This window comes from Nocardia sp. NPDC020380, from assembly GCF_044386975.1.
Lineage (GTDB): Bacteria > Actinomycetota > Actinomycetes > Mycobacteriales > Mycobacteriaceae > Nocardia.
In genome coordinates, this window is record NZ_JBIRVQ010000017.1 from 113,038 (window position 1) to 167,454 (window position 54,417).

At 67.3% G+C, this 54,417-nt stretch carries 62 protein-coding genes (2 of these 62 cut by a window edge); 37 read left to right on the forward strand and 25 right to left on the reverse strand.

Translation table 11 applies throughout. The annotated features are described in order from the left end of the window. From ACH438_RS37980 to ACH438_RS38005, 6 genes are all read left to right on the forward strand, one after another. Nucleotides 1-859 carry the 3' portion of a thioesterase family protein gene (locus ACH438_RS37980; RefSeq protein WP_397014493.1) on the forward strand. It extends 38 nt beyond the left edge of the window, so 859 of the gene's 897 nt are visible here — the last part of the coding sequence; the start codon falls outside the window, past its left edge; it ends in the stop codon at nt 857-859. A gap of 43 nt (nt 860-902) precedes the next feature. Beyond that, a complete protein-coding gene (proC, locus tag ACH438_RS37985) occupies nt 903-1,724 on the forward strand; it encodes a pyrroline-5-carboxylate reductase (RefSeq protein WP_397014495.1) in 822 nt (273 codons plus the stop codon). 212 nt (nt 1,725-1,936) lie between these two features. Beyond that, entirely contained in the window at nt 1,937-2,179 is a 243-nt protein-coding gene (locus ACH438_RS37990) for a helix-turn-helix domain-containing protein (protein ID WP_397014693.1), read from the forward strand. A gap of 235 nt (nt 2,180-2,414) precedes the next feature. Next, nucleotides 2,415-2,516, forward strand: coding sequence for a 30S ribosomal protein bS22 (locus tag ACH438_RS37995; RefSeq protein WP_003402602.1), 102 nt, complete (start codon nt 2,415-2,417; stop codon nt 2,514-2,516). 228 nt (nt 2,517-2,744) lie between these two features. Further along, nucleotides 2,745-3,776: an NAD-dependent epimerase/dehydratase family protein gene (locus ACH438_RS38000; protein WP_397014695.1), complete on the forward strand. Its 1,032-nt coding sequence runs from the start codon at nt 2,745-2,747 to the stop codon at nt 3,774-3,776. After that, nucleotides 3,773-4,786, forward strand: a complete 1,014-nt coding sequence (locus ACH438_RS38005; RefSeq protein WP_397014497.1) for a lysophospholipid acyltransferase family protein — start codon at nt 3,773-3,775, stop codon at nt 4,784-4,786. The genes ACH438_RS38000 and ACH438_RS38005 overlap by 4 nt, the downstream gene beginning before the upstream one ends. A 159-nt stretch (nt 4,787-4,945) precedes the next feature. Here the strand turns inward: ACH438_RS38005 and ACH438_RS38010 are convergent, their stop codons facing one another. Next, on the reverse strand, nt 4,946-5,986 hold the full coding sequence (locus tag ACH438_RS38010; protein ID WP_397014499.1) for an HAD family hydrolase: 1,041 nt from the start codon (nt 5,984-5,986) through the stop codon (nt 4,946-4,948). 103 nt (nt 5,987-6,089) lie between these two features. Here ACH438_RS38010 and ACH438_RS38015 point away from each other — a divergent pair, with 103 nt between their 5' ends. The 5 genes from ACH438_RS38015 to ACH438_RS38035 all read left to right on the forward strand — a co-directional run bounded on the left by ACH438_RS38015 (nt 6,090) and on the right by ACH438_RS38035 (nt 11,458). Further along, on the forward strand, nt 6,090-6,350 hold the full coding sequence (locus ACH438_RS38015; RefSeq protein WP_397014501.1) for a glutaredoxin family protein: 261 nt from the start codon (nt 6,090-6,092) through the stop codon (nt 6,348-6,350). Nucleotides 6,351-6,655: 305 nt separating this feature from the next. After that, nucleotides 6,656-7,459 carry a redox-sensing transcriptional repressor Rex gene (locus ACH438_RS38020; protein WP_397014503.1) on the forward strand — a complete coding sequence of 268 codons (804 nt, stop codon included), beginning with the start codon at nt 6,656-6,658 and terminating at the stop codon, nt 7,457-7,459. Next, entirely contained in the window at nt 7,456-8,844 is a 1,389-nt protein-coding gene (locus ACH438_RS38025) for a glutamyl-tRNA reductase (RefSeq protein WP_397014505.1), read from the forward strand. Before ACH438_RS38020 ends, ACH438_RS38025 begins: the two co-directional genes overlap by 4 nt. A gap of 8 nt (nt 8,845-8,852) precedes the next feature. Beyond that, nucleotides 8,853-9,899 (forward strand): hydroxymethylbilane synthase, encoded by a 1,047-nt coding sequence (gene hemC / locus ACH438_RS38030; RefSeq protein ID WP_397014697.1) that lies wholly within the window; start codon nt 8,853-8,855, stop codon nt 9,897-9,899. Further along, nucleotides 9,896-11,458 carry a uroporphyrinogen-III synthase gene (locus ACH438_RS38035; RefSeq protein WP_397014507.1) on the forward strand — a complete coding sequence of 521 codons (1,563 nt, stop codon included), beginning with the start codon at nt 9,896-9,898 and terminating at the stop codon, nt 11,456-11,458. Before hemC ends, ACH438_RS38035 begins: the two co-directional genes overlap by 4 nt. Nucleotides 11,459-11,988: 530 nt before the next feature. Here the strand turns inward: ACH438_RS38035 and ACH438_RS38040 are convergent. Then, a complete protein-coding gene (locus ACH438_RS38040; protein ID WP_397014509.1) occupies nt 11,989-12,300 on the reverse strand; it encodes a hypothetical protein in 312 nt (103 codons plus the stop codon). A gap of 252 nt (nt 12,301-12,552) precedes the next feature. Between ACH438_RS38040 and hemB the strand changes: the two genes are divergently transcribed. From hemB to ACH438_RS38060, 4 genes are all read left to right on the forward strand, one after another. Beyond that, nucleotides 12,553-13,530 carry a porphobilinogen synthase gene (gene hemB, locus ACH438_RS38045; protein ID WP_397014511.1) on the forward strand — a complete coding sequence of 326 codons (978 nt, stop codon included), beginning with the start codon at nt 12,553-12,555 and terminating at the stop codon, nt 13,528-13,530. 82 nt (nt 13,531-13,612) lie between these two features. Further along, nucleotides 13,613-14,116 carry a hypothetical protein gene (locus ACH438_RS38050; protein WP_397014513.1) on the forward strand — a complete coding sequence of 168 codons (504 nt, stop codon included), beginning with the start codon at nt 13,613-13,615 and terminating at the stop codon, nt 14,114-14,116. A gap of 273 nt (nt 14,117-14,389) precedes the next feature. Beyond that, a complete protein-coding gene (locus ACH438_RS38055) occupies nt 14,390-14,911 on the forward strand; it encodes a hypothetical protein (protein ID WP_397014515.1) in 522 nt (173 codons plus the stop codon). Continuing rightward, nucleotides 14,911-15,147, forward strand: coding sequence for a hypothetical protein (locus ACH438_RS38060; RefSeq protein WP_397014517.1), 237 nt, complete (start codon nt 14,911-14,913; stop codon nt 15,145-15,147). Before ACH438_RS38055 ends, ACH438_RS38060 begins: the two co-directional genes overlap by 1 nt. Before the next feature lie 627 nt (nt 15,148-15,774). Here the strand turns inward: ACH438_RS38060 and ACH438_RS38065 are convergent. Next, nucleotides 15,775-16,173, reverse strand: a complete 399-nt coding sequence (locus ACH438_RS38065) for a hypothetical protein (protein WP_397014519.1) — start codon at nt 16,171-16,173, stop codon at nt 15,775-15,777. A 223-nt stretch (nt 16,174-16,396) separates the two neighbouring features. Here ACH438_RS38065 and hemL point away from each other — a divergent pair, with 223 nt between their 5' ends. From hemL to ACH438_RS38100, 7 genes are all read left to right on the forward strand, one after another. Continuing rightward, the gene (gene hemL, locus ACH438_RS38070; RefSeq protein ID WP_397014521.1) at nt 16,397-17,734 is read left to right on the forward strand and encodes a glutamate-1-semialdehyde 2,1-aminomutase; all 1,338 of its coding nucleotides are present in this window, start codon (nt 16,397-16,399) and stop codon (nt 17,732-17,734) included. 1,145 nt (nt 17,735-18,879) lie between these two features. Next, on the forward strand, nt 18,880-19,485 hold the full coding sequence (locus ACH438_RS38075; RefSeq protein ID WP_397014699.1) for a histidine phosphatase family protein: 606 nt from the start codon (nt 18,880-18,882) through the stop codon (nt 19,483-19,485). Next, the gene (locus ACH438_RS38080) at nt 19,482-20,084 is read left to right on the forward strand and encodes a TlpA disulfide reductase family protein (RefSeq protein ID WP_397014523.1); all 603 of its coding nucleotides are present in this window, start codon (nt 19,482-19,484) and stop codon (nt 20,082-20,084) included. The genes ACH438_RS38075 and ACH438_RS38080 overlap by 4 nt, the downstream gene beginning before the upstream one ends. A 25-nt stretch (nt 20,085-20,109) precedes the next feature. Next, complete coding sequence (locus tag ACH438_RS38085) at nt 20,110-20,937, forward strand: cytochrome c biogenesis CcdA family protein (protein WP_397014525.1); 828 nt, start codon at nt 20,110-20,112, stop codon at nt 20,935-20,937. A 1-nt stretch (nt 20,938) separates the two neighbouring features. Then, nucleotides 20,939-22,567, forward strand: a complete 1,629-nt coding sequence (locus ACH438_RS38090; RefSeq protein WP_397014527.1) for a cytochrome c biogenesis protein ResB — start codon at nt 20,939-20,941, stop codon at nt 22,565-22,567. Next, the gene (gene ccsB / locus ACH438_RS38095; protein WP_397014529.1) at nt 22,567-23,556 is read left to right on the forward strand and encodes a c-type cytochrome biogenesis protein CcsB; all 990 of its coding nucleotides are present in this window, start codon (nt 22,567-22,569) and stop codon (nt 23,554-23,556) included. Before ACH438_RS38090 ends, ccsB begins: the two co-directional genes overlap by 1 nt. A gap of 213 nt (nt 23,557-23,769) precedes the next feature. Next, nucleotides 23,770-24,294 carry a hypothetical protein gene (locus tag ACH438_RS38100; protein ID WP_397014531.1) on the forward strand — a complete coding sequence of 175 codons (525 nt, stop codon included), beginning with the start codon at nt 23,770-23,772 and terminating at the stop codon, nt 24,292-24,294. A gap of 591 nt (nt 24,295-24,885) precedes the next feature. Here ACH438_RS38100 and ACH438_RS38105 read toward each other — a convergent pair. After that, the gene (locus ACH438_RS38105; RefSeq protein ID WP_397014533.1) at nt 24,886-25,245 is read right to left on the reverse strand and encodes a hypothetical protein; all 360 of its coding nucleotides are present in this window, start codon (nt 25,243-25,245) and stop codon (nt 24,886-24,888) included. 373 nt (nt 25,246-25,618) lie between these two features. Here ACH438_RS38105 and ACH438_RS38110 point away from each other — a divergent pair, with 373 nt between their 5' ends. From ACH438_RS38110 to ACH438_RS38120, 3 genes are read left to right on the forward strand one after another with little or no spacing between them, the layout of a single operon-like run. Next, on the forward strand, nt 25,619-25,948 hold the full coding sequence (locus tag ACH438_RS38110) for a hypothetical protein (protein ID WP_397014535.1): 330 nt from the start codon (nt 25,619-25,621) through the stop codon (nt 25,946-25,948). Beyond that, on the forward strand, nt 25,929-26,462 hold the full coding sequence (locus tag ACH438_RS38115) for a DUF6879 family protein (RefSeq protein ID WP_397014537.1): 534 nt from the start codon (nt 25,929-25,931) through the stop codon (nt 26,460-26,462). Before ACH438_RS38110 ends, ACH438_RS38115 begins: the two co-directional genes overlap by 20 nt. Beyond that, on the forward strand, nt 26,459-27,301 hold the full coding sequence (locus ACH438_RS38120; RefSeq protein ID WP_397014539.1) for a helix-turn-helix domain-containing protein: 843 nt from the start codon (nt 26,459-26,461) through the stop codon (nt 27,299-27,301). The genes ACH438_RS38115 and ACH438_RS38120 overlap by 4 nt, the downstream gene beginning before the upstream one ends. Before the next feature lie 115 nt (nt 27,302-27,416). Here ACH438_RS38120 and ACH438_RS38125 read toward each other — a convergent pair whose 3' ends face one another. After that, nucleotides 27,417-27,857 (reverse strand): hypothetical protein, encoded by a 441-nt coding sequence (locus tag ACH438_RS38125; protein ID WP_397014541.1) that lies wholly within the window; start codon nt 27,855-27,857, stop codon nt 27,417-27,419. Between the two features lie 631 nt (nt 27,858-28,488). Between ACH438_RS38125 and ACH438_RS38130 the strand changes: the two genes are divergently transcribed. Together ACH438_RS38130 and ACH438_RS38135 are read left to right on the forward strand one after the other, a co-directional pair. After that, on the forward strand, nt 28,489-29,172 hold the full coding sequence (locus ACH438_RS38130) for an alpha/beta fold hydrolase (RefSeq protein WP_397014543.1): 684 nt from the start codon (nt 28,489-28,491) through the stop codon (nt 29,170-29,172). A gap of 146 nt (nt 29,173-29,318) precedes the next feature. Continuing rightward, on the forward strand, nt 29,319-29,831 hold the full coding sequence (locus tag ACH438_RS38135; RefSeq protein ID WP_397014545.1) for a hypothetical protein: 513 nt from the start codon (nt 29,319-29,321) through the stop codon (nt 29,829-29,831). A gap of 15 nt (nt 29,832-29,846) precedes the next feature. Here ACH438_RS38135 and ACH438_RS38140 read toward each other — a convergent pair whose 3' ends face one another. Beyond that, nucleotides 29,847-30,554: a helix-turn-helix transcriptional regulator gene (locus ACH438_RS38140; RefSeq protein WP_397014547.1), complete on the reverse strand. Its 708-nt coding sequence runs from the start codon at nt 30,552-30,554 to the stop codon at nt 29,847-29,849. A 162-nt stretch (nt 30,555-30,716) separates the two neighbouring features. Between ACH438_RS38140 and ACH438_RS38145 the strand changes: the two genes are divergently transcribed. Further along, nucleotides 30,717-31,097: a YybH family protein gene (locus tag ACH438_RS38145; protein WP_397014549.1), complete on the forward strand. Its 381-nt coding sequence runs from the start codon at nt 30,717-30,719 to the stop codon at nt 31,095-31,097. Nucleotides 31,098-31,241: 144 nt separating this feature from the next. After that, complete coding sequence (locus ACH438_RS38150) at nt 31,242-31,586, forward strand: hypothetical protein (protein ID WP_397014551.1); 345 nt, start codon at nt 31,242-31,244, stop codon at nt 31,584-31,586. A gap of 213 nt (nt 31,587-31,799) precedes the next feature. On the opposite strand, the gene ACH438_RS38155 is transcribed toward ACH438_RS38150, so the two are convergent. Continuing rightward, a complete protein-coding gene (locus ACH438_RS38155; RefSeq protein WP_397014553.1) occupies nt 31,800-33,218 on the reverse strand; it encodes a DHA2 family efflux MFS transporter permease subunit in 1,419 nt (472 codons plus the stop codon). Nucleotides 33,219-33,317: 99 nt separating this feature from the next. Between ACH438_RS38155 and ACH438_RS38160 the strand changes: the two genes are divergently transcribed. Then, nucleotides 33,318-33,893, forward strand: coding sequence for a TetR/AcrR family transcriptional regulator (locus tag ACH438_RS38160; RefSeq protein WP_397014555.1), 576 nt, complete (start codon nt 33,318-33,320; stop codon nt 33,891-33,893). 121 nt (nt 33,894-34,014) lie between these two features. On the opposite strand, the gene ACH438_RS38165 is transcribed toward ACH438_RS38160, so the two are convergent. Beyond that, nucleotides 34,015-34,203, reverse strand: a complete 189-nt coding sequence (locus ACH438_RS38165; RefSeq protein ID WP_397014557.1) for a hypothetical protein — start codon at nt 34,201-34,203, stop codon at nt 34,015-34,017. Nucleotides 34,204-34,273: 70 nt separating this feature from the next. Then, nucleotides 34,274-34,507 carry a BldC family transcriptional regulator gene (locus ACH438_RS38170; RefSeq protein ID WP_397014559.1) on the reverse strand — a complete coding sequence of 78 codons (234 nt, stop codon included), beginning with the start codon at nt 34,505-34,507 and terminating at the stop codon, nt 34,274-34,276. 226 nt (nt 34,508-34,733) lie between these two features. Between ACH438_RS38170 and ACH438_RS38175 the strand changes: the two genes are divergently transcribed. Both ACH438_RS38175 and ACH438_RS38180 read left to right on the forward strand, forming a co-directional pair. Further along, nucleotides 34,734-35,039: a DUF4229 domain-containing protein gene (locus ACH438_RS38175; RefSeq protein WP_397014561.1), complete on the forward strand. Its 306-nt coding sequence runs from the start codon at nt 34,734-34,736 to the stop codon at nt 35,037-35,039. Beyond that, nucleotides 35,039-36,124: a PLP-dependent cysteine synthase family protein gene (locus ACH438_RS38180; RefSeq protein ID WP_397014563.1), complete on the forward strand. Its 1,086-nt coding sequence runs from the start codon at nt 35,039-35,041 to the stop codon at nt 36,122-36,124. Before ACH438_RS38175 ends, ACH438_RS38180 begins: the two co-directional genes overlap by 1 nt. Before the next feature lie 37 nt (nt 36,125-36,161). Here the strand turns inward: ACH438_RS38180 and ACH438_RS38185 are convergent, their stop codons facing one another. Further along, nucleotides 36,162-37,046, reverse strand: a complete 885-nt coding sequence (locus ACH438_RS38185) for a helix-turn-helix domain-containing protein (RefSeq protein WP_397014565.1) — start codon at nt 37,044-37,046, stop codon at nt 36,162-36,164. 141 nt (nt 37,047-37,187) lie between these two features. Between ACH438_RS38185 and ACH438_RS38190 the strand changes: the two genes are divergently transcribed. From ACH438_RS38190 to ACH438_RS38205, 4 genes are all read left to right on the forward strand, one after another. Continuing rightward, nucleotides 37,188-37,475, forward strand: coding sequence for a hypothetical protein (locus ACH438_RS38190; protein WP_397014567.1), 288 nt, complete (start codon nt 37,188-37,190; stop codon nt 37,473-37,475). Between the two features lie 88 nt (nt 37,476-37,563). Beyond that, entirely contained in the window at nt 37,564-37,785 is a 222-nt protein-coding gene (locus tag ACH438_RS38195) for a helix-turn-helix domain-containing protein (protein ID WP_033089567.1), read from the forward strand. Then, nucleotides 37,785-38,375 (forward strand): Clp protease N-terminal domain-containing protein, encoded by a 591-nt coding sequence (locus ACH438_RS38200; protein WP_397014570.1) that lies wholly within the window; start codon nt 37,785-37,787, stop codon nt 38,373-38,375. The genes ACH438_RS38195 and ACH438_RS38200 overlap by 1 nt, the downstream gene beginning before the upstream one ends. A 57-nt stretch (nt 38,376-38,432) precedes the next feature. Next, complete coding sequence (locus tag ACH438_RS38205) at nt 38,433-38,813, forward strand: phage holin family protein (protein WP_397014572.1); 381 nt, start codon at nt 38,433-38,435, stop codon at nt 38,811-38,813. Between the two features lie 11 nt (nt 38,814-38,824). On the opposite strand, the gene ACH438_RS38210 is transcribed toward ACH438_RS38205, so the two are convergent. Continuing rightward, nucleotides 38,825-39,700: a 1,4-dihydroxy-2-naphthoate polyprenyltransferase gene (locus ACH438_RS38210; protein ID WP_397014574.1), complete on the reverse strand. Its 876-nt coding sequence runs from the start codon at nt 39,698-39,700 to the stop codon at nt 38,825-38,827. Nucleotides 39,701-39,808: 108 nt separating this feature from the next. After that, nucleotides 39,809-40,255 carry an SRPBCC family protein gene (locus ACH438_RS38215; RefSeq protein ID WP_397014576.1) on the reverse strand — a complete coding sequence of 149 codons (447 nt, stop codon included), beginning with the start codon at nt 40,253-40,255 and terminating at the stop codon, nt 39,809-39,811. Nucleotides 40,256-40,383: 128 nt separating this feature from the next. Here ACH438_RS38215 and ACH438_RS38220 point away from each other — a divergent pair, with 128 nt between their 5' ends. Continuing rightward, on the forward strand, nt 40,384-43,854 hold the full coding sequence (locus ACH438_RS38220) for an AfsR/SARP family transcriptional regulator (RefSeq protein WP_397014578.1): 3,471 nt from the start codon (nt 40,384-40,386) through the stop codon (nt 43,852-43,854). Nucleotides 43,855-43,890: 36 nt separating this feature from the next. Here the strand turns inward: ACH438_RS38220 and ACH438_RS38225 are convergent, their stop codons facing one another. From ACH438_RS38225 to ACH438_RS38285, 13 genes are all read right to left on the reverse strand, one after another. After that, entirely contained in the window at nt 43,891-44,463 is a 573-nt protein-coding gene (locus ACH438_RS38225; protein WP_397014580.1) for a TetR family transcriptional regulator, read from the reverse strand. Beyond that, a complete protein-coding gene (locus ACH438_RS38230) occupies nt 44,453-46,000 on the reverse strand; it encodes a DHA2 family efflux MFS transporter permease subunit (RefSeq protein WP_397014582.1) in 1,548 nt (515 codons plus the stop codon). The genes ACH438_RS38225 and ACH438_RS38230 overlap by 11 nt, the downstream gene beginning before the upstream one ends. Before the next feature lie 113 nt (nt 46,001-46,113). Further along, a complete protein-coding gene (locus tag ACH438_RS38235; protein WP_397014584.1) occupies nt 46,114-46,965 on the reverse strand; it encodes a cytochrome c biogenesis CcdA family protein in 852 nt (283 codons plus the stop codon). After that, complete coding sequence (locus ACH438_RS38240) at nt 46,962-47,714, reverse strand: DsbA family protein (RefSeq protein ID WP_397014586.1); 753 nt, start codon at nt 47,712-47,714, stop codon at nt 46,962-46,964. Before ACH438_RS38240 ends, ACH438_RS38235 begins: the two co-directional genes overlap by 4 nt. Nucleotides 47,715-47,797: 83 nt before the next feature. After that, nucleotides 47,798-48,187 carry a hypothetical protein gene (locus tag ACH438_RS38245; RefSeq protein WP_397014588.1) on the reverse strand — a complete coding sequence of 130 codons (390 nt, stop codon included), beginning with the start codon at nt 48,185-48,187 and terminating at the stop codon, nt 47,798-47,800. Between the two features lie 112 nt (nt 48,188-48,299). After that, a complete protein-coding gene (locus ACH438_RS38250; protein WP_397014590.1) occupies nt 48,300-49,139 on the reverse strand; it encodes an ABC transporter permease in 840 nt (279 codons plus the stop codon). Continuing rightward, on the reverse strand, nt 49,136-50,149 hold the full coding sequence (locus ACH438_RS38255; protein ID WP_397014592.1) for an ATP-binding cassette domain-containing protein: 1,014 nt from the start codon (nt 50,147-50,149) through the stop codon (nt 49,136-49,138). Before ACH438_RS38255 ends, ACH438_RS38250 begins: the two co-directional genes overlap by 4 nt. A gap of 69 nt (nt 50,150-50,218) precedes the next feature. Continuing rightward, on the reverse strand, nt 50,219-51,355 hold the full coding sequence (menE, locus tag ACH438_RS38260; protein WP_397014701.1) for an o-succinylbenzoate--CoA ligase: 1,137 nt from the start codon (nt 51,353-51,355) through the stop codon (nt 50,219-50,221). A 101-nt stretch (nt 51,356-51,456) separates the two neighbouring features. Beyond that, nucleotides 51,457-51,783 carry a DUF3349 domain-containing protein gene (locus tag ACH438_RS38265; protein ID WP_397014594.1) on the reverse strand — a complete coding sequence of 109 codons (327 nt, stop codon included), beginning with the start codon at nt 51,781-51,783 and terminating at the stop codon, nt 51,457-51,459. A gap of 26 nt (nt 51,784-51,809) precedes the next feature. Further along, a complete protein-coding gene (locus ACH438_RS38270; RefSeq protein ID WP_397014596.1) occupies nt 51,810-52,079 on the reverse strand; it encodes a hypothetical protein in 270 nt (89 codons plus the stop codon). 9 nt (nt 52,080-52,088) lie between these two features. After that, on the reverse strand, nt 52,089-53,315 hold the full coding sequence (locus ACH438_RS38275; protein WP_397014598.1) for an anion permease: 1,227 nt from the start codon (nt 53,313-53,315) through the stop codon (nt 52,089-52,091). An 87-nt stretch (nt 53,316-53,402) separates the two neighbouring features. Then, a complete protein-coding gene (locus tag ACH438_RS38280; protein WP_397014600.1) occupies nt 53,403-53,798 on the reverse strand; it encodes a VOC family protein in 396 nt (131 codons plus the stop codon). A 40-nt stretch (nt 53,799-53,838) separates the two neighbouring features. Further along, nucleotides 53,839-54,417, reverse strand: partial view of a 1,4-dihydroxy-2-naphthoyl-CoA synthase gene (locus ACH438_RS38285; RefSeq protein ID WP_397014602.1) — the 3' portion only. Its footprint extends 315 nt past the window's final position; the window shows 579 of its 894 coding nt (coding positions 316-894); the start codon falls outside the window, past its right edge — the gene reads right to left on this strand; it ends in the stop codon at nt 53,839-53,841.

Sequence of the window (54,417 nt, forward strand, 5' to 3'; positions counted from 1 at the left end):
CGGCGTGGGCGACGCGCCCTTCAGCCGCGTGTGCGCACTCGCCGAGCTGCGGTCCGAGACGCCCGGCACCGGCCGCTACGCCGGCCACATCGAACCGATCTGGACCATCGGCCCCAAACTGCACGGCGGCACCATGGTCGCCGGCAGCGCCGCGGCCGCCACCGAATGGCTGCGCCGCACCGAACCCGAGCGGGCCGCCATGTTCCCCGTCGCCGGCAGCTCCGACTTCCTCGGCGCCCCGGATCCCGGCGCGGTCGAATACGAGGTGCGGATCCGCAAGGCGGGCCGCCAGATCTGCCTCGTCGACGTGAGCCTGATCCAGCACGGCCGCACCCTCGTGCACACCGCCTTCACGTTCAGCCACCTCGACGACGCCACCCCGGCCTACGCCGCGGACCACGCCGGCGACATGCCCGCCGAGCCTCCCGCCACCGCCCTCGCCTACGACGAGCGCAACCCCATGGGCAAGCTCGTCCATGTGGCACAAGGCGCTTCGGTCGCCATCGACCCGGCCTGGGCGACCTTCCTGGCCGGCGAGAAATCGGAACCCCGCCTGCGCCTGTGGATTCGCCCCTTCGCCGGTGACGAGCAGGACCCCGACGTGTCCGCCTTCTTCGCCATGATGGCCGCCGACATGTCCCCGCCCGTCCCCATGAACCTCGGCCACTTCGGCTGGGCCCCAACGGTTCAGCTCACCACCTACCTCCGCCGCCGCCCCGCCCCCGGCTGGCTCCGCGTCATCGCCGTGGCCCGCGAGGTGGGCAACCGCATGTTCGACGAAGACCAATTCGTCATCGACTCCACCGGCGCCCTCGTCGCCCAGAGCCGCCAGCTCGCCCTGATCCCGCAGGCGCAATAACCCCTGGTTCCGTCGCTGCTGCCTGCCGCTAGCCTTGACCCTTATGACGAGGATTGCGGTTGTCGGTGGTGGACGGATCGGGGAGGCATTGCTCGCCGGGCTGCTCGAATCCGGGCGGGCGAGCAAGGATCTGGTGGTGGTCGAGGCGGTACCGGCGCGGGCCGAATTGCTCGGGGAGCGGTTCGGGGTGCGGGTCACCGATGCGGTCGCCGATGCCGTCGCGGGCGCCGATCTGGTCGTGATCGCCGTCAAGCCGCAGGACGTGGACAGCGTGGTGACCGAGCTGGCCAAGGCCGATATCGGTGAGGGCGAGCAGGAGACCGTGCTGGTGTCGCTGGCCGCGGGCGTGCCGACCTCGCGTTTCGAGGCCAAGCTGCCCGCGGGTTTCCCGGTGGTCCGCGTCATGCCGAACACCCCGATGCTGGTCGGCCAGGGCATGAGCGCCATCGCCCCCGGCCGCTACGCCCGCAAGGAACAGCTGGCTCTGGTGACCGAGGTGCTGGAGTCGGTCGGCAAGGTCGTGACGGTGTCCGAATCGCAGCTGGACGCGGTCACCGCGGTCTCGGGTTCGGGCCCGGCGTACTTCTTCCTCGTGGTCGAGGCCATGATCGACGCGGCGGTGAGCGTGGGCCTGAGCCGGGATGTGGCCACCCAGCTGGTGACGCAGACGTTCCTGGGCTCGGCGGCGTTGCTGGAGGAGTCCGGTCAGTCTGCCGTGGAGTTGCGCGCGGCCGTCACATCGCCCGCGGGGACGACCGCGGCCGCTGTGCGGGAGTTGGAGCGCGGCGCGGTGCGTTCGGCGTTCCACGAAGCATTGCACGCCGCAAAAACGCGTTCCGCCGAACTGGCGGGTGCCGCCGACTAACGTTGACGGCGGGGGTTTGTGACGCGCATCGTGGAAATACCGCCCGGTTGCTAGTTTGCTGCCGGAGCCCGACTCGCCACAGCAAAGGCTGATTTCTCACACCCGTCGCAGCAATCCCACTGGTCCCGCTAAGCTTCAAGGAGCACGTGCGTGTCTGTTCCGCCGGTGGGGAAGCCGGCGGCGCGGACGTGCCGGAGGTCAGTGGCGCAATGATGTCTGGAAACAGCCAAGCGAGGTCCGGAAACAGCCCAGTCAGCGCAAGCTCGGTCATCGGCGGAGGTACACAGTTCCTCACCGTCGCCGAGGTCGCGAATCTGATGCGCGTTTCGAAAATGACGGTGTACCGCCTGGTGCATTCCGGTGAGCTGCCCGCGGTGCGGGTCGGCAGATCCTTCCGGGTGCACGCAAAGGCAGTGCACGACTACTTGGAAACCTCCTACTTCGACGCGGGGTAGGCCCGGGTAGTCCATGCCGGTGGATGCACCACCCGTTTTGGTTACGGGCTTTCCACCGTCGTCACACCCACCCATTTCGTTCGCCGGAGAGTGGCCCGGTAGCATGGACCGGCATCCTGTACGTGCCGGTGGTGCCGCCGGGTCCATCTCGGCCCGTATCGGGTAGGGACTGTGCAGGGTCAGACAGTGTGCTCCCCGCGGATGCGGGGGTGACCCGAGAGCGAGGAACGACCCTATGGGTTCTGTGATCAAGAAGCGCCGCAAGCGCATGTCGAAGAAGAAGCACCGCAAGCTGCTTCGCCGCACGCGTGTTCAGCGTCGTAAACTCGGCAAGTAAGCCGCTGCGTAGCTGGAAGCCCGTCACCTCTGGTGGCGGGCTTTCGTTTTTGTCGGGTGAGCGAAGTCATCGTTAGATCCTGGTTAATACCCTTCGGATGCCCCGGTCGCAGCCGTTACCCTTGGGTACGCGGGAATAAAAACAAGCTGTAGATAATCCAAGAGCGGGGGCTGCGAGTTGGGATCCGGTGTGGCAGGGACCCGGGACGGCCAAGCGCCCAAGGTTGTGATGGTGACCGGTGCGAGCCGGTTCTTCGGCGGCAATGTGGTTGCTCGGCTGGCGGCCGACCCTGCCGTGGAACGCATCATCGCGGTCGACGCGAAACAGCCCAGCCGGGAGTTGCTGCGCCGCATGGGACGCGCCGAATTCGTGCGCGCCGATATTCGGAATCCGTTGATACGCAAAGTGATCGACGGAAATCAGGTGGACACGGTGGTGCATCCCGCAGCCCTCTCGCGACCGCCGTCCGGCGGTGGTCGCGCCGCCATGAAGGATATGAACGTGCTGGGCGCCATGCAGCTGCTCGCGGTGTGCCGCAAGGCCTCCAGCGTGCGCCGGCTGGTGGTGCGGTCCTCGTCGGCCGTATACGGCTGCAGCGCCAAGGATCCGGTGAAATTCACCGAGGAAATGGGCGCGCGCACGCCGCCGGGCGGCTGGTTCGCGAAGGACATGATCGAGGTGGAGGGATTCGTGCGCGGTCTCGCGCGCCGGCGTCCCGATATCTCCGCCGCTATTCTGCGTTTTCCGCCGATCGTGGGACCGCAGTTGGCGAAACGCGGTGTGCAGTATTTCCGTTCGCCGATCACGCCCACCATCCTGGGCCGCGATCCGCGCATGCAACTGCTGCACGAGGAGGATGCGATCGCCGCCCTCACCCACGCCGCGCTGACGGCGCCGGGCGGCACTTTCAATGTGGCCGGCGACGGAGCGATGGCGCTCTCGCAGGCGATACGTCGGGCCGGCCGGGTCGAATTGCCGGTGCCGTACGCGGTATTCCGCACTGTCGGACGCACTTTCATGGGTCCGGTCATGCGGGAGTTCACCGCGGAACAGATCGACTATTTCCATTTCGGCTGCGGGCTGGACACCACCCGGATGCGCACCGAACTGGGATTTCAGCCTCGCTGGACCACAGTGCAGGCTTTCGACGACTTCATAGGGGGCGCAGCGTTGCGGCCCGTGATCGATCCCACGTGGATCGACGCCGCAGAACACAAACTTCTCGGTCTGCTCGGGGCCGGGACGGGAGCACACCAATGAGTGATGTAGCCAAGGTGATTCGGCTTCACGATGTGGACTTCGAGGCGCGGCACCGCCCGTCGCGCGTCTGGCCGGGTGAGCGCGCACTGGAACCGGTGACGTCGCTGACCGATCGGCTGGCCGAAGTCGAAGCGCGGCAGCCGAAATCGCTCGGCGAACTGATCCGCGGCACCGTGGCGGACGGGGTCCGTCACACCGCCGACTTCGCCCGCCGCCGGCTCACCGGCGACTACCAGGTCGACGAGTTCGGCCTGGACGAACATCTGCTGGAGTCGCTGATCCTGCCCGCGCTGCGGCCGTTGTCGGACCTGTGGTTCCGGGTGGAGGTCGCGGGCATCGAGAACATTCCGGAAGTGGGCGGCGCGCTGGTCGTCGCCAATCACGCGGGCACCGTGCCGCTGGACGGGCTCATGCTGCAGCTGGCCGTGCACGACCGGCACGCCAAGCAGCGGGCGCTGCGCATCCTGGCCGCGGACCTGATCTTCGAGACGCCGATCATCGGCGGCCTCGCCCGCAAGGCCGGGCACACCCTGGCCTGCCCCGCGGACGCCGAAAGGCTGTTGCGCGCGGGCGAAGTCGCGGCCGTCTTCCCGGAGGGCTACAAGGGCATCGGCAAGCCGTACGGCGACCGGTACAAGCTGCAGCGTTTCGGCCGTGGCGGTTTCGTGGCGGCGGCGGTGCGCACGGGCGTGCCGATCATTCCGTGCTCCATCGTGGGTTCGGAGGAGATCTACCCGAAGCTGGCGGATATCAAGCCGCTGGCGCGGCTGCTGGGGATCCCGTATTTCCCGGTGACGCCGCTGTTCCCGCATCTGGGACCGCTGGGCGCGATTCCGTTCCCGTCCAAGTGGGTCATCGAATTCGGCGAGCCGATTTCCACCGCCGGATACGAGCCGGCCGATGCGGATGATCCGATGACCATGTTCGAAATCACCGATCAGGTGCGCGAAACCATTCAGGGGACGCTGTACAAGAACCTGATCAAACGGCGTAACCCCTTCACCGGCTAGCGAATTCGTTCTGTCCCGCCTCCCCGAATATTCGGCGCACGGCTGAGAGCCGTCGACATTCGGGGACGCGGGCGGCGGTTGGGTGCCGATCCTATTTGCTCGTACCCGGTGAGTTACCCGGATCCTTGCGAAATCAGTTGTCGCTTCGGCATATACACGTCAGCTGGCTTTTGCTTCTTTGCGCCGGGACAGCACGGCCGCGGCCGCACCACCGGCCGCGCCGAGCGCGAGTGCGGTCGGCACGCCGACCTTCGCGGCCTTGCGGCCGGTGCGGAAATCGCGAATCTCCCACCCGCGGTTCTTCGCCACTTCGCGCAGGTCGGCGTCGGGATTGATGGCCACGGCCGTGCCGACCAGCGAAAGCATGGGCACGTCATTGTGGCTGTCCGAATAGGCCGTGCAGCGCTTGAGATTCAGGCCCTCGCGAATGGCCAGGGTGCGCACCGCGTGCGCCTTGCCCAGGCCGTGCAGGATGTCGCCGACCAGGCGGCCGGTGAACACGCCGTCGCGGCTCTCCGCGACCGTGCCCAGCGCGCCGGTGAGGCCCAGGCGCTTGGCGATGACCTGCGCCAGCTCGACGGGCGTCGCGGTGACCAGCCAGACCTGCTGGCCCGCATCCAGATGCATCTGCGCGAGCGCGCGGGTGCCGGGCCAGATCTTGTCGGCGATGATCTCGTCGTAGATCTCCTCGCCGAGCGCGGCGAGTTCCGCGGTGGAGCGGCCGGCGATGAAGGACAGCGCCTTCTCCTTGCCACTGGTCATGTCCGCGTGGCTCTCCCGGCCGGTGACCCGGAATTTGACCTGCTTCCAAGCCATGTCGACCAGGTCGGAGGTCTTGAAGTACTTGCGGGCGGCGAGCCCGCGCGCGAAGTGCACGATGGACGCGCCCTGCACCATGGTGTTGTCCACGTCGAAGAACGCCGCGGCGGTGAGGTCGCGGGGTGCGGCGGGATGCGGGGTGTCGTCGTCGAAGCCCAGATCGGGGGCGGCGGCGCGGAGTTCGGCGTCGTGCAATGCCAGCGCGGCGTCGGCGCTGGCCTCACCGGCCAGATTGGCGCGGACCTCCTCCTCGCTGGGCCCGAAGGGACTGCGAGTGATCCGGGTGAACTGGTCCTGCAGACCCTCTGCCCAGCGCGCCGGAAATTCACCGAATCGGCCCGCGATCAAACCCGTCCTCGCCTCTTTCGATCGTTCCGGCACCAGTACCTCCGCCTTGTTAGCGCGAACCCCTCCACAGTAACGCTCATGGGTGGCCGGAACGTAGACGGTGAACGACATAACGGCAAGGTGTTGGATGGTCGGCATGAGCGATTCCACACACGCGGTGACCCTGCTGACTCGCAACGGCTGCGGGCTGTGTCAGGTGGCACTGGATCAATTGCGTCCCCTCTGCGCCGAATATGGGATCGAGGTGGCGACGATCGATGTGGACGAGGCCGCGGCGACCGATCCGGGCCTGCGTGCGGAGTACGGGGACCGGCTGCCCGTGGTGTTGCTGGATGGGCGTGAGCACAGCTATTTCGATGTGGACGAGCCGCGTTTGCGTGCCGACCTGGCGCGCTGAATGGGATTTTCGGGGCGAAGCCCCCGGACCCCTATACGGCGCGTTGCGTAGCGGGTTCGGGTCGCGGAGGGTTGAATAATCCAGGGGCCGGAGCCCACTGCAGAGTGACTGAATTCACCGACTTTGTGCAGGGCTTCACAAGCGGTTACGGTGGTGGCACGCAACCCGCCCTTCGGGCAGCGGAAGCGACCCCCTGCACCTGACTCGACCTCGCATGTCGGACCGCCCCGCGACGGTCTCGGGGCCTCGGGTCGAGATAGAGAACCCGGATATCTACCCCCGGCCGGACGAGGAGCGCAAGCGACGTGACAGAGCAGCACGAGACGCCGACCGGTGGCGTCTCCAAGGCTCTGCAGAAGGACATCCCGCAGGCCACGGTGGCCAGGCTGGCCACGTACCTCCGGGTTCTCGCCGTACTTGCCGACGACGGTGTAGCCATCGTATCGAGTGAGGAACTGGCTGTCGCGGCGGGTGTCGGTTCTGCCAAGTTGCGCAAGGATCTTTCGTTCCTCGGACCCAACGGTGTCCGTGGTGTCGGTTATGACGTGATCAAGCTGCGCGACCGCATCGAGGATGTGCTCGGTTTGTCCGAGGGACACCGGGTGGTGCTGGTAGGCGCGGGAAACCTGGGCCGGGCGCTGGTCGGATACGGCGGTTTCCGCCGCCGCGGTTTCGCCATGGTCGGGCTGTTCGACAAGGATCCCACCGTCATCGGCACGACCATCCCGACCGGTACGGGCCTGCTCGCGGTGCGGGATGTGGCCGAACTACCGGAGGCCGTGACCGCGCTGGAACCGACCATCGCCGTCATCACCGTGCCGGACGCGGCCGCGCAGGGCGTCTGCGACCTGCTGGTCGCCGCCGGCGTGCAATGCGTGCTCAGTTTTTCGCCCGTCGCGCTGGACGCGCCACCGCACGTGGAAGTGCGGCGCGTGGACCTCGCGGTGGAAATGCAGCTCTTGTCCTTCGAGCGGGCTCGCAGTGCCGAGCTGGCCGCCGAGGAAGCGATGGCCGCGGGTGAGACCGTGACCGTGGTGTCGGCGCCGATCAGGCGCATGGCACCGATTCACACGGAGACAACCAGCAAGGGAGCGGTGGTCCAGCCATGAGCGTGCTTCTCGTCGGGATCTCGCATCGCAGTGCACCGGTATCGGTGCTCGAGAAGATCGCGATCACCGAGACCGACCGCCCGAAGCTGACCGACAAGATGCTGGCCTCCAGCCACGTCTCCGAGGCCATGATCGTCTCCACCTGCAACCGCGTCGAGATCTACGCCGTCGTGGACGCCTTCCACCCGGCGCTCGGCGAGATCAGCGAATTGCTCACCAAGCATTCGGGTTTGGCGCTGCCGGAACTCACCAAGCACGCCTACGTGCGCTACGCCGAGGCCGCCGCCGAGCATCTGTTCGCCGTCGCCTCCGGTCTGGATTCCATGGTCATCGGCGAGCAGCAGGTGCTCAGCCAGATCCGCGCCGCCTACGCCGCCTCCGACGCGCAGCAGGCCGCCGGGCGCACCCTGCACGAACTGGCCCAGCATTCGCTGCGGGTCGGCAAGCGGGTGCACTCGGAGACCGGGATCGACCGCGCGGGCGCCTCGGTGGTGTCGGTGGCGCTGGATCGCGCCCGCCTGGTGCTGGGCCCGCTGGACGGCCGCACGGCCCTGGTGCTGGGCGCGGGCGCCATGGGCGGGCTCGCCGTCGCGCAGCTGGCGCGGGGCGGGGTCGAGAACATCATCGTGGTGAACCGGACGCTGGAAAAGGCGCAGCGGCTTGCCAATACCGCCACCACCATGCACGGCGTGGCCGCCGAGGCGGTCGACATCGACCGGCTGGCCGAGGCCATGGCGCGCGCGGAAGTGGTCGTCACGTGTACCGGCGCGGTCGGCACCGTGGTGAGCATCGCCGATGTGCACCGGGCGCTGTCCGCCGAACGCGCGGCGGCGCAAATGGTCATCTGCGACCTGGGCCTGCCGCGCGATGTGGAGCACGCGGTGGCGGGGCTGCCGGGTGTCACCGTCATCGACATGGAGACGCTGCAGCGCGATCCGTCGGCCGGCGCGGCCGCCGACGACACCGCGGCCGCGCGCACCATCGTCGCCGACGAGCTCGCCAAATACCTTGCCGGACAGCGCATGGCCGAGGTCACCCCGACCGTGGCCGCGCTGCGGCAGATGGCCGCCGACGTGGTCGAGGCCGAAATGCTCAGACTCGACTCCCGACTACCGGGACTCGCCGCCGTCGAACGCGAAGAGGTCGCCAAGACCGTCCGCCGCGTCGTCGACAAGCTGCTGCACGCGCCGACCGTGCGGGTCAAACAACTCGCCTCCACCCCCGGTGGGGATACCTACGCCGAAGCGTTGCGCGAGCTGTTCGAACTCAAACCCGGTGCGGCACAAGCGGTTGCCGCGCCGATGGAGATTGCCGCCCTCAAGGGCGAACTGGCCGATGATTTCACTGCCGCCCACCCGGGCGACGAGCAGGGGCGGACCGCATGACCGGAGCGATGGTGCAGGAAACAGACAATGTGGTTCGCGGGACCGTGGATGCGCCGTGGCGCATCGGGACACGCGGCAGCCTGCTCGCGCTGACCCAGGCCGGGCATGTACGTGACGCCCTGATCGCCAATGGGCAACAGGCCGAACTGGTCATCGTGAAGACCGCCGGTGACCAGTCCTCGGCGCCCGTGCAGCAGATCGGCGTCGGCGTTTTCACCGCCGCGCTGCGCGAGGAATTGCTCGCCGGCACGGTCGATATCGCGGTGCACTCCTACAAGGATCTGCCCACCGCGCAGGACGAACGGTTCAATATCGCCGCCATCCCGGCCCGGCAGGATCCGCGCGACGCTCTCGTGGCGCGCGACGGCCTGGTGCTGGGGGAGCTGCCGGTGGGTTCCCGCATCGGGACCTCCGCGCCGCGGCGGGCCGCCCAGCTGAAGGCCCTCGGCCTCGGCGTCGAGATCGTGCCGCTGCGCGGCAATCTCGACACCAGACTTTCCAAGGTTTCCAACGGTGAACTTGATGCCGTCGTGGTGGCGCGAGCGGGCCTGGCCCGCATCGACCGCCTCGATGCCGTCACCGAATCCCTGGAGCCGGTGCAGATGCTGCCCGCTCCGGCACAGGGTGCGCTCGCGGTCGAATGCCGCAGCGTGGACACCGAACTCGTGACCATCCTGTCCGCCCTCGACGATGCCGGCACCCGTGCCGCCATCACCGCCGAGCGGGCCCTGCTGGCCGAACTGGAGGCCGGCTGTACCGCACCGATCGGTGCGCTGGCCGAGGTCGTCGATTCGCTCGACGACGACGGCCGGGTGGTGGAGGAGTTGTCGCTGCGCGCCTGCGCGGCGGCGATCGACGGCTCGGACGTGGTCCGGGCGTCAGCGGTCGGCTCTCTCGCGGAAGCCGCGGAGCTCGGCCGCTCATTGGCGCGTGAGCTCTTGGAGCTGGGGGCGCGCGACTTGCTCAGTGTCACAGAGGAATCCGGGGTCTCCTCAGCCAGCACCGTAGAGCACACCGACAGCAGCAATCCCAGCCCAATGGAGAATCAACGATGAGCCGAGCCTCGAAGAAGAATCCCGGTCGGATCCTTTTCGTCGGGTCCGGGCCCGGTGATCCGGCGTTGCTCACCGTGCGGGCCCGCGAGGTGCTCGAACGGGCCGAGCTGGCGTTCACCGATCCCGACGTCGACAAGGGTGTCCTCGCCCTGATCGGCACCGCGGTCGAACCCGAACTCGACGGGGAACCCCCCGTGGATGTGCGGCCCGCCCTGGGTGATCCGGCCGAGGTCGCCAAAACCCTGATCGCCGAGGCCCGCAACGGCCACGACGTGGTGCGGCTGGTGTCCGGCGACCCGATGACCACCGATTCGGTCATCCAGGAAGTCAATGCCGTCACCCGCTCGCATCTCGCGTTCGAGGTGCTGCCGGGTCTGTCGGCGGGCTCGACCGTGCCGGCCTACGCTGGCATCGAATTGGGTTCCAGCCACACCGAAGTGGATGTGCGCGGCGAGGTGGACTGGGCGGCCGTCGCGGCCGCGCCGGGACCGCTGGTGCTGCACGCCACCTCGGGACACCTGGCCGAGACCGCCAGCGCGCTGGTGGAGCACGGCATGGCGCCGCAGACTCCGGTCGCGGTGACCGTGCGCGGCACCACCCGCCAGCAGCGGACCATCGACGCCACCCTCGCCACGCTGAACAACGCGGCCTCCGAGATGGTCGGGCCGCTCATCGTGACGGTCGGCAAGGAAGTCGAGAAGCGGGCCAAGACCTCCTGGTGGGAGTCGCGGGCGCTGTACGGCTGGACCGTGCTGGTGCCGCGCACCAAGGAGCAGGCCGGCGAGATGAGCGAGAAGCTCGTCAACCACGGCGCCATCCCCATGGAGGTGCCGACCATCGCGGTCGAGCCGCCGCGCAGCCCCGCGCAGATGGAACGCGCGGTCAAGGGTCTGGTCGACGGCCGCTACCAGTGGGTGGTGTTCACCTCCACCAACGCGGTGCGCGCGGTGTGGGAGAAGTTCGCCGAATTCGGGCTGGACGCGCGGGCTTTCAGCGGCGTGAAGATCGCCTGCGTGGGCGAGGCGACCGCGGAGAAGGTGCGGTCCTTCGGCATCAACCCGGAGCTGGTGCCCAGCGGGGAGCAGTCCTCCGAGGGCCTGCTGGCCGATTTCCCGCCCTACGACGACGTTTTCGACCCCGTGAACCGGGTGCTGCTGCCGCGCGCGGACATCGCCACCGAGACCCTCGCCGAGGGTCTGCGCGACCGCGGCTGGGAGATCGACGACGTGACGGCGTACCGCACCGTGCGTGCCTCTCCGCCGCCCGCGGAGACCCGCGAGATGATCAAGACCGGCGGTTTCGACGCGGTGCTCTTCACCTCGTCCTCCACCGTCCGGAACCTGGTCGGCATCGCCGGTAAACCGCACGCCCGCACCATCGTCGCCTGCATCGGCCCGAAGACCGCCGAGACCGCAATCGAATTCGGCCTCCGCGTCGACGTGCAGCCCGAAATCGCCCAGGTGGGCCCCCTCGTCGAAGCCCTCGCCGAGCACGCCGCCCACCTCCGCGCCGAGGGCCTGCTGCCCCCTCCTCGCAAGAAGAGCCGCCGCAGCCGTTAGGCGACGAAGGCTCAGCCGCTAGGCGATGAAGTCTCTCTGCCGCGAGGCATGAGGTGAGTTTCCGGGCCCCGCATCCAAAAGGATGCGGGGCCCGAACCTTTCGCGCCCCAGCAGTGCGTCGGCGCGGCCGGGAGAGCAGAACCGGCGTGTTCGCACGGGCTGCCGCCCAGCGGCCGCTGGAGCGGGATCGGCCGGCCGCCGCAGCGGAAGCTGCTGTGTAGCTGCGCGAGTGGAGTGGGCGCGAGATCGGAATTGCCGCAGTGGCGGAGGCGGCATGGCCGTGCGGTGGTTGCGCGGCGGCTATATGGGGTTCTGGGTGGCGTGGAGAGCGTTCGGCCCCCGCATCCGGAGGGATGTGGGGGCCGAAGCTCTTGCTGCGCCGAGAGCGCGGTGCAGGGGGTTCCGGCTCTCGGCTCCGAACGCGCCTGACCTTGTTGCGTTCGGATTGTTGCCGCTTCCGGTATGGGACCGCGGCAACGTTCTGGGGCGGCGCGCCCCGGTAAGGGGGCGGCGCCGAAATCGGGTGTGGGTCAGCGTTGGGCCTGCATCATGCGGCGGACCATCCGGCAGGTGGCGTCGGAGGGCCAGTGCACGCCGATGGCTTCGGCTGTTGCCCTGATGTTTTCGTTCGTCGCCTGATCGGGGGCGAAGGCGCCCGCGTCCAGGAGCGCGATCGCCAGGCGCATGGCCTTCAGGCGGCGATTGTGAGAGATGTACCACGAGCGCGGACGGCCCGCGGGCAGTGGCTGTTTGGCAAGTGGCCGCCAGGCATGGTCGATGACGTCCCCCTTCTTGGGCACACCTGCGGCCTTGTCGGACAAGCTGGTTACGGCTGCGAGCACGACCAATCCTTCCCGTCGCGATCCGAGATCCACACCGACCCCCGGCGGGAATCTCTCGAACACATCTTCGATTGTACCGGTGGCCACCGACAAAATCCGCTGCTCACAATGACATTCGCGGCACGATTGCGCGACTCGGCGAGCATCCCGCCCGGTATCCGCAGGGGTGCACCCGCGGTATCCACCGGGCCGCAATACGGTGCCCGCCGAGGCGCACGCACACCGCCACGCGCACGGGCATATCATGCGAACATGACCGGAATGGACCGCCCACGGCGGTTGCGCCGCACTCCCGCGCTGCGTCGGCTGGTTGCCGAGACCTCGCTGGAACCGCGGCATCTGATTCTCCCCATGTTCGTCGCCGACGGACTCGATGATCCACGCGAAATCTCCTCCATGCCAGGCGTTTTCCAGCACTCCATGGATTCCCTGCGCAAGGCGGCCGTGGAGGCCGTCACCGCCGGCGTGGGCGGGCTCATGCTCTTCGGCGTACCCAAACCGGAGGACAAGGACGCCGACGGCAGCCAGGCCAGCGACCCGGACGGGATCCTCAACCGCGGACTGCGCGCACTTGCACAGGAAGTGGGCGACGCCACCGTCGTGATGGCCGACACCTGCCTCGACGAGTTCACCGACCACGGCCACTGCGGCGTGCTGGACGAGCACGGCGCGGTCGACAACGACGCCACCCTGGACCGCTATGTGGCAATGGCGTTGGCGCAGGCCGAGACCGGCGCCGACCTGCTCGGCACCAGCGGCATGATGGACGGCCAGGTGGGCGCGATCCGCGACGGCCTGGACGCCGCCGGTTACACCGAAACCGCCATCCTCGCCTACGCCGCCAAGTACGCCTCGGCGTTCTACGGCCCCTTCCGCGAGGCCGTCGGGTCCTCGCTGCAGGGTGACCGCCGGACCTACCAGCAGGATGCGGCCAACCGCCGCGAGGCGATCCGCGAGCTGGAACTGGACCTCGAAGAGGGTGCGGACATCGTCATGGTGAAGCCCGCCATGTCCTATCTGGATATCCTGCGCGAGGTTGCCGACCGTTCGCCGGTGCCGGTGGCCGCGTACCAGATCTCCGGCGAGTACTCGATGATCACCGCCGCCGCGCAGAACGGCTGGATCGACCGCCGCGCGGCGGTGCTGGAATCGCTGCTCGGCATCCGGCGCGCGGGCGCCGACATGGTGCTCACCTACTGGGCCACCGAAGCCGCGCACTGGCTTTCGTGATCATGGACGAGTCTCTCGTGACCGGCATGAACGAGTACCGCCGGTCGTGAATCCGATGGCGCCTCCGCCGGGCAGGCATCCGATGGCCCCGGCACCGGTCCCGCGCCCGGTACCCGACGACGTGCGCACCGCCTGCCTGCTCTGGTACTCGGCGCTGGGTGTCGGGATCGTGCAGATCGTGGCAGCCATGCTGGCGCAGCTCGGGCAGCGACAGCAGTTGGCGCAGCAGCTGTTCGACCGGATGAAAGAGCAGCAGCCGGGGCTCACCATGGCGCAGGCGCAGACCTGGGCCGCGATCGCCGCACTGGTGATGGCGTTGCTGTGGGTGGTGCTCACCGGCGCGGGCGCGGCCATCGTGTACCTGATGGGGCACGGAAAGAATTGGGCGCGTGCGCTGCTCACCGGATTGGCGGTGTTCTTCGCGCTCGGCACGATCGGCACGTTGTTCGGATCGGGGAGCGTGGGCGGGCCCGCGGCGGTGGTCGCGGGCTGCGCCGGAATCGTGCAGACGGTATTGGCAGCGGGGGCCGTATTCCTTTGCTACCGAAAGGAATCCGAAGCCTGGTTTAGACCCGGCCCACGGTAGGTACTCCCGAGTTTGTTACGGCCGTACTAACGGGTATGGTGAGGGCAGTCACAGAGGATTCGGGAACCGGAAGCCGGGTGTCATGCGTTGTCGCATGGTGCGTTCGGGCCGGGAAGGCGGAGGCATCGATGCGCGTGGTGATCCAGCAACCGCACAGCCTTCGGCGAGATGTGCTGGTGTTGAGTCTGCTCTTCCTGTTCGGACTGCTCACCCTCGCCGTGTTGTTGATCCCCGGCCTCACCCACTGAGGACCATGATCTTTACGCTCGGCCTATGAGTGAGGTCCAAGCCCCCGAGGCCGTGCTGTTCTCCGAGCCAGGCGCGCGCTGGCGAACCATCGCCTACGGACCCGCCCTGTGCGGCATCATCCTGGCGATCGAGGTCGCGCGCGGCGGCGCCGTGCACTGGTTCGGCCTGGTCTTCTGCGCGGTACTGCTGGCCGGGTTCGTGTGGCTGCAGGTCATTGCCGGCAAGCGGCACATCAGCGTCGAACTCACCGCGGACACGCTGCGTGAGGGCGCCGAAGTGGTGCCGTTGCGGACGATCGCGCAGGTGCTGCCGGAGGATGACGAGGAATCCTGGGACTATGAGGACTGGCAGTCCGCGCGGGCGCTGGGTGAACTCTCCGGGGTGCCGCGGCGCCGCAAGGGCATCGGGCTGAAGCTGCGGGACGGCTCGCTCGCGCAGGCGTGGGCGCGCGACCATGTGACGCTGCGGGCCGAGCTGACGAGTGCGCTGGAACGCCTGGACGGGCACGAGGAGCCGAACGGGCACGAGGAGAAGGAGGCGGAGTGATGCGGTGGCTGGCCGTGCTCGCCGAGTTTCTATTCGTCGCGGCGGTGGCGTACGCGTCGGTGTGGTGCTGGCGCAACGGGATTCACACGTCGTGGTTCCAGGCTTCGGGGGACGCGCCGGGATTCGGCGCCCGGCGGTATTCCGGGCCGTGGCTGGCCGGGGCCGCGGTGCTGATGGCGGCCGCGGGCGTGGTGCTGATCGACGGGGTGGTGCGGGCGGTACGGTTCGCCCGCTGAGGCGCGGGTGCGGCGTGTCGGAGATCCGCAGCCGTGTCGGGGGTGCGAAGTCGGTGTTTGCCTATGAGCCGACCGGGTATGTGCGGAGAATGGAGATCATGAAGCGCACAGGTCACGTGCCACGTCCTGCACTCGCGGTGCTGGTCGCGGGGGCTGTCGGCGCTGCGGTCCCGATCCTGGCGGCGCCCCTCGCCGCCGCCCCGGCCACCGCCGCCCCGATTGCCGCCGTTCCGACTGCTACTGCTCCGACTGTCACTGCTCCGATTGCCGCCGTTCCGACTGCAACTGCTCCGATTGACGCCGCTCTGATTGCAGCTGCTCCGGCTGTCACCGCTCCGGCCGCCGCTGGTGCGTTTGCCATTGCTCCGGCCGCCGCTGGTCCAGTTGCCGCTGCTCCGGTGGATGTTGTCTCGGGTATGCCGGCTGCGGACTCGCCACTGGTCGCGGTGTCCTGGCAGGACCTGCTACCGCCCCCGCTGGACTGCCTGGTCTCGACCGGGTGGGCTGCGTTCTGTCTGGGGATTCCGACGCTGTGATCGGCCGGGCCCGTGGCAGTTGCGCGGGTCCGTCGTGGTTGCTCAGGGCCGGGAAGTCGCGGCGGCGCGCCCGCAGACCGCGCCGTCGTGACTATCGGTTCCAGCGCTGGTAAATATCCAGCACTCGCCCGCCCTTGGTGCCGGGCAGGTTCACGTAGATGGTGACCGTGCCGTCCGGATGGTCGGCGGCCTCCGCCATCACCTGCCGCAGCGAGGCGTGCACGCCGCCGCTGTCGTCGCGGTAGATGGTGGTGTCCGGTTGCAGGCCCGCGCCCATGCGGCTCAGCGGCACGAACATGCTCACCACCGCGGGCACGGGACCGTCTGCGAGAGAAGCGGTTTCGTCATGCGAGAGCTGCATGCCCACGCGTCCCTGATCCAATTGCACGAACGGCGCACCGGCGGCGGCCTGTCCGGCGCCCAGCCCGATGCTCGCGACGGCTCCGGCGGCCAGCACGAGCGCCCCGACCATCACGTTCCTGACCCGCATACGTCCCACCCTCTCGCCGATGCCGCTCCTCCGCCGAAAGATTACGCACGAGCAACCTTTCAGACACCGAAATAGGTCAAATCGGTCCGGCGTGTTGCGCCGGATTGCGTAGCGGATGCGGAAGTCATCGGGGGGTGCGAAGATGGCGGGTTCGCTGTGGGGTAGGGCACTCGACTACACCCTGTCGTCGACGGGGGCAGGGGCGGCTGAGAGACTGGGTGCCGTGAGTTCTTCTCCGCGTGTGAACCAGGCTTCCGTGCAGGTCTCGGCCCAACTCTTCGAACGCGCCGCGCAGGTGATTCCGGGTGGCGTGAATTCGCCGGTGCGGGCGTTCAAATCGGTCGGCGGCACACCGCGGTTCATCACCTCCGCCCGTGGGTGCACCCTCACCGATGCCGATGGCAACGAGTACGTGGACCTGGTGTGCTCCTGGGGGCCCATGATTCTCGGGCACGCGCACCCGGCCGTGGTCGAGGCGGTGCGGCGGGCCGCCACCTCCGGGCTGTCGTTCGGCGCGCCGACCGAGGCGGAGATCGAACTGGCCGAGGCCATCGAGGCGCGGGTGGCGCCGGTCGAGCGGGTGCGGCTGGTGAACTCGGGTACCGAGGCCACCATGAGCGCGGTCCGGCTGGCGCGCGGCTTCACCGGACGCTCCAAGATCATCAAGTTCAGCGGTTGCTACCACGGGCACGTGGACGCGCTGCTGGCCGACGCCGGGTCCGGCGTCGCCACGCTCGGGCTGCCGACCTCGCCGGGCGTGACCGGCGCGCAGGCCGCTGACACCATCGTGCTGCCGTACAACGATCTCGCGGCGGTGGCCGCGGCGTTCGAGGCGAATCCGGGCGAAATCGCCTGTGTCATCACCGAGGCCGCGGCGGGCAATATGGGCACGGTCGCGCCGCAGCCCGGATTCAATGCGGGCCTGCGGGAACTCACGCGCGCGCACGGGGCGCTGCTCGTCATGGACGAGGTCATGACGGGCTTCCGGGTGAGCGCCTCCGGCTGGTACGGCATCGACGGGGTGGCCGGCGACCTGTACACGTTCGGCAAGGTCATGAGCGGCGGGCTGCCCGCGGCGGCCTTCGGCGGGCGGGCCGAGATCATGAACCGGCTGGCGCCGATCGGACCGGTCTATCAGGCCGGCACGCTCTCGGGTAACCCGGTCGCGGTGGCGGCGGGCCTGGCTTCGCTGCGCGCCGCGGACGCGGACGTGTATGCGGCGCTGGACCGTAACGCGCAGCGCCTGGGCGCGCTGATGACCGAGGCGCTGAGCGCCGAAGGCGTCCCGCATCGCGTGCAATTCGCGGGCAATATGGTGGGCGTGTTCTTCACCGAGAACCCGGTCACCGACTACGCCGCCGCCAAGGCGAGCGAAACCTGGCGTTTCCCGGCCTTCTTCCACGCGCTGCTGGACGCGGGCGTCTACGCGCCGCCGAGCGCCTTCGAAACCTGGTTCGTCTCCGCCGCCCTCGACGAGAACGCATTCGATCGCATCGCCGCCGCCCTCCCCGCCGCCGCGCGCGCCGCGGCGGCCGCCACCCCCGAAGGATCCGCCGCGTGAGCTCCACCCCAGATTCCGGCCCGGCCGTCCCCAACCAGCACGAGGCCCCCCTATCCCCGGCCGAGGCCGCCCGCCTCCTCGACTCCATCCGCCAGGCCGAAGACGAACTCGCCCAAACCGGCGAACACATAGCCGTCTCCCCGACCTCGGTCCCCCTCTCGGCCACCCCGAGTGCCGCGTCGCCCACCGACAGCGCGCAGTCCGACGCCGAGGTGATTGTCTCCGCAGATGCCGCCACCACGGACCAACAGCCGGAAGCCGTGGCAGCCGACCTCGCCGACGGCTCCTCGAGCCCCGCGCCTGCCGCGGCCGGTACGGACGTCACGAGCATCGAATCCGCCTTCGCGCCTGCCGAATCCGGCGATGTCGCGTCGGCCACGAGCGCCGCGTCGCCCGCCGGCAGTATGCAGCTCTCCGCCGATACGGAAACCCCGCTAGCAGAGCAACAGCCGGAAGCCGTGGTGGCCGGCCTGGCTCACGTATCCGCGAGCCCCGCGCCCGTCGCGGCCGGCGCGGATGTCGCGAGCATCGAATCTGCCGTCGCGCCTGCCGAATCCGGTGATCTTGTGGCGGCCGCGAACGATGCTGCCGGCGAACAGGTCGGTCACCCGAGTCTCGCCGCTGCCGCGAATTCGCCGTCTGTCGCGGACGGCGCGGTAGCTTCCGCTTCGGGCCTCGTCGTTGCCCAGGCTGAGGCGGATTCGGCGCGTGCCGTGGGCACCACTACCGCCGATGTGCAGGGCGGAGGCGACGCTGTGGTTGAGCCCGATGACGTGGACGCCGAGCTCGTTGCCGAAGCTGTCGGCGCCGAAGAGGTTGTGGGGGAGGATCTTTCGGGCGCTAGCGGCGTCGAGGGGATCGGGTTCGAAGAGGATTCGGACGTCGAGACGATGGATGGGTTTGCGCCGTTGGTAGGGGCGGCTTCGGCGGTGGAGATCGTGGAGGCGGAGTTGGTTTTTGCTGAATCGATCAAGGCTGTCAGTGATTTCGCGGCCGAGCCGGGTGAAGCCGGGGCTGCTGGGGTGGATGCGGTGTCTGGGGAATCGGGGCAGGGGGGCGTGGAGGCGGGGGAGGTTGTGCGGACTGCTGGGGGGCTGATCGTGCCGGGGCGGGTGGCGGATGATGTCGAGACGATCGTGCATGTCATGCGGCATGGGGAGGTGCACAATCCGAAGGGGATTCTGTACGGGCGGCTTTCGGGGTTCCAGCTGTCGGTGACGGGGCGGGCGCAGGCGCAGGCCGTGGCGCGGTCGCTGGCGGATCATGACATCGCGCTGGTGGTGGCTTCGCCGTTGCAGCGGGCGCAGGAGACGGCCGAGCCGATCGCGGCGTCGCACGGGTTGATCATCCGGACGGACGACAATCTGATCGAGGCGGGGAACACCTTCGAGGGGCTGCGGGTTTCGGCGGGCGATGGCGCGCTGAGCAAGCCGCGGCACTGGTGGAAGCTGCGGGATCCGTTCACGCCGTCGTGGGGTGAGCCGTATCTGCAGATCGCGCATCGCATGCTGGCCGCGGTGAACAAGGCGCGCGTCGAGGCCGCGGGCCGCGAGGCGGTGCTGGTGTCGCATCAGCTGCCGGTGTGGACGCTGCGCCGCTTCCTGCAGGGCGAGCGGTTGTGGCACGACCCGCGCAAGCGGCAGTGCTCGCTCGCCTCGGTGACTTCGCTGGTCTACCAGGGCGATACGTTGATCGACATCGTGTACTCCGAACCCGCGGGTGCGTCGGATCCCAAGGTGACGGGAGCATGAGACGGGTCGTCGCGACCTTGCTGGCGAGCGTTGCCGTGGTGGCGGCGGTCGCCGGCTGCACCACCGCCGGTAAGGATGCGGTGGCGCAGGGCGGCACCTTCGACTTCGTCTCGCCCGGCGGCAAGACCGAGATCTTCTACGATCCGCCGGACAAGCGCGGCACCATCGGCAAACTGTCCGGCCCGGATCTCATGACCGCCGGCAAGACCACCTCGGTGGACGATTTCCCCGGCAAGGTCGTGGTCGTCAACATCTGGGGTCAGTGGTGTGGCCCGTGCCGCGCGGAAGCGCCTGCGCTGGAACAGGTTTACGCGGCCTCCAAGGACAAGGGCGTCGCCTTCCTCGGCATCAATGTGCGGGACAACGAGAAGGACAAGGCGCAGGATTTCGTGACCGACAACAAGGTCGGTTACCCCTCCATCTACGACCCGTCCATGCGCAGCCTGCTCGCGCTCGGCGGCAAGTTCCCGACCAGCGTCATCCCGACCACCATCGTGCTGGACAAGCAGCATCGCGTGGCCGCGGTGTACCTGCGTTCGCTGCTCGCCGATGATCTGCAGCCGCTGGTGAACCGGCTGGCCGCGGAGCCGCAGTCGTGATCGATCCGGCGCGGGAGGCCGCGCGATGAGTGATGTGACCGTGCTCGCGAGCGTGGGGGATTCGTTCCAGCAGACCGCCGCCACCGGCCCGCTGCTGCTCGCGCTGGGCGCGTGCGTGCTGGCGGGACTGGTGTCGTTCGCGTCCCCGTGCGTGGTGCCGCTGGTGCCGGGCTATCTGTCGTATCTGGCCGGTGTGGTGGGTGCGGAAGCGCCGCCCGTCACGCTGGAGCAGCGCGCGAAATCCGCGACGGCCCAGCGCAATTCGAGCCGTCTGCGGGTGGCTGGGGCGGCGGGCCTGTTCGTGGCCGGTTTCACCGTGGTGTTCGTGCTGGCGTCGGCGACCGTGTTCGGTGCGATCCAGGTGCTGAACGTCAATCGTGATCTGCTGCAACGCATCGGCGGCGTGGTCACCATCGTGATGGGGCTGGCGTTCATCGGCCTCATTCCCGCGCTGCAGCGGGACACGCGCATGGAGCCGCGCCGGCTCAGCGGTGTGCTCGGCGCGCCGCTGCTGGGCGCGGTGTTCGCGCTCGGCTGGACGCCGTGCCTGGGCCCGACACTGTCCGGTGTGATGGCGGTGTCGGCGGGTACGCAGGGCACCACCGCGGTGCGCGGTGTCGCATTGATCGTGGCGTACTGCCTGGGTTTGGGTCTGCCCTTCGTGATCCTGGCGTTCGGTTCGGCCTCCGCGTTGCGGGGTGTCGGGTGGTTGCGCCGTAATTCCCGCACCATTCAGGTGATCGGAGGCATTTTGCTGGTTGCTGTCGGTATTGCCCTCGTTACAGGCGCGTGGGACCAGTTCGTGTCCTGGGTCCGCGATGCCTTCGTCTCCAACGTGACACTTCCGATCTGACATGACTGCCACCATCGAAACACCCAGCGCCCCTGTCCGTCCGCCGCGGCAGTCGCCGTTGCTGCGCGTGATCGCCCTGCTGCGCAATACCTGGCGCGGGCTCACCAGCATGCGTACCGCGCTGATGCTGCTGTTCCTGCTGGCCTTGGCCGCGATTCCGGGTGCGCTGTTGCCGCAGCGCAGTCTGAACAAGGGCAAGGTCGACGATTACATCGCGAAGCGGCCCACGCTGGGGCCGTGGATGGATCGGCTGCAGTTGTTCGACGTGTTCTCCAGTTTCTGGTTCACGGCCGTCTATGTGCTGCTGTTCATTTCGCTGGTGGGCTGCATCCTGCCGCGCGTGCTGGACCACTACAAGGCGTTGCGTACGCCGCCGGTGAAGGCGCCGCGTAATCTTTCCCGGCTGCCGCACCACTATTCGGGCGGCGATGCCGCGACGCCGGAGCAGGTGATCGAGCGGGCGCGCACGCAGATGCGTGGCTGGCGCACCATCGTGCAGCCGGGTTCGCGCGAGGGGGAACTGACGCTTTCGGCGGAGAAGGGTTACACGCGCGAGGCCGGAAACCTGGTCTTCCATTTGGCGCTGGTGTGTTTGCTGGCGGCGGTGGCGGCCGGCAAGTTGTTCGGGTACGAGGGCAATGTCGTGGTGATCGCCGACGACGGCCCGGGTTTCTGCACGACCTCGCCGGCGGTGTTCGATTCGTTCAAGGCCGGCAATGTCAACGACGGCACCGGTTTGACGCCATTGTGTGTGCGGGTCAAGAACTTCAAGGCCGATTACCTGTCCAATGGTCAGGCCGAAATGTTCACTTCGGATATCCAGTACCAGTCCGGTAAGGATCTGGCCGCGGGCACCTGGCGGGACACCGAGATTCAGGTGAATCATCCGCTGCGGGTCGCCGGTGACCGGGTTTACCTGCAGGGGCACGGTTTCGCGCCCAAGTTCACGGTGACCTTCCCGAACGGGCAGACCCGCACCGACGCGATCCAGTGGAAGCCGGACGACGGCACCACCTTCCTGTCCTCGGGTGTGCTGCGCATCGATCCGCCGGGCGGCATGTATCCGAGCGAGGACGAGCGGCGCAAGCATCAGATCGCCATCGAGGGCTTGTTCGCGCCGACCGCGTTCCTGCACGGTTCGCTGCTGACGTCGTCGTTTCCGAAGATGACGGATCCGATGGTGGCCGTCGACATCTACCAGGGCGATACCGGCCTGGATACCGGCCGGCCGCAGTCGTTGTTCTCGCTGGATCAGGAGATGATCCGGCAAGGCCGCTTGACGAAGCAGCAGCGGGTCAACCTGAAGCCGGGCGAGACCTCGACGCTGGCGGACGGCACCAAGGTCACCTTCGACGGCGCCGAGGAGTTCGTGAATCTGCAGGTCTCGCATGATCCGGCGCAGCAGTGGGTGCTGGTGAGCGCGCTGACCATGATGGCGGGCCTGCTGGTGTCGCTGCTCGTGAAGCGGCGGCGCATCTGGATCCGGGTGTACCCCGATGCGGAATCCGATGGAAAACGACGTACCGTAGTAGAAATGGGCGGACTGGCCCGTACCGACCAGGCGGGTTGGGGCGGCGAGTTCGACCGGCTGCGTGAACGGCTGCTGTCCGAGAAACCGGGAGAGAAGTAATGCCGATCGACGAGAACCTCGCGTCCTACAGCGATCTCGCCTTCAAATCGGCCATCGTGGTCTACGCGCTGGTCTGGGTCATGCTGGTATGGCAGTTCGCCATCACCCGCAAGGTGCCCACCGCCGCACGGGAACTCGTGACGGTCGGCGGCGGCAGTGCTACGCCGCCCCCGTCGGAACCGCAGCTCATCGGCAAGGTGACCGACACCGGCCGCCCGGCGCGCCCGTTCTCGGAACGCCTGGGCAATATGGCCTTCGCGGTGCTGTTCGTGGCCTTCGCCTCGCACGGGCTCTCGATCGTGCTGCGCGGCTTCGCGACCCACCGCTTCCCGCTCGGCAATATGTTCGAGTTCATCAGCATGGCGACCGCCGCCGCGGTCCTGCTCGGCCTGGTGCTGCTGCGCGATGTCCGCTACCGCGGCATGTGGGCGTTCCTGCTCGCCCCGGTGCTGATCCTGCTGTTCCTGGCCGGCACCAAACTGCATGTGGACGCGGCGCCGGTGGTGCCCGCCCTGAAGTCCTACTGGCTGCCCATCCACGTGACCGTGGTGTCCATCGGCTCCGGTGTCTTCCTGGTCTCGGGCGTCGCGAGCGTCATGTTCCTCTACCGCCTCTGGCAGCCCGCGGGCCACGAGTCCGACAATGTCTTCGGCCGCGTGGCCGCCATGCTCCCCGACGCCCAGACCCTGGACCGCCTCGCCTACCGCACCACGGTGATCGGCTTCCCCATCTTCGGCACCGGCGTCATCCTGGGCGCCATCTGGGCCGAATCCGCCTGGGGCCGCTTCTGGGGCTGGGACCCGAAGGAGACCTGCTCCTTCATCGCCTGGGTCCTCTACGCCGCCTACCTGCACGCCCGCGCCACCTCCGGCTGGCGTGACACCAAGGCCGCCTGGATCAATATCGCCGGCTTCGTCGCCATGCTGTTCAACCTCTTCATCATCAACATCGTGGTGAGCGGCCTCCACAGCTACGCGGGCCTCAACTAGCCCCTATCTACCTGCGGTTTCTGGGGATCATCCGGTGCTTCGGTACCGGATTTTCCGTCTCGGTACGCAGTGGGTACGCAGCCTTGTCGAGATGCTCGGCCGCATTGGCGCCCAAGGCATAGCATCGTGCTACTGATTCCCGTCTCTTAGCGCCGCTGCGTACAGCCCATGACTGGGACGCGGCGACGTGGATGTCGTTTCAGAGGACAACAATTGAGCGACGCATACGAACAGATGAAGCGCTTGCGTGCGCAGCGTGAGCGTCAAGCAGCCGCTGATGCTGAGCAGTCGGCCGATGTCGAGGCGGATCGGAAAGTCAACCTCGACAGATGCCTTGCAGAGGTAGCGAATGTCCTGCGACTGGAACGAGTCCGGCCCAGGCCGCTCTATCGCTTCAGTCATATGACTAAAGCGGGTCTCTTCTCTGGCTCAGCGAAACAGATCCTCACCGATACGAGCCTTGACGGTTGGCTCATATGCGCTCCAACGTCGATCAGCACCGGCTGGATGCCGCGGGTTGTTCTCGATACGAACGGAAACCTCTGGTATGGAAGCTATGTCGGTCCGAAGCCGGACCGTCGAGGGCTCACCCGAGGTGCAGGTTGGCAGGTTAGCGAAATCGTCGGTCGGGTCCATCTGCCGGGTATGTCGGACGGTGGTCCCTTGCCCGAGTCGCTGCTGCAGATCGTCAGCTGGAACGCGAATTTCCCACCGATTCCGTTCATTGGCGGATACTGAGCGGTCGCCTGGTATCAACAGGTCTGGGGCCTGCTGTTGGGTATTAGCAGTCATCAATCGGCGACAAGAGGAATCACCAGAGTATCCAGGTGCTCTCTTAGAACGTTCCCGGCTGCCGTCCGTGTGGTCTCGTCGGCGTCCGGCCATAGGTGCGCGTAGTACCGCAAAGTGGTCACCGCACTGCCGTGGCGGACGCGAGCCTGGACGGTGATTGATGTCTGCTCCCTGCCGAATCAAGAGCGAGGCGTAATAGTGGCGGAGGTCCTGGAAGCTGAAGCCCTCCGGTTGTCAATGGCCGGATGGAAGTCGCCGCTGGTGGCCAGGTGAAAGTCCCCGCTCTCGTGCTTGGTGGCTGTGATCGATAAGCGTTATCGATCACAGCTGTTGGTTGGAAATTTGCAGAGCGCCCCGATGCACCGCTACCAGACCGGGGGAGGGTTGTCCAAGGGGGTGAAGACCCCGACACGGTTGCGTTCGGGGCAGGGGTCTTCTCGCGAAGTGCGTTGTGAAGCAACGCCTTTAGTTTGTCCTGAAGTCGGCTATGCCCTCACCCCCTCCCATGGGTTCCGAGCATCGGAATGGCATGCAGGGCTATGCGCCGTCCGCCTGGATAGGTGGCAGGTCCCGAAGCGGCGGCATCGACCGCCTGGCGTAGGTCTCCTCCGGATGAACGGTGATCACGTCGAGTTGCTGCACCAGCGTCCCCGGTATCTCGCTGCCTTCGAAGTGTTCGGGGCCGGGCACGATGACGGCCTCGGCGTCGAGTCGTGTCGCTTGGGCTTTGAGTCGGGCCAGTGGTGGCCGGCCGGAGTTCGGGTCGTAGACGACCATGCCGGAGAAGTCGTAGCTGAGCCGCGTGGCGAGTTTCCGTATCTGGCTCTCGTCCCAGAGTTGGCTTATGCCGGACACGTCGGTCCGGACGTAGCCGAGAGCCGTTGGCTTGTAGCGCATGTCCGCCCCTCGCGGTCGTCCTGGCTGCTTTCGAGTTCACCGAAGCCGAGGCACTCGAGGTAGAACCCCGCGTGATCCTCGGTCTCCTCGCCGTGGCTCTCAAGTTCGAACAGACCGCCGGGGAACTTGAAGAGCCTTGTCCGCCGGTTCATTTCGACCCCTGTCCGCCGTTGGTGAGCAGCTCGAATCTGTTGGTACAGACCCGGACCCGAGCGGCTGCTTAAAAGCTACGAAACAGGCAGCTCTCTAATCCAGGAACATGCAGCGACTTGCGAATTGGGGTCCGTTCTGGCCCATAACCGGACATCGAGCGGGACGATTAGTAGCGCGGGCTGCAAGTCCGCGCATATCGCTGGACGCGAGAGGACTGATCATGCAATTACGGTTCCTGGGCAAAGGCGGCACCGGCGGCGGGGGATGCCCGTCGTTGTACACCACTGATCACGGAAGCTCCCTCGTACAAGGCTGGGTGACGGATCAAGTGAGCACGGTGGAGATCCCTCACCTGCTGCTCGGTTTCGCCGAGCCAGACACGTTTGTCGGTGCGCGTATGGAAGACAGCGGGCGAGGCACGTTTCTGTTGTCTGGTCGCCCGATCACTGACCAGGAGACGCTGTCTCAGCTGGACTTGTACGAGGACGAGACAGCTATCGAGGTCCCCAAGCGAGAGAGGACATTCTACGGTGCTGTTGCTGCAAGATGAGGGATTCGACAACCTGCTTCGTGACTGCAAGCGCGAAGCCTTCCACCTCGAGGTGAAGGACACCTACGAAACCCCGGAGGAGACCGATCCGTTCCGCAACTTCCTCGAAGGTCGTTCCGGGGAAGACGATTACGGGTGGCTACGCGGGTGGCTCGATCTCGTCCAAGAGACCACCGCGCGAGGTGTCCGTGTCCGCCGTGCACGAGTGGTCACGGTCCCGCACACGGATTACACGCGATGGCTGCTCGAGGTGTCTCACCAGAACATCGCTGCCGGGGAGGAGATTCGATACCTCTCCCGTCACCTGATCGATGCCGACCGCCTGACCGCGGACGATTGGTGGTTGTTCGATGATGAGTCGGTGGCCTTTACGGTCTTCGAGCCTGCCGGACGCTGGGCCGGCGGAGCGCTGACCACGGATCGGAGGATCGTGAACTACATCCGCGAGGTGCGGGATCTGGTGTGGGAAGCCGCAATCCCTCACGCTGACTATCTGGCGCGCGGTAACCGGTGACGAGCGCTGTTCACGAGCAACGGGAAGCTCTCGGGCTACGGCTTCGAGAGCTTCGCCGTGATGCCGGGCTGACTGCGCGCCGACTGGCGGAGCTGGCGCACTGGCACGAGTCGAAGGTTTCGAGGATTGAGTACGGCAAGCAACAGCCCTCGGAGGCCGACCTCCGGGCATGGTGCTCACACACCGGTAGTGACGGTCAGCTGGCGGACCTGATCGCGACGCTCCGCAATATCCAGGCCGCATACCTGGAATGGAAACGGCTGCTCGGTACCGGAACCCGTCGCCGCCAACGGCTTTCGTTCAAGCTCGAGGGTGAGACCAGCGCGATGCGATGGTATGAACCCTCGTTGGTCCCTGGGCTGTTGCAGACCCCCGAGTATGCGGAGGGTGTTCTCCGCAAGATCATCGCGTTCTACGGGGTGCCCGATGATCTCGAAGAGGGAGTAGCGGCCCGGATCGAACGTCAGAATGTCCTGTATCGAGGGGACCACCGGTTTTCGTTCGTGATTGCCGAGCAGGTCCTTCAGACGACTGTGGTGGACGATTCGGTGATGCTGGGTCAGCTCGATCGACTCATGACCGTGATGACGCTACCCAGGGTTCAACTCGGGATCGTGCCCGAGCACACCGTATTCGAAGGCCCGTCCATGAACGGCTTCATCATGTTCGACAACCGACTCGTGCATGTCGAGACCGTGAGTGCCGAGCTGTCCATCACCCAGCCGCGCGAGATCACATTGTACGGACGGATATTCGCCCAACTGTCGGAGCAGGCTACCCGCGGCGAGGCTGCCCGCGGACTAATCCGCGCCGAGCTGGAGAAGCGTCAGCGCGGATAGCTGGCGGGCAGCGACGGAAAGCCAGAACCCACCCCCATCCTGACCCCCGATCTAGTCAAGGTTTTTTACGCGGGGCTCGAAAAGCTATGAGCAACTGCCGAATCTGGGAGAGGGGTCAGACGAGCTTCCAGTCTGTCTCGATCCGAGCGACCTCTGCCGCAAGCAGATCGGGCAGGCTCTCACCTCGGTCGGCTACTCGTTTCTGGCGAAGCTCCTCGACTTTGGTTCGGGTTTGATCGCTGAGCTGGAGCTTAAGACTGACATACCAGTTCTGACGGCCAATATTTGCCTCCAACGGATCAGGATTCCCGTTGTCGGCCACGATGAAAGCGTTCCCTGAGCCAGGCACCGGAATCATTGGTCTGATCTGGTCCTCAAGTATTCGAATCTGGTCGATACCTGCTCGCCATTCAGCCAATAGTTCGGCTCGTCGTTGCCGCGTCAGCCTCCGTTTTTCAACGCCCCAGTTGGCCCAGGGCGCGGCAAGCGACCCTATTACTCCGGTGACCAGGCCGACTCCACCACTTATCAGGGTGCTGATGATCTCTGATGCCACCGAGCCAGTCTGTCAGTCGGAGCGGGTTTCTCTGCGCAAGCCGCGGGTTCAGTCGTACGTTCAAAAAAGCCGGGAGCCTGCACGTATCCAGTGAGCTGCTATGCGACCCGACTTCACTCAGTTCGCAAGGGGGTCCCTCCCCTGGGGGTGACTCCCGATCGGCCGGAGGAGCACCGGATCGCGATACCGCCGTGAGCAGTGTACGGGTTCCGGAGACGGTCAGATACCCCCGTGTACCGAAAGTTGAGCGTGGGCAACAGCGGCTACCGTCACGTGGTCCGCCCGGTCAACTCCGGCGATCCTGACCCCATCCCCGAGTCCAGAGGAGGGGCGGGATATCCACCGTGGGTCGCACACCGCACCCTCCTGGCGGTCGATGCCGTACGCAGTAGGTACGCAATCGGGTCGAAAGACGTTGGTGGACACCAACGGACTGAGAGCGAGAATCAGCAGGTCAGAATTGATGTCGTAGAACCTCGGTGCGAGCAAACGCACGGGTGATTGTTCATCATCAACATCGTGGTGAGCGGCCTGCATTCGTACGCGGGCCTCAACTAGTCCCTGCCCGCCTGCGAATCGGCTCGCGTTGCGATGAATTCGGCGGGCCGGCGTCGTCTGCTCCGGTATGACCATGAAGTCGCGCAGGTTTGTGCTGATCCCGGGCGCCGGTGGCGTGGGCTGGTATTGGAGCCGGGTGGCGGGCGGGTTGATCGATGCGGGGCAGGACGCCGTTTCCGTCGATCTGCCCGGTGATGACGATGGGGCCGGGCTCGCGGAGTATCGGGATATCGTGCTCGGGCAGGCGGGGGACGGCGATGTGATCGTGGCGCAGTCGCTCGGAGGGTTCACCGCGGGCGCGGTGTGCGAGCGGATCACGCCGTCGGCGCTGGTGTTCGTCAATGCGATGATTCCGGCGCCCGGGGAGACGGCGGGGGAGTGGTGGGGGAACGTCGGTTCGGCCGAGGCGCGGATCGCGGCCGCCGATGCCAAGGGGTACAGCCGCGAATTCGACATGGAGACATACTTTCTCCACGACGTCGCGCCGGAGATCACGCTCGAGGGTGAGCCGTATCAACGCGGCGAGTCCGATCGGATCTTCGGTGATCCGTGTCCTTTCAGCGCTTGGCCGGAGGCGCCGATACATGTGCTGACCGGTGCCGATGATCGATTCTTTCCGATCGCATTGCAGCAGCGGATTGCGCGCGAACGACTCGGGGTCGAGGCCGATATCGTGCGCGGCGGTCACCTTGTCGCCCTGTCGAATCCGGGTGCGGTCGTCGACTATCTACTCGAAGTTGAATCGGTCGGTGAATAGGTAGGTCGATGAATACGGCCGCATCTCAGTAGATTTCGGCGCATGGATTCCGCTACGTTGGCGATGTTGCAATTCGCAACGTGAAACTTTGTGCGCGCCAACCTACTTCGGGCGCGCTATGCGGGGTTCGGGAGAACAGGAAAATCATGCGTCGTACTGTTGTGAATTTCGGTCGTAAGGCTCTCATCGCGGCACTGCCGCTCGCGGTTGCCGCGACCTTCGCCAGTGGTGGAACGGCTTCTGCCACCGCGCCGGAGACCGCTCCTGTGGCGCAGGCGGTCGCGCCCGCGGACGCGGCCCCGGTCGCCCAGTCGGCTGCGGCTCCGCAGGTCGCGCCCGTTGCTCAGGCGGCCCCGGTGGCCGAGGCCGCGGTGTCGCCGGCCGAGCCCGCCGCGCCGGAGGCTCCGCAGCCGGCGGCCGCCACCGGCGCGCAGGACATTGCCACGAATCCCAATGCCGCCAACCATGATCCGCTGGGTAATGGTGCGGCCGCGGGTGCGATTGTCGGCGCCGTATTCGGTGCGGTCGTCTGCGGTGTCACCATTGTGGGCATTCCGCTGATCCCGCTCTGCATCCTCGGCCCGGCGTTCCAGGGCGCGCTCGTCGGCTTGATCGTCGGCGCGGTCGCCCCGGATGTCGTTCCGCAGGTCCTGCCCTGATCTTCGGGCGGTAGGTTATTCGTCGTCCTCGCCGGGGGTGTCGCCCTCGGCGAGGAGGCTGTAGAGGCGTCTGCGGGTCTCGGCGAGGATGCGGGTTGCGTTGTCCACCTGGCGATCCGAGCCGATCTGGGTTACCTGGGTGGCGGCCATGACCACCTGTTGAATCATGGCGTTGACTTCCATGAGGGCATCGTCGGCCCCGCTGGTGACCGAGTCCCAGAGGGAAGAGAATTCCTCGGCCTTCTGCTCCACCAGGTCCTTGCCGGGCCGGGTGAGTTCGTAGACCTTCTTGCCGTCCTGTTCGGCGACCAGGACCAGGCCCTCGTCCTCCAATTGCTGGAGGGTGGGGTAGACGGATCCGCTACTGGGGCGCCACATTCCGGCGCTGCGGGCTTCTATCTGCTGCATGATCTGATAGCCGTGCAGCGGCTGTTCATAGAGCAGGATCAGGATGGCGGTGCGGACGTCACCGCGGCGGACGCTTTTGCCGCGGCGTGGTGGACGGCCGAATCCTGTTGGGGGAAAACCGGTTACGGGCATCCCGGCGGCGGGGGCGCCGGCCGGGGGGAATCCGGCGGGCGGGAAACCCGCCGCCGGGGGGACAACGGTGCGGGGGAAACCCGGCGGCGGAAAACCGCCTGCGCCCGTTGGCCCGTTCGTGCCGAAGGGTTGGAAACCGAATCCGCCCGGGGCGCCTGCGCCGGGCATTCCGTCGAAGTTCATTGTCGACCTCCCTGTTTTACCGACATGATGACGATATGTCGCCACCTGTTGCGAGGAAACGGGTTGTCCACTTCTGACCAGGGCGGGTCCGCTTTGCACCTCGCCGGAGCTACCGGCCGGCGAAGACCATGGAGAGCGTCATTCATGGAAGGAAACACTGTTATGGACACTCGGATCACCGACCCCGCCCAGCTGCCCGTCGCCTTCGAGGAGCGGTTGAACGCGGGCGATGTGGAAGGCGTGCTAGCGCTGTTCGCGCCGGATGCCGCGATGCGCACGACCGCGGGAACCGTGATCAGCGGGCGGGCGGCGCTGCACCGGGAGATCAGCGGGACGGTCGCGGCCGGCGCCCGGCTCGACAATGTGCGGCGGCACACCCTGATCGGCGCGGATACCGCACTGCTGGTTACCGATTGGACAATGGAAATCGACGGGCCGGACGGGACACGCGTGTCGCCTACCGGCACCACCGCGAATGTGGCGCGACGGGTAGGCGAAGGGGAGTGGCGGTTCGCGGTGCTCAATCCGCTCGGCACCGCCTGAGCGATGCGCCCCCGGTTTCCGCGGCAAGGATTTCGTCAGGGTCTTACAAGGTGAGTCGGTGACTCTAGGTGGGCGGGATGGAAAAGGCCCCACCCGCCCAACGAAATCCGCACCACTTGGAAAGTGGGGCATAGGGGAAACGTCATGAAGCTTTTCGCTGCAGGAATCGGGCTCGCAATCGCCGCCGCCGCGGCGCCTGTGGTATTCGCCGCAAGCGCCCACGCCGATCCGGAGCCGAACGCATGCCTGGTGATCGTGAACAACACGCCGTCGAATGTCTCGATCACCGTGAACAATCCATCGTTCGCAGGAACCAATTGGACCGTGAGTCCTTGGGCCAATACCATTCTGACCTATCACAACAAGGCGATCATCACCACCGGCGGTGACTGGAACATCAACGGCCCGACCGGCAGCTGGAGCTACGACCCCAACCTGAACGACTCCGCCTGGGGCTGCAACGGCTCGTGGGTGTTCACCATCAACTGAGCGCTCGTCACCCCCCTGCCCGCGGGGAGGCAGGGGGTCAGCGCTCGTCGACGATCGGGGTACACGGGAACCTGCGCGGTCCGCCTCCATCTCACCTATGGCACGGTCCGCAACTACCTGGCCTCGGCGGTCACCGAACTGCAGGCGCGCAATCGTGTGGACGCGGTCCGTCGTGCCAGCGAGGCCGGTTGGCTGTGGCCACCGGCAGGCCGTTCAACCGGCGGTGGCCGGGTCCTTCTTGCGGGGCATGAAGAGGGCGGGCAGCAGCCCTATGGCCGCGAAGGCCACCGCCCAGGTGAAGGTGTGCGCGAACGCGAGGGCCTGCGCGCCCGCGTGAGCGTGCAACTGGCTCTGCAGGATCACCGCGAACACGGCCGCCCCGAACGCGCCGCCCAGCTGCTGGTTGATGCGGGTGGCGCTGCTGGCGTGCGGAATCTCGGCGCGGTTCAGATCGGTGTAGGCGCCGGCCAGGACGGCCAGATTGACCGAGCTGAGCCCGATTCCGCGCAGCACCAGCGCGCCCGCGAGCAGCAGGGTGGCGGGGTGCCGGTCGGCGAAGGCGAACGGCAGCGTGCCGAGCACGGTGCACACCATGCCCAGCAGCACCACCGGTCGCGGCCCGAGCCGATCGGTGAGCGGCCCTGCGGCCCTGGCGATCAGGCTGCCGATGCCCTGCGGGGCGAGCAGCAGGCCCGCCATGACGATGCTCGCGCCGCGCGCCTGCTGATAGAAGAGCGGCAGCAACAGCATCGAGCCGAACAGCGACAGCCCGGTGGTGAACATGAGAGCACTGGCCGCGCTGAACGAACGCGTCCGGAACAGCCGCAGATCGACGGCCGGTTCGGTCGTGTGCAAGGCGTGCCGGGCGAAGAGCGCGATGAGCGCGCCACCGCCGAGCATCGGAATCAGTACTGCCGCATGCCCGAAGCCGCCGTGATCACCGACCTCGGCCAGGCCGTAGATGACGGCCGCCACGCCGGGGGAGAGCAGCAGCAGGCCGATGACGTCCAATCGTGTTGTGCTGCGGGCGGAGTCGGCGGGCAGGTAGCGCCAGGCGAGGGCGATGGCGAGCAGGCAGACCGGCACGTTCACGTAGAAGATCCAGTGCCAGTTCAGATGTCCGATGATGAGCCCGCCGAGCACCGGTCCGAGAATGGGTCCGAGCAGCGCCGGCAGGGTGATAACGGCGGTCAGGCGCCCGATGTTCTTCCCGCCCGCCGCGCGCATGAGCATGGTCTGCAGGATGGGCAGCATGAGCCCGCCGCCGACGCCCTGGATGACGCGGAAAGTGATGAGCGAGCCGATGTTCCAGGCGATCCCGCACAAGGCGGAGCCGATCATGAACAGCGCCAGCGAGATCAACCACATGCGTTTGGCGCCGAACCGGTCCGCGGCCCAGCCGGTGAGGGGCACGGTCATGGCGAGGGCCAGCAGATAGCCGGTGCCGACCCATTGCACGGTGGCGAGGGTGGTGTGCAGATCGTGGGCGAGGGTGCCGAAGGCGATATTGACGATGGTGCTGTCCAGCAGTGGAGCCATGGCGCCGGCGACGAGGACCAGCGCCATGCGCAGGACCGCGGGGTCGAGCCGGTCGGGCGCCGGGGCGGTATCGGTGGGTGCGGCAGTGGTCATGGGGGCCTCGATCAAAGTAAGAGACGTATAGTCTCTAATAAAACAGTCACAAACACGCCACGTCAAGAGACGCATCGTCTCTAGTTTTGAGGAGGTTCGATGACGGATTCCCCGGTGCGCCGGCGCGGAGCCGAACTGGAGGAGAGCCTGCTCGACGCCGCCTGGGCGGAGCTACGAGAGGTCGGCTATCAGCGCCTCACCATGGAAGGCGTCGCCGCCCGTGCGAACACCGGTAAACAGGTGCTCTACCGCCGCTGGCCCAACCGGGCGGCCTTGGTGATCGCGGCCGTGCGCCGCCGCGTCGGCAGCGTCGAAACCGCGATCCCGGATACGGGCGATCTGCGCACCGACGTGATCATGTTGCTGCGCCGCAGTTTCGCCGTGCAGCGGGAGGTCGGGCGCGACACCGTGCGCGGTCTGCTCGCGGAGATCACCGACCTCGGCCCGGATCAGTTCGAGATCATGGGCCGGGCGCTGGAGTCCATGCTGCGCAAGGCCGCGGACCGCGGCGAGGTGGATATGTCCCGGCTGACTCCGCGCCTGATCCGGTTGCCGGCGGATCTGATGCGGCACGAGATGCTCATCGATGACGAGGTCTCGGAGTCCGTGCTCACGGAGATCGTCGACGACATCTATCTGCCGCTGGTGCGAGGGGTGTCCGCGCGGCCCGAATAGGGCGGATGCGGTGTCCGAATAGGAACGCCCAGCTACCGATACGACTCGTCCCCCGCGGACCCGGCCGGGGTCCTCGGGGGACGGTCACATCTGCCTTGGAATTTGGCGAGCTTCGGGTGATTCAGGTGGATTCGCCGTCGCGATGCTCTCGGGAGAGCTGCTGCAGGAAATCCGGATCGTCCTCGGGACCGATGATGCGTTTGCGCCGGGTGGGTGCCGAGCCGGTACCAACCGGTCGCTCTGGTCCGAAGGCCTTCCAGCACAGCATCGCGATGGCCACGACCGCGATGAGTGCCAACAGGTACGTCACGTCGCTCACCTCCTGACTTCGAGGGTAGTTCGGTTTCGTACCCGTGGCACCGAGGAACAGGAAATGGGGGTTACACGCGCGTCGCCTCGGTGGTGAGGGACTTCAGCAATTGCATGACTTCGGATTCGCGGAACCGGCGGTGACCGCCCGGCGTCCGCAGGGAGCCGAGCCGACCAGCGTGTGCCCACCGGGTCACGGTTTTCGGATCGACATGGAACAGGGCTGCCACCTGGCCGGGGGTGAGCAGGGTGTCCTGGCCGTTGACGGAACCCATTACGCGGCTCGCCGCGGTGAACGCAGTCATTCGCAAACCTTTCCGTTTCGACAGATCCCTCATCAGTAGCGACATCGTTGCACTGCACCCCCCTGGTGTTCGAACGGTCTCTATTTGGTAAAGGGGAAGTAATAGACAAAACGGATATCCGTACTGTGTTTTCTGTCACTTTTGCGCCATCTCCAGCGAACGTCCAGCGACATTTCCCCCGAGGCCGACGAGAATGCCCCGAATGCCGTCCCCTACGCTGGTCGACGTGAGTGACGCACCCAGCCCGCGGAGCGCGGGTCGTAGCCTGGCCCGCCACCTGGCCCTCTACACGGCGGCCCGGCTGGGCATGGTCGCCGTCATCGCCGGGATCATCCTGGGTGTCGCGGCCATCGTGAAGGTCGCCATCCCGCTCGTCGTGGCCCTGCTGTTCGCCCTGCTCATCGCGATGCCGCTGTCCCTGCTGCTGTTCAAAAAGCTTCGGACACAGGTCAACAAGGACATTGCCGCGGTGGACGAGAAGCGCCGCAAGGACCGCGAAGCGCTGATGTCGCGCCTGCAGGGCAAGGAGTAATGCGGCGCTGCGATCGCCCCGCCCCCCGGGCCTGGGTCGATGACGCCGTCCGGCTCATCGACGCCGATACGCAACGCAGCGCCGACACCCATCTCCTGCGCTATCCACTGCCCGCGCACTGGAACGTCCAGCTCTATCTGAAGGACGAATCCACCCACATCACCGGCAGTCTCAAGCACCGCCTGGCGAAATCGCTGTTCCTCTACGCCATCTGCAACGGCTGGGTACGTGAGGGCACCACCGTGGTGGAAGCCTCCTCCGGATCCACCGCCATCAGTGAGGCGTATTTCGCGAAACTGCTGGGCCTGGACTTCGTGGCCGTGGTGCCCGCCAAGACCTCCCCGGAGAAGCTCGCGCTCATCGAGGCGCAGGGTGGCCGCTGCCACCTGGTGGAGCAGGCGCCGGACATCTATACGGAGGCAGCGCGTTTGGCGGCCGAATCCGGCGGCCACTACATGGACCAGTTCACCAATGCCGAACGCGCCACCGACTGGCGCGGCAACAACAACATCGCCGAATCGATCTTTCACCAGCTGGCCCTGGAGGCGCACCCGATTCCGGAGTGGATCGTGGTGGGCGCCGGCACCGGCGGCACCAGCGCGACCATCGGCCGCTATATCCGCTACCGGCGGCACGCCACCCGGCTGGCCGTGGTGGATCCGGAGAATTCGGCCTTCTATGGCGGCTACGAGCTCGATGACCTGGGGTATCAGACCGGTATGCCGTCCCGGATCGAGGGCATCGGGCGGCCGCGGGTGGAGCCGTCGTTCCTGCCCGAGGTGGTGGACACCATGATCGCGGTGCCGGACGCGGGGTCGGTGGCGGCCACGCGGATCGCGAGTGCGGCGCTGGGCCGGCGGGTGGGCGGTTCCACCGGGACGAATCTGTGGGGCGCGTTCGGATTGATCGCGGAACTGCTCGCGGCGGGACGCGCGGGGAGCGTGGTGACGCTGCTCTGCGATGGTGGAGACCGTTATGCCGGAACCTATTTCGACGACGATTGGGTTGCCCGTCAGGGGCTGAGCTTGGCGGAACCGGCCGCGGTGATCGCGGAATTCATCGCCACCGGTCATTGGTCCGGCTAGTTTGCGCACGGCAGTGCGGATCGGTGAGAAGTAAAGCTCACCCATTCCGCAGATTGCTGTTGATTTGCTGAAGTGGTTGCGTGGGAGTCGCTCCCGGTCCTGAACTGCGCTTTTCATACCGATCGGTCGGTGGCTCGGACGCGCCCGGACCGTTAATGACCCTTGACGTGGCGGGCCGTTCCCGCACCACCGGACGCGTGATCGCGGTGGGCTGATCGACCCGTGCGCCGAGCACCAGCATCCAGGACTGCAGGCTCGACGAGGTGCGCCACATGTTCATCCGCAACTCGCTGATGGCCAGCGTTTTCGGATCCCGGACCAGCTTCGACCGGTCGAAACGCTCGTTCGACACGGCATCGCTGCGCCACATGAGCGAGAAGTCCGGATTGGCCAGCACCTGTTCCAGAATCTCCCGCACGCGTTCCTCGTCGCCGCTGCGCGCCATCAGCAGCCGGAACCAGCTCACCGCCTGCTGGGATTCACCCGACCAATCCACCAGCACGGTCCGCGCGATCGGATTCAGAAACAGCCATTCGAGATAGTTGCAGCCCGGATCCAGTTGCGGGAACGCCTCTTCGTGTGCGTGGTTCACGGCCAGGATGTCGAGGGCGCCGGAGATGAAGGCGCCGACCTTCGGTTCGAGCAGGGTTAGATATTCGAGATCGGCCGGGCCGGGGTGGTCGGGTTCGACCCGCGGGAGCGGCCCCTCGGCGAGAATGAGCGCGTACTCGAATTCCGCGTGCTGCAGTTCCAGTGCGGTGCAGAGGGATTCGATGACCCGCCGGGACGGGTTGGCGCCGCTCTCGATCTTCGTCAGATACGGCACGGAGAGATTGGCGAGCCAGGCGAGCTGTGGTCGGGTCAGAGTGGCGGCCGTGCGGCGTTGGCGAACGTACTCGCCGAACGTGGGTACTCCATGCATTGCGTCAGGGTGACCTTACTTGTATTGCTGTCTGGTACTCACACGGTTGCCGGGCGATACCGGCACGGCGCGTACGGAGTTGGCCGGGCGGTAATCCCTTCTGCTCCAATAGTTTGAAACAACAACAAATCAGGAGTGAAGTTGGGGCAGCAACCGCGGTCGGTCGTGGAAGTCAATGTCACAGTCGGCCCCTGGGTGATCTCGTCCACTCGGCCGGCGAGCGATCGAGCCGAACCGGGCGGGATCGTCAACGCTTGGGAGCCCGCGGCTTTCGGCTGGTACCGGGATCGCGACGGCGATGTCTGGGAGAAGGAAGAGCGCGGCTGGCGGCTGCGCCTGCAGGCCGGTGTCGCGGTCGATCCGGACACCGTATGGGACTGGATCGCGGGTCACGTGCGCGACTACGCGCCGTTCACGGCCTTGGGCTGAAACCTCTTTCGTTCGCTCTCGACGAACGCCCTTCCGTACGTGTCAATTTTTGTTGACGCGCCGCGAGTGTCAACGTAAATTGACACTCATGAGTGAAGCAACGACTCTGGCGGCCGCCGCCGGCAGCCCCGACCCACAGGTCGGGCTCCGCGCGGTGCTGGCACTGCGTCGGCTGCTCGAGCGTCTCGAGGCCATCCAGGTCACCAATGCCCGTAAACAGGGCTGGTCCTGGCAGGCCATCGCCGACGCCCTCGAGGTCAGCCGGCAGGCGGTCCACCAGAAGTACAACCGGAAGGGCGGTATCCGCTGATGTTCGAACGATTCTCCAAAGCGGCCAAATACGCCGTCGTCGTCGCGCAGGAGGAGGCGCGCGAACTGCGCTCCGAGCGCATCGACGTCGAGCACCTGCTGCTCGGGCTGCTGGTCTGCCCCGACGCGCAATTGCGCGAAGTGCTGGCGGCACACGGTCTCACGGCCGCTCAGGTGCGAGAAGCCCTGGCCCGCAAGGCCACCAGCGAACCCCTCGGCGCGGAGGACGCGGAAGCGCTGCGCTCCATCGGAATCGACCTGGACGCCGTGCGCGAAAGCCTCGAAGCGACCTTCGGCGAGGACGCGCTGGAACGCGCCCTGCCCGCCGACGAACCGAAGCTGCGCGGCCGATTCCGCGATCGCGGCGGCATGGCCTGGGGGCACATCCCGTTCGCCAAGGATGCCAAGAAGTCCATCGAACTCTCGCTGCGCGAGGCCCTGAACCGCGGTGATCGCGGGATCGAGGCCGGGCACATGCTGCTCGCGATCCTGCGCGCGCCCAACGACGTCACCCGTCGCCTGCTCGGCGACGACGCGGCGATCACCCGGCTGCGCGCGGCAACCTCCGAGCTGCTCGATCGCGCGGCCTGACATCCCCCGGGGGCGTTATGTCCGGCTCGTCGCGATCACTCGCCCTACGATGGCGGCATGACGCTCCTGATACGCCTGCTGATCAACGGTGTGGCCATCTGGCTGGCCTCGGAGTGGGTGAAGGGGATAACCATCCACGGACCCGACAACACCACCTCCGACAAGATCCTCGTGATCGCCATCGTGGCCGTGATCTTCACGATCGTGAACGCGCTGGTGAAACCCATCGTGAAACTGCTGTCACTACCGCTGGTGATCCTCACCCTGGGACTGTTCCTGCTGGTGGTCAACGCACTCATGCTGTGGCTGACCTCGAAGATCACCGAGACCACCAGCTACCAGCTGCACGTCGACGGATTCTGGGCCGCGGTACTCGGCGGCATCATCATCTCGCTGGTGAACTGGGTGCTGGGGATCCTGGTCCCGGACAAGGAATAGCCGGCCCCCGGCTAGATCTGCACCGCCGCCAGCGCGACGGCGACGATCACCGACCACGCGAGCATCGCCTTACCGGTACCGGCAAGGGCGGGAATCAATCCCGGCCCGTTCTTGCCGGTCCGCACCGGTTCGTTGGCCTTGATCGCCAGCGGCAGCGTCACCAGTGCCGCCAGCGTCCACGGCGAACGCCACACCAGCAGGGCGATCACCACGTACGGAACCAGGATCAGAGCCAGATGCAGTGTGCGGGTACGTGTGTCGCCCAGCCGCACCGCCAGGGTCAGCTTGCCCGATTCGGTATCGGTCGGGATATCGCGCAGATTATTGGTGACCAGCACCGCGCTCGAGAACGAACCCACCGCGATCGCGCACACCAGCCCGGCCCAGTCCACTCGGCCCGCCTGCACGAACTCGGTGCCCAGCACCGCCACCAGGCCGAAGAACACGAACACCGCGATCTCACCGAAACCGCTGTAGCCGTACGGATTCCGGCCACCGGTGTAGAACCAGGCGCCGGCCAGGCAGGCCGCGCCCACCAGAATCAGCCACCACGCGCTGGTGAACACCAGCACCAGGCCGATCACCGCGCCGATCCCCAGACTGGTGACCGCGGCCATGCGCACCGCCGTGGGCGAGGCCACCTTGGAACCGACCAGCCGCAGCGGGCCGACCCGCTCGTCATCGGTGCCGCGGATGCCGTCGGAATAGTCGTTGGCGAAATTCACGCCGATGATCAGTGCCAGCGAAAGCAGCAGGCACAGTACCGCTTTCCACCACACGAAGCCGTCGATCGAGGCCGCGGCCCCCGTCCCCGCCAACACCGGGGCGATCGCATTCGGCAGAGTGCGCGGCCGAGCGCCCTCGATCCACTGTGCTGCTGTAGCCATGTACGGCAGCCTAATGCGCGGGCCGAGGAGTGCGCTTCCCTGTCTGCCGGGGGCGCGGCCGGGTCCGCCCGGGACGCTCGCCCGGTGGTCGGGGACGCCGTCGGGCACTCAGGATTCGGCGGCGGCCTTCAGCTGCGCGAGCCCCTTCTCGAAGTCCTTGCCCACCACCCGGTCCATCGGGAACAACTTGCCGATGATCGCGGACTGCTGCCCGGTCATCCGCCACGTGACGGCGGTGGTGTCGCCCTGCGGGGTGAGCTCGAAACGGACCTGGTTGGTGGCCTTCCACGGCTTCTCGAAATGCAGGCGGATACCGATCGCGTCGGAGGTGGCGCCGGTGATCTCCATATCGCCGCGACCTGCTTTACGGTTGCCGCTCCAGAAATACCGCGCGCCGATGCCACGATCGGCGCCGCTGTACACACGTTCCATGGACGGGTCCAGGTCCTCCCACGGCGACCACTTGCGCCACTGATGGAAGTCGTCGATGAGCGCCTGCACCTGTGCGGGGTCGGCCTTGATGACCGTTTCCCGGTGAATGTCGAATTCGGCCATGGCATGAGCCTAGGCGACCATGGCCGCTGTACAGCGGAAAACCGATACCGCCGCGCCCCCGGAATGGGGTACTACCTGAACCGGCGAAACCGGCGACCGCGGCGTCGCTCACCTACGATTGGCGGGGAATGAAATCGACAACGGGCAGTTCGAGCAGTGTCGGCCACGCCCGGCCCGCCACCACGACCGACACCATCCTGGTGGCCCTGCTGGGTGAGGTCGCGCTCCGCCGCACCCCCGGCAGCCCGCTCGTCCCCGTCCCCGGCGCCCGATCCCGGCTGCTCGTCGCCGCCCTCGCCGCCCACCCCGGCCGCAGCCGCAGCGCCCAGGCTCTCATCGACGATGTGTGGGGCGCCGACCCGCCACGTTCGCCGATGAACGCGCTGCACACGCAGGTCTCGCGGTTACGCTCGGCGCTGCCCGAGGGGGCCTTGGAGATCGGGCCCGCCGGTTATCGTCTCGTCCTCGCACCCGAACAGGTCGACCTGACCTTCGCGCAGGATCTGGAAAGGCGAGCGCGCCAAGCCTTCACCGATCATGACGACACCACCTGCCTGCAGTTGGTGGCCGCCGCACGCGCACTCTGGCGCGGGGAACCGGGCGCCGATCTGCCGCCCGGCTCGGTCGCCGAAGAGCTCGCCGCCCTCGCCGCCGCCCGGCACGCGGCGTTGGATCAGCTCGAACTCTCCGCCCGCGAAGCCTCCGGGGACCTGCCCGGCGCGATCGACCTGGCCCGCGGCATCGTCACCGCCGCACCCCTCGACGAATCCGCGCACGCCGCGCTCATGCGACTGCTGGCCGGCGCGGGGCGCACCAACGAGGCCCTGGATGTCTTCGCCACGCTGCGCACCCGGCTGGTCGAGGAACTGGGCGCCGACCCCGGCCCTACTCTCGTCGCCCTGAACTCCGCGATCCTGCGCGGCGAACCGATTCCCGCGACAGCCACTCGCAACTCCAATTCCCGTGTCGAACAAGATAATTCGGCCGACGACGATCTCGATAGCGACGACCGGTCCGGAAACTCGCTGCAATGGGGGCAGCGCCGGTCCGCGCAGATGCTCGCCGCCGCACAGCATTTCGGCGACAAGCGCGGTGCCGTCCCCGAACCGGCGGCGGCCATCGGCCTGCGCGTCGCGCCGAATCCGCTGCTCGGCCGGGACGCCGACCTCGACGCCCTGGAACAACTGGTGCGGAACTCCCGTGTCACGACGGTGCTCGGTCCGGGCGGCACCGGGAAGACCCGCGTCGCCAACGAACTCGGGGCGCGGGTGGCGCACGAGAAGTCGGTCGTGCTGATCGAATTGGCTTCGCTGCGTGCGGATCCCGGCGGCATCGCGGATACCCGCGCCGAGATCGAGGCGACCATCGGCGCGACGCTCGGCGTGGGTGATGTCGGACGCGAGTCGAGTGTGCTGCGCCCGGCCTGGGGCCGGGACTTCCGGCAGCGGGTCCGCGAGGCTTTGTCGGTGCGGCCCATGCTGCTCATCCTCGACAATTGCGAGCACCTGATCGAACCAGTCGCCGAGGTGGTCGCCGATCTGGTCGGGTTGACCGAGCAGCTGACCGTTCTCACCACCAGCCGTGCGCCCCTGGAGATCACGGCCGAGACCGTTTATCCGCTCCCGCCGTTGACCATCGACGCGGCCGGTTCGCCCGCCACCGAACTGTTCGCCGCGCGCGCCCGCGCGGTACGGCCCTCGGTGCGGCTCGATCCGGAAGTGGTCGCCCGGCTGTGCAGCACGCTGGACGGGCTGCCGCTGGCCATCGAACTGGCCGCGGCGCGGGTGCGCACCATGAGCGTCGAGGAGATCGAATCCCGGCTCGACCATCGATTCGCCCTGCTGCGCACCGGAGATCGCAGTTCGCCGCAACGGCATCGAACCCTGCACGCAGTCATCGAATGGAGCTGGAATCTGCTCGACGAGCAGCAGCGCGTGGCGCTGCGCCGATTGTGCCGATTCCCGGCCGGATTCACGCTGGCGGCCGCCGAGACCGTGCTCGACGGGCCCGAAATCCTCGATGCCGCAACGGCTGTCGACGGACTGGTGACCCAATCCCTGCTGACCGTCCTGCCCGACGACGACACCGGCGGCGTCCGCTACCGCATGCTGGAGACGGTCCGCGAATTCGGTGAGGAACAGCTGACCCGCACCGGCGAAGGCGACCTGGTCATGACCCGGATGTCGCAGTGGGCCAAGGACTTCGTGATCGTCCAGACGCATCGGTATCAGAGTCCGGAGCAGATCGCGGCCGTGCTGTCGGTGGGCGCCGAGGCCGAGAATCTCGCCGCCGTGCTGCGCTACGCCCTGGACCGGCACGACGCCACCACCGTCCACGTGATCTACCCGGTGCTCGGCGGACTCTGGGCGATGCGCGGCGCGCACGCCGAACTCGTGGGCTGGACGCGCCGCATCCTCGCGGTACCGCCGCGCCTCGACTGCACGGACATCGACGAGGCCGATCTGCAGATGCTCGGCCAGCTGCTGCTGGGCATGCACATGCTGTTCGCGGACAGTCCGCTCCGGGATGTCGCCACGGTCCGCGCCAGGATCCGGCGCCTGCTGCACAACACCCCGCTGAGCCCGGTCAGCAGTTTCCTCGGCGGACTCGCGGCCGAGGCCCGCACCACCGTGCAGTTCGCCCGCAAACTCAGTGCCGGGACCCGCTCGGAACACACCGAGGTCCGGGTCGCCGCGCTGATCCTGCGCGCCAATGTGCGCGAGAACAACGGCGAGGTCTGGGGCTCGATCCGGGACGGCGAGGCCGCCCTGCGGACCGGCATCGAACAGGATGTGTGGGCCACCTCCATGGTCTGCCAGCACCTGGGCAGCATGCACGGCCAATCCGCGCGCTACGCGGAATCCGTGACCTATTACCGGCGATGCGCCGCCCTGCTGCAGCAGCTACGCGCCTGGGACGAGATCGTCGAGACCCGCAGCTTCCTCGCCGTCGCGCTGACCGGACTCGGCGAAATCGATGCGGCCCGCCGCGAACTGGAAGCCGCGCTGGGTCACCTGGGCGCCGGCCTGCCGATCGACGGGCCGCCGCCCCAGCCCAACCAGCGGCTCGCGGCGGTGGCCGCGGGGATGGCGGAAATCGAACTGGTCGAAGGCGATATCGACACGGCGCTGCGCCGCTACCGGCTCGCGCTGCCGTTGCTCAACTGGCCGCAGAGCGTGAGTATCCCCGGCCCCGGGGACCTGATGCTCGGCGCCGCCGTGATCGACGCCTACACCCTGCACGGCCGGGCCGGTGAGATGTCGCAGACCGCAGCCGAATTGATCGAACTCGGCATCCAGAAGCTCAGCCAGTTCCGGGACCTTCCGCAACTCGGCGCCATCTCCTGCGCCATCGGCAGTTATCTCCTCGGCAGCGGTGGCGACCCCGGTATCGGGCTGGAACTTCTCGCCCTCGCCCCGAAAGTCTTCGGCCGCCAGGACTATCCCGTCATGCAATGGCGCCGGCACCTGGAACTGCATCTGCACACCTATGGCGACGCCCGCGTCACCGCGGCCCGCGACGCTGCCGCCCCACTCAGCCGCCGCGCCTCCGCCGAACGAATCCTGGAATTGCTGCGCGTCCTGAACAATGCCGGCTGACGGCCGGGAGTCCCAACTGCAACGGCATTCCCGCGGCTACAACGGCATGCCCGCGTCGAAGAAGTCGAGTACCTGTAGCGCGTAATCCAATTCGTCCGGCAGTTCGTCGGTGATGCTCAGCAGCGCGCCCACGCAAGCGCCCGCGAACATGCGCACCTGCCGGTCGTGCGGTTCGCGGTCGCTGCGCTGCGCGATGACCTGCGAGAGCAGATCGATATTGCGGCGCAGTTCGGTCATGGCCGCGCCCCGCAGTTCCGGTTCGGTGTACAGCAGCCGCAGGCGATCCGCCTCGAACTGCTCCTCGGGCGGCTCCAGCGCCAGCTGCTCGGCGGCCGCGCGGAAGGCGGCCGTCACCGAGAGCTCGGCCGGCTGCATGACGACCATGCGCACCAGCAGCGGATCGAGGTCGTCGTCGAGCACGACCTGCTCCTTGTTCTGGAAGTAGCGGAAGAAGGTGCGCGCGGAGACCTTCGCCGCGGCCGCGATCTGATCCACGGTGGTCTCGGCGTACCCCTGTTTGCGGAAGAGCCGGAACGCCTCGGCCCGGATCTTCCGGCGGGTGCTCGCCTTCTTCCGCTCGCGGAGTCCCTGCGTGAGTTCAGCGGCCATGCACCGATTCTGCCGGGTGCCGCGGCGCGGGTTCCGGCGCGCTCGGCCGGCGGGCGGTGACCAGGGCCGGCAGTACCGCCGCCGCGCTGATCGCGGCACTCACCCACAACATGACCTGCATACCGCTCACGAACGCGGCCCGCACCTGTTCCAGCATGACCGGATCGTGCTGCTGCTCGGCCACGGCCACACCGGCGGTCACGCTGTCGCGGATCGGGGAGCGGTCCAGCGCACCGAGATTCGCCGTATACCGGGTGGCGACGAGCGTGCCGAGAATCGCCACGCCGATGGTGCCCGCCGCCTGTCGCAAGGTCGACATGAGCGCCGAACCCGACCCGGCGCGCTCCTTGCCCAGCGCACCGATCGACAGCTTCATGGCCGTCGGCATGGCGAACCCGACCCCGGCGCCCATAATGGCCAGCCAGGCGGCCGCGTACGGATAACCGCTGCTCACGGACGTCATGGCGCCGAGTCCGAGACCGACTGCCAGCAGCCCGAATCCGATCACCAACACCCGCTGCGTGCCCAGTCGCCCGGAAACCCGGTCGACCACCCGCACCCCCGCCATCATGCCCGCGATCATCGGCAGCAATCGCAGGCCGCTACCCAGCGTGCCGACACCCAGCACCGCCTGGAAGTACTGCGGAACCGTGAAGAACATGCCGAACATGGCGAACGCGGTGATCACCGAATAGATGACGCCCCGGCGGAATTGGGTATTGCGGAACAGTTCGAGATCGATCAGCGGATGCCGGGCCGCCCGCTGCCACGCCAGGAAGGCGCCCAGCATGACCACCGCGACGGCGATGGTCGCCCACACCGCCCCGTCCCGCCAGCCTTCGCTGCCCGCTCTGATGAATCCGTAAGTGAGACTGACCAATCCGATGGCGGACAATGCGACGCCCGGGAGATCGATGGTGCGGAAGGTCTCGCTGCGCGACTCCGGCACCAGGAAACCGACCGCCGCCGCGCCGAGGACGGTCATGGGCACATTGATCCAGAACACCGAACCCCACCAGAAATGCTGCAACAGCCAGCCGCCTACGATCGGGCCCAACGGCATGCCGAGCCCGGTCGCGGTGGCGAAGACGGTGGTGGCGCGGCCGCGTGCTTCCGGCGGGAACATCACGGGAATCACCGAGAACGACAGCGCGGTCAATACCGCTGCCGCACAACCGAGTACCACGCGTGCGGCGATCAATTCGGCCGAGGAGCCGGCCGAGGCGCAGACGGCGGAGGCCGCGCCGAACAGGAGTAGCGCGCCGACCAGGAACTTGGTCCGGCCGAACCGGTCGCCGAGGGCGCCGGCCGGCAGCATCACCGCCGACAGCGCCAGGGTGTAGGCCGCCGTGAACCATTGCAGGGTCGCGGTATTCGCGTGCAGATCCTCGGCGAGGGTGGGCAATGCGACAGTGAGGACCGTCATGTCCAGGCCGACCGTGAGCATTGCCAGGGCCAGTGCGAGGAGTGCGAGGAGTGCGAGCCACTCGCGCAGCGAGGTGCTCGACGGCGTCGTGGTGTGTGAAGTCCGGGTCATGGGATTCCCCCAAGAATCGATGTCGACCTGACTTCGTCACGCTAACACAAAGTGTCAGTCCATGACACTTTTTCTGTCATGGACTGACACTTTTAAGGTTTACGCGTTGTGTATCAGTCGCTTTCGGCGCCGACGCTCTCCCGCTGATTCGTGCGCAGCAGCCGCCACGCCACGATCGCCAGCGCCACCGCGCCCGCCACCAGCAGCACCGTCGAATCCGAGACCACCGCACCGAGGCGCTGTACCGCTGCCTCCCAGCGGAATTCGGTATCGGCGTCCAGCAGGCCCGGGAGTGCCGAGGTGCCGTCGAAGATCAGGAACAGGGCGCCCAGCAGGATGAAGAAGAGCCCCGATATCAAGGAGGTGGTGTGCAGGCGGAGGCGGCCGATCGTCAGTGCGCGCCCGCGCAGCCAGCGGCGTTGGCCCAGTTGCAGGCGATCCCACAGCGAGGCCAGCACGAACAGCGGCATTGCCAGGCCGAGGGCGTACACCGCCAGCAGCAGGCCGCCCTGGATCGGAGAACCACCGACCGCGGCCACCGCCAGGATGGAACCCAGGATAGGGCCCGCGCAGAAACCGGCCAGGCCGTAGACCAGGCCCAGCAGGTAGATGGCGCCCGCCTGGTCGGGGCGGGTGTTGCGGGCCGCCGCGCGCTGCGCGAAACCGACCGAGAAACCGCGGCCGAGGATCTGCAGCACACCCAGCACGATGATGGTCCAGCCGCCGATCGCGATCAGCAGATCCCGATGGCCCACGAACAAGCGGCCCGCGAACGAACCGGCCGCGCCCAGCGGCACCAGCGTGGTGCACAGGCCCACATAGAAGATTCCGGTGCGCCGCAACAGCTTTCCCTGCGACTCGAACGAGTACGCGAAGAAACTGGGCAGCAGCAGCGCGCTGCACGGACTCAACAGCGCCAGCAGCCCGCCCAGGAAGGCGGCGAAATAGCCGACGCTACCGCTCATTTCGCGTTCTCCGCGGCGGCGCGGGCGGCGTCGATGACCGCCGAGAACTGTTCGAGAGGCTGCGCGCCCAGCACCGGGCGGCCGTTGATCAGGAAGGCCGGGGTCGACGAGACGCCGATGTTGTAGCCCTCGTCGAGATCGGCCTGCACGGCCTGCTGCGATTCGGGTGACGCCTCGTCCGCGCGGAACTTCGCGATATCCGGCACACCCGCCAGCGCGGCCAGATCGGCCAGCCGGTCCGGGGTCAGGGCGCCGGTGTTCTTCTTCTCCGGCGCGTTCTCCATCAGCGTCTTGTGGAACTCCCAGAACTTGCCCTGCCGGCCGGCGGCCCAGGACGCGCGCGCCGACTCCACCGATTCCGGGCCGAAGATCGCGAAATTGCGCCACTCGATGCGCAGCACACCCGCGTCCACATAGCGGCGCACCAGATCGGGTTCGATGGTCTTGCCGAACAAGCGGCAGTACGGGCACTGGAAATCGGAGTATTCGACCATCACCACGGGCGCGTCGGTGCGGCCCTGCGCCATGGGATCGTTCGCGTCGCGGCGGGCCAGCTTGGCCAGCCGCTCATAGGTGGGATTGGTTTCGACGGCCGCGGGCGCGGCCTTGTCGTCGGTTTTCTTGTCATTGCCGAGCATTTGGATGCCGGCGATGACCAGCAGGCCGAAGGCGGCGATAATAGCCAGCCCGGCGAGGGTCTTACGGTCCGCGGACTTCTTCTGGGCACGACTTTTGGGCATGCGTGACATGCGGGAATCTCCTGGATGATTCGGATCGGGACAGACGGGTGCCAGGACGGCACGAATGGCGGCACGGCGGTGCCGCCGATCGTCTAAATGATCAGAATCGAGGTGAGATGTGGCGCCGGCACCGTGAGCGCGGGCGCCCGCGAACGCGCCGAATGTGAAAGCCACTGCGCCGCAATCGAGCCCGGATCGACCGCCGGGGACGCGGTGATCAGCGGATCACCCACCGACCGCGGCGGGGCCGCGATCTTCCCGACCGGGTCGGCGCTGGTGCCATTGCCCTTACCGCAGAAGGGGGCCTTCTCGACCGTGGTGTGCACGACCGGCACCGACAGCGAACCCGCCGGAACGGCCTGCGCCGCGCCCCATTCCGCGACCGCGGCAATCAGCCCGATGACCACGAGGAACGCCGCCAGCAGGGTGCCCGAAGATCGCCGAAGAGACCTTCGGCGCAGCGGGGCGGGCGTGGGATTCACTGCCCCGACCATAACAGGACGCCCGCCCACCACCCGATATCCCCTGATCACGGCGAACGCCCGCCCACCGAATTCACGGTGGGCGGGCGTTCTCTGTGTTGTTGCCGCAGGCTCAGGCGCGGCGCATGTAGGCCCGCACCGCGAGCGGCGCGAAGATCGCGATCACGACCACCGACCCGATCAGCGACCAGGCCAGGTTCGAGCTGTAGACATTGCTGTTCATCAGCTCACGGGCCGAAGTGACCATGTAGTAGATCGGGTTGGCCTTGTCGATCGCCTGCAACCAGCCCGGCATGGTGGACACCGGAGCGAACGCACCCGACATGAAGGTCAGCGGGAACATGATCATCATGGACACGCCCTGCACCGCCGAGGCGCTCTTACCGGTGATGCCGACCAGCGCCCACACCCAGCTGACCGCGAAGGAACAGAACACGACCACCAGGCCCGCGACGATCACGGCGAGCACGCCGCCCGCCGGCCGGTAGCCGAGGATCAGGCCCATCGCGATGGTCAGCACCGTGGCCAGACCGTAGCGGACCATATCCGCGATCAACGCGCCCGACAACGCCGAAATGCGGGCGATGGGCAGGGATTTGAAGCGGTCGAACACACCCTTGTCCATGTCCTCGCGCATCTGCGTGCCGGTGACCACGGAGGTCAGCACCACGGTCTGCACCATGATGCCCGGGATCAGCGTGGGCAGGTAGGCGTGGATATTGCCCGCCATCGCGCCGCCGAAGATGCCGGCGAACAAGGCGGTGAACAGGATCGGCTGAATGGTGACGTCGAACAGCTGTTCCGGATTGTGCTTGATCTTGAGGATGCCACGGTAGGCCATGGTGAACGAGTTCGCCAAGGTCTGCCGGAACGGAATGTGGTTGGAAACCGCGGGAATCGGGGCCGGAGCCACGACCTGTCGTGCGGTGGGGGCGGAGATGGTCGTGGTCATGCCGCGCTCCGTTCGGAATCGGTGTCGGTCTCGTCCTCCGCGCCGTGCCCGGTGAGTGCGAAGAACACTTCGTCCAGGCTCGGCTTGGCGACATTGATCTCTTCGATCCGGATGTCGTGCTCGCGCAACCGGATCAGGATGTCGGTGGTGACGCTCGGGTCGGGCAGCGGGGCCGTGATGCGGCCCGCCTCGGGCGTGATGGTGGCCTCCACCGGCTTGCCCGAGGCGCGAGACAGGAACTCGCTCACCAGGATTCGCGCCTCTTCGATGCGGTCGCGATCGCCGAGGGTCAGCTGCAGGGCCGAAAGACCCACGGACGCCTTCAGTTCGTCCGAGGTGCCGTCGGCGATGACACGGCCGTGGTCGATGACCGCGATCCGATCGGCCAGCTGATCGGCCTCGTCCAGGTACTGCGTGGTCAGCAGGACGGTGGAACCCTCCCGCACCAGGCGGCGGATGGTCTCCCACATCTGGGCGCGGGTCCGCGGATCCAGGCCGGTGGTGGGCTCGTCGAGGAACAGCAGCGGCGGGCGCGAGATCAGGCTGGCGGCCAGATCCAGGCGCCGGCGCATACCGCCGGAGAAGTTCTCCAGCGGCTTGTTCGCCGCCTCGGTCAGGCCGAACTCCTCCAGCAGTTCGACCGCCTTGGCGCGCGAATCGCTGCGGGACAGGCCCAGCAGGCGGGAGAAGATCACCAGATTCTCGGTGGCCGTGAGCTTTTCGTCCACCGACGCGTACTGGCCCGTGACGCCGACGAGTGACCGCACCGCCGTTGGTTCGGCCACCACGTCGTGGCCGAAAATACGGGCGCTGCCGCCGTCCGGGCGCAGTAGCGTGGCGAGCATCCGGATAGTTGTGGTCTTACCGGCGCCATTGGGACCGAGGACGCCGTACACGGCGCCCCGCGGGACCGCGAGGCTCACCCCGTCCACGGCCCGCTGCGCCCCGAAGACCTTCACCAAGTCGTCTGCCTCGATGGCCAGGGCCTCAGCAGGTGTGTAAGAAGTCATGCGACAACCATGCGGGCCCGGACTTGCACCCCCCTTGCACAGCTATTGCGCGAGATCTTGCAGGCGCTCTCAGGGGGCTGTGCGGGTTTGGAGGTAGTCGCGGAGTTTGGCGCGGTCGGGTTTGCCGGGGCCGCGGAGGGGGATCTCATCGAGGATGGCTAGTTCTCGGGGGGCGGCTATGGGGTCGAGTTCGGCTACTACGTGGTCGCGGAGTTCGTCCAGGGTGGGTGGGGTGGCGCCGCGGGTGGGGACGATGGCGGCGGCGACGCGCTGGCCGAGGCGGTTGTCGGGGAGGCCGAGGACCACGCATTCGGAGACGGCGGGGTGGGAGATGAGGACTGCCTCCACGACCTGGGGGATGACCAGGAGGCCGCCGGTCATGATGGCCTCGTCGAGGCGGCCGGTGACGGTGAGGACGCCGTTGTCGAAGTGGCCCGCGTCCTCGGTGCGGAACCAGCCGGGTTCGGCGAAGGCGGGGTGGTCGGGCATATTGCGGTAGCCCTTGGCGAGGGTCGCGCCGCCGAGCATGACGCGGCCGTCCTCGATCCGCACCTCGGTGCCGGTCAGCGGCACGCCCTCGTAGACGCAGCCGCCGCAGGTCTCGCTCATGCCGTAGGTGCGGAAGACGGTGATGCCCGCCGCGCGGGCGCGTTCCAGCACCGGCTTCGGGGTGGCCGCGCCGCCGATCAGGACGGCGTCGAGTTCGGCCAGCGCCGCGGTGGCGGACGGATCGTCGAGGGCCTTGATCAGCTGGGTGGGCACCAGCGAGGTGTAGCGCCGCTCCCCGCGCATATTGGAGACCGCGTTCGCCAGCCCCTGCGGCAGGAACCCGTCCGACACATCCAGGACGCTCGGCTCGGTGCCGGACAGAATGCTGCGCAGCAACACCTGGATGCCCGCGATGTGATGCGTCGGCAACGCCAGCAACCACTGTCCCGGCCCGCCGAGCCGTTCGTGGGTGGCGTCGCCGCTGGCCCGCAGCGCGCTCGCGGAGAGCATGGCGCCCTTGGGCATTCCGGTGGTGCCGGAGGTGGTGACCACCAGCGCGACGTCGTCGTCGATCTCTTCGCCGGGGTGCAGGCTGCCGCTCAGCCGTTGCGCTTCGCGGCGGTCGGCGGTGGGGATCGGGAGCCACGCGGGGCCGTTGCCCTCCAAGGCTTCCCGCAGATGCGGCAATACGTCGCCCACCGAGGCACCGGTGGGCATGGGGAGGGTGCGGAGGGTATTGCTCACGTTCGCGATCGTGTCATCTCGTCGAGTGGAGGCGCACGGCTGGGTCGGCGCCCGGGTCGATTTCGGTCGGTCTGTCAGTCGGACGTCGGTGTCGCCAGCGGCCATCCGCCGGCTGCGAGCCGGGAGGCCACCCGAGCGATATCGTCCTCGCCGGGCTGCTCCTTGGCAACTCGGGCGATGGCCGCTTCGATGTCCTCGACCGCGATGCCGGAGGCGGCCTCGCGCTCGCGGATCAGCTCCTCCACCACGAGGTGGATCTCGTAGTCGGTGAGCCGCCGGTGCAGCACCGCGAGCAACGCCACATAGTCGGATTGCGGTATGCCCTGCGGATATCCGGCACGCAGCCAGGTCAGTACCTTCTGCAGCACGCCGGTGCGCGGCTGAGGATTCGGACTGCTCATGGACGTGCCCTCTCGATCAGGCGGCGTCATGCGCCGAAAATGTGGATTCCGAGGCGATGCGCGAGAAAGTCTTTTGCGATGTAGAGCACACCGACCACCACGATGATCATGACCAGTGCGAAGCAGAGCGTGGATACGGTCAGCGCCACGGCCCGCGCGGAACCGGTCGCGCCGTCGTCGATCTGCGCCCGGCCGCGAATGCCGATGGCGAACACGGTCGGAATGCCGGCGCCGAGGATCAAGGCGGCCAGCGTGACCCGCCACAGGTCGGACATATTGGTCAGAAACGTGTGCATCGCAGGCCCCTAACCGATTTCGTTGCCGACGGTGGCGTGTCCGCTGGGTGCGCCGGGCGTGCCGTCCGGTCCCGGGGTCCCGTCGTCCGGTCCGCCGTCGGCGTCCCATTCGTCGTTCACGTTGTGCGAGTTGACCTCTGTGCGCTTCGCCCGCAGCCACATGAAAGCCGCCATGGCGATGAGCAGCGCGAACACCACGAGCACGCCCGCGAGTCCGCCGATGCCGTCGACCAGTCCCCAGCAGATCGCGCCCGCGATCGCGGCCAGCGGCAGGGTCAGCACCCAGGCCACCGCCATCCGGCCGAGCACGCCCCAGCGCACCTCGGCGCCGGGCCGGCCGATGCCCGAACCCAGGATGGATCCGGTCACGGTGTGCGTGGTGGACAGCGGCAGGCCGAAGTGGGCCGAGGTGAGAATGATCGCGGCACTGGTGGATTCGGCGGCGAAGCCCTGCGGCGGCGCGATGTCGACCAGGCCCTTGCCCAGGGTGCGGATGATGCGCCAGCCGCCGAGGCAGGTGCCGGCGGCCATGGCGATGGCGCAGGACACGATCACCCACAGCGGCAGCGGATCGCTGGCCTTGGCAGTGCCGTGCGCGATGAGCGCCAGGAAGATGATGCCCATCGTCTTCTGCGCGTCATTGGTGCCGTGGGCCAGCGAGACCAGCGAGGCGGAACCGATCTGCCCCCACCGGAATCCGCGGTTCACGGTGCGCTCATTGGCGCCCTTGGTGATCCGATAGACCAGCCAGGAGCCGATGGAGGCGACCAGCGCGGCCACGACCGGTGCGAGCACCGCGGGGATGATGATCTTCGCCAGTACGCCTTTGCTGCCCGCACACCAGATCACGCCGTGCCAGCCGAGAGCGGCGATGGTGGCGCCGATGATCCCGCCGAACAGGGCGTGCGAGGAACTCGACGGCAAACCCAACAACCAGGTGAACAGATTCCAGAGGATGCCGCCGACGAGGCCCGCGAAGACGATGTCGAGCAGGGCCCGGCCACTCGTCTCGGAGAGGTCGACGATGCCCTCGGCGACCGTCGCGGCGACGGCGACGCTGAGGAACGCGCCCACGAGATTGAGCCCGCCGGAGAGCATTACGGCGGTACGCGGACGCAACGCACCGGTCGCGATGGAGGTGGCCATCGCATTCGCGGTGTCGTGGAAGCCATTGGTGAAGTCGAATGCCAGCGCAGTGCAGACAACGATCAGCAGAACGATCAGTTCGGCAGACACGTGGATCAGTTTGCGCTATGTCCTTTACGGGGTGTTAACCGACGCCCCGGTTCTGGATCACAGCAATCTTCGTGCTAAGCCGGAAGGTCAGCGGTCGCTCGGTCTGTTGTCGCGCCGAATCGGGTGGTCCGGCGGCACCTCCACCAGCACGATGGGCACGCCGTCCGGGTCCTTGATCCACATTTCGACCAGCCCCCATGGTTCCCGCTGCGGCGCCCGGTCGATCGGCACGCCGGCGAGCGTGAGTTCCACCGAGGCGGTCGAGCAGTTGCGCACCTGCAACCAGAGCGCGCCCGCGAACCCGGTGGGTGCCTCCGCCTCGCGGCCGTGCCCGGCCACCTCGATCAGTGCCTGTCCCGCGAAGAAGACCGTGCCGCCGGGATACTCGCGCGCAATGGCGAGACCCAGCGTGTCGCGGTAGAACTCCAGCGTCCGGCGATAATCCTGCGGCCGCAGGATCACCCGACTGCTCAGTATCTCCATATATGCAGCTTGGCAGCTCGGCGTTTGCCGCGCGCCGGACTCAGAAATACCAGGGGTAGGGCTTCCAGTCGGGTTCCCGCTTTTCGAGGAACGCGTCCCGGCCCTCGACGGCCTCATCGGTCATGTACGCCAGACGGGTGGCTTCACCCGCGAAGAGCTGCTGACCGACCAGTCCGTCATCGGTGAGGTTGAACGCGTACTTCAGCATCCGAATCGCCTGCGGCGACTTCCCGAGGATCTCACCCGACCACTCCAGGGCGACGTCCTCGAGTCGTTCGTGGTCGACGACGGCGTTGACCGCGCCCATGGCGTGCATTTCCTCGGCCGTATAGGGCCGGCCCAGGAAGAAGATCTCCCGGGCGAACTTCTGCCCCACCATCTTCGCGAGATAGGCGCTGCCGTACCCGGCGTCGAAGCTGCCCACATCGGCGTCGGTCTGCTTGAACCGCGCGTGCTCACGCGACGCGAGGGTGAGATCGCAGACCACGTGCAGCGAATGCCCGCCACCGGCGGCCCACCCGTTGACGAGGGCGATGACGACCTTCGGCATGAACCGGATGAGCCGCTGCACCTCGAGGATGTGCAACCGGCCCGCGCGGGCCGCGTCCACGGTGTCCGC

What these genes read in the sequence shown, in the direction of transcription:
- proC (WP_397014495.1), top strand. Translation starts at nt 903, where the DNA reads ATGACGAGGATTGCGGTTGTCGGTGGTGGACGGATCGGGGAGGCATTG.
- ACH438_RS37990 (WP_397014693.1), top strand. Translation starts at nt 1,937, where the DNA reads ATGTCTGGAAACAGCCAAGCGAGGTCCGGAAACAGCCCAGTCAGCGCA.
- ACH438_RS37995 (WP_003402602.1), top strand. Translation starts at nt 2,415, where the DNA reads ATGGGTTCTGTGATCAAGAAGCGCCGCAAGCGCATGTCGAAGAAGAAG.
- ACH438_RS38000 (WP_397014695.1), top strand. Translation starts at nt 2,745, where the DNA reads ATGGTGACCGGTGCGAGCCGGTTCTTCGGCGGCAATGTGGTTGCTCGG.
- ACH438_RS38005 (WP_397014497.1), top strand. Translation starts at nt 3,773, where the DNA reads ATGAGTGATGTAGCCAAGGTGATTCGGCTTCACGATGTGGACTTCGAG.
- ACH438_RS38015 (WP_397014501.1), top strand. Translation starts at nt 6,090, where the DNA reads ATGAGCGATTCCACACACGCGGTGACCCTGCTGACTCGCAACGGCTGC.
- ACH438_RS38025 (WP_397014505.1), top strand. Translation starts at nt 7,456, where the DNA reads ATGAGCGTGCTTCTCGTCGGGATCTCGCATCGCAGTGCACCGGTATCG.
- hemC (WP_397014697.1), top strand. Translation starts at nt 8,853, where the DNA reads ATGGTGCAGGAAACAGACAATGTGGTTCGCGGGACCGTGGATGCGCCG.
- ACH438_RS38035 (WP_397014507.1), top strand. Translation starts at nt 9,896, where the DNA reads ATGAGCCGAGCCTCGAAGAAGAATCCCGGTCGGATCCTTTTCGTCGGG.
- hemB (WP_397014511.1), top strand. Translation starts at nt 12,553, where the DNA reads ATGACCGGAATGGACCGCCCACGGCGGTTGCGCCGCACTCCCGCGCTG.
- ACH438_RS38050 (WP_397014513.1), top strand. Translation starts at nt 13,613, where the DNA reads ATGGCCCCGGCACCGGTCCCGCGCCCGGTACCCGACGACGTGCGCACC.
- ACH438_RS38055 (WP_397014515.1), top strand. Translation starts at nt 14,390, where the DNA reads ATGAGTGAGGTCCAAGCCCCCGAGGCCGTGCTGTTCTCCGAGCCAGGC.
- ACH438_RS38060 (WP_397014517.1), top strand. Translation starts at nt 14,911, where the DNA reads ATGCGGTGGCTGGCCGTGCTCGCCGAGTTTCTATTCGTCGCGGCGGTG.
- ACH438_RS38065 (WP_397014519.1), bottom strand. Translation starts at nt 16,173, where the DNA reads ATGCGGGTCAGGAACGTGATGGTCGGGGCGCTCGTGCTGGCCGCCGGA.
- ACH438_RS38075 (WP_397014699.1), top strand. Translation starts at nt 18,880, where the DNA reads ATGCGGCATGGGGAGGTGCACAATCCGAAGGGGATTCTGTACGGGCGG.
- ACH438_RS38080 (WP_397014523.1), top strand. Translation starts at nt 19,482, where the DNA reads ATGAGACGGGTCGTCGCGACCTTGCTGGCGAGCGTTGCCGTGGTGGCG.
- ACH438_RS38085 (WP_397014525.1), top strand. Translation starts at nt 20,110, where the DNA reads ATGAGTGATGTGACCGTGCTCGCGAGCGTGGGGGATTCGTTCCAGCAG.
- ACH438_RS38090 (WP_397014527.1), top strand. Translation starts at nt 20,939, where the DNA reads ATGACTGCCACCATCGAAACACCCAGCGCCCCTGTCCGTCCGCCGCGG.
- ccsB (WP_397014529.1), top strand. Translation starts at nt 22,567, where the DNA reads ATGCCGATCGACGAGAACCTCGCGTCCTACAGCGATCTCGCCTTCAAA.
- ACH438_RS38105 (WP_397014533.1), bottom strand. Translation starts at nt 25,245, where the DNA reads ATGCGCTACAAGCCAACGGCTCTCGGCTACGTCCGGACCGACGTGTCC.
- ACH438_RS38110 (WP_397014535.1), top strand. Translation starts at nt 25,619, where the DNA reads ATGCAATTACGGTTCCTGGGCAAAGGCGGCACCGGCGGCGGGGGATGC.
- ACH438_RS38130 (WP_397014543.1), top strand. Translation starts at nt 28,489, where the DNA reads ATGAAGTCGCGCAGGTTTGTGCTGATCCCGGGCGCCGGTGGCGTGGGC.
- ACH438_RS38135 (WP_397014545.1), top strand. Translation starts at nt 29,319, where the DNA reads ATGCGTCGTACTGTTGTGAATTTCGGTCGTAAGGCTCTCATCGCGGCA.
- ACH438_RS38140 (WP_397014547.1), bottom strand. Translation starts at nt 30,554, where the DNA reads ATGAACTTCGACGGAATGCCCGGCGCAGGCGCCCCGGGCGGATTCGGT.
- ACH438_RS38145 (WP_397014549.1), top strand. Translation starts at nt 30,717, where the DNA reads ATGGACACTCGGATCACCGACCCCGCCCAGCTGCCCGTCGCCTTCGAG.
- ACH438_RS38150 (WP_397014551.1), top strand. Translation starts at nt 31,242, where the DNA reads ATGAAGCTTTTCGCTGCAGGAATCGGGCTCGCAATCGCCGCCGCCGCG.
- ACH438_RS38155 (WP_397014553.1), bottom strand. Translation starts at nt 33,218, where the DNA reads ATGACCACTGCCGCACCCACCGATACCGCCCCGGCGCCCGACCGGCTC.
- ACH438_RS38160 (WP_397014555.1), top strand. Translation starts at nt 33,318, where the DNA reads ATGACGGATTCCCCGGTGCGCCGGCGCGGAGCCGAACTGGAGGAGAGC.
- ACH438_RS38170 (WP_397014559.1), bottom strand. Translation starts at nt 34,507, where the DNA reads ATGACTGCGTTCACCGCGGCGAGCCGCGTAATGGGTTCCGTCAACGGC.
- ACH438_RS38180 (WP_397014563.1), top strand. Translation starts at nt 35,039, where the DNA reads ATGCGGCGCTGCGATCGCCCCGCCCCCCGGGCCTGGGTCGATGACGCC.
- ACH438_RS38185 (WP_397014565.1), bottom strand. Translation starts at nt 37,046, where the DNA reads ATGCATGGAGTACCCACGTTCGGCGAGTACGTTCGCCAACGCCGCACG.
- ACH438_RS38195 (WP_033089567.1), top strand. Translation starts at nt 37,564, where the DNA reads ATGAGTGAAGCAACGACTCTGGCGGCCGCCGCCGGCAGCCCCGACCCA.
- ACH438_RS38200 (WP_397014570.1), top strand. Translation starts at nt 37,785, where the DNA reads ATGTTCGAACGATTCTCCAAAGCGGCCAAATACGCCGTCGTCGTCGCG.
- ACH438_RS38205 (WP_397014572.1), top strand. Translation starts at nt 38,433, where the DNA reads ATGACGCTCCTGATACGCCTGCTGATCAACGGTGTGGCCATCTGGCTG.
- ACH438_RS38210 (WP_397014574.1), bottom strand. Translation starts at nt 39,700, where the DNA reads ATGGCTACAGCAGCACAGTGGATCGAGGGCGCTCGGCCGCGCACTCTG.
- ACH438_RS38215 (WP_397014576.1), bottom strand. Translation starts at nt 40,255, where the DNA reads ATGGCCGAATTCGACATTCACCGGGAAACGGTCATCAAGGCCGACCCC.
- ACH438_RS38220 (WP_397014578.1), top strand. Translation starts at nt 40,384, where the DNA reads ATGAAATCGACAACGGGCAGTTCGAGCAGTGTCGGCCACGCCCGGCCC.
- ACH438_RS38225 (WP_397014580.1), bottom strand. Translation starts at nt 44,463, where the DNA reads ATGGCCGCTGAACTCACGCAGGGACTCCGCGAGCGGAAGAAGGCGAGC.
- ACH438_RS38230 (WP_397014582.1), bottom strand. Translation starts at nt 46,000, where the DNA reads ATGACCCGGACTTCACACACCACGACGCCGTCGAGCACCTCGCTGCGC.
- ACH438_RS38235 (WP_397014584.1), bottom strand. Translation starts at nt 46,965, where the DNA reads ATGAGCGGTAGCGTCGGCTATTTCGCCGCCTTCCTGGGCGGGCTGCTG.
- ACH438_RS38240 (WP_397014586.1), bottom strand. Translation starts at nt 47,714, where the DNA reads ATGTCACGCATGCCCAAAAGTCGTGCCCAGAAGAAGTCCGCGGACCGT.
- ACH438_RS38250 (WP_397014590.1), bottom strand. Translation starts at nt 49,139, where the DNA reads ATGACCACGACCATCTCCGCCCCCACCGCACGACAGGTCGTGGCTCCG.
- ACH438_RS38255 (WP_397014592.1), bottom strand. Translation starts at nt 50,149, where the DNA reads ATGACTTCTTACACACCTGCTGAGGCCCTGGCCATCGAGGCAGACGAC.
- menE (WP_397014701.1), bottom strand. Translation starts at nt 51,355, where the DNA reads ATGCCCACCGGTGCCTCGGTGGGCGACGTATTGCCGCATCTGCGGGAA.
- ACH438_RS38265 (WP_397014594.1), bottom strand. Translation starts at nt 51,783, where the DNA reads ATGAGCAGTCCGAATCCTCAGCCGCGCACCGGCGTGCTGCAGAAGGTA.
- ACH438_RS38270 (WP_397014596.1), bottom strand. Translation starts at nt 52,079, where the DNA reads ATGCACACGTTTCTGACCAATATGTCCGACCTGTGGCGGGTCACGCTG.
- ACH438_RS38280 (WP_397014600.1), bottom strand. Translation starts at nt 53,798, where the DNA reads ATGGAGATACTGAGCAGTCGGGTGATCCTGCGGCCGCAGGATTATCGC.